This is a genomic window from Streptomyces sp. NPDC059696 (genome assembly GCF_042733745.1).
Taxonomy (GTDB): Bacteria; Actinomycetota; Actinomycetes; order Streptomycetales; family Streptomycetaceae; genus Streptomyces.
On sequence record NZ_JBHWFG010000011.1, the window covers coordinates 168,970 to 226,072 of the forward strand.

Annotated in this window: 49 protein-coding genes and 1 pseudogene (2 of these 50 running past the window's edge); 18 read left to right on the plus strand and 32 right to left on the minus strand. The window is 72.1% G+C overall.

The window, feature by feature from the left end; translation table 11 throughout:
- The 5 genes in view from ACFV20_RS15110 to ACFV20_RS15130 are tightly spaced (at most 3 nt apart) and all read left to right on the plus strand, a layout consistent with a single transcriptional unit that may run on beyond the window.
- Positions 1-1,118, plus strand: the 3' portion of a protein-coding gene (locus ACFV20_RS15110) for an ABC transporter substrate-binding protein (RefSeq protein ID WP_385656367.1). The gene continues 508 nt to the left of window position 1, outside the view; only the last 1,118 of its 1,626 coding nucleotides appear in the window; its start codon lies beyond the left edge, outside the window; the stop codon is at positions 1,116-1,118.
- Positions 1,119-1,121: 3 nt separating this feature from the next.
- Complete coding sequence (locus ACFV20_RS15115) at positions 1,122-2,084, plus strand: ABC transporter permease (protein WP_385656368.1); 963 nt, start codon at positions 1,122-1,124, stop codon at positions 2,082-2,084.
- On the plus strand, positions 2,081-4,054 hold the full coding sequence (locus ACFV20_RS15120; protein ID WP_385656370.1) for a dipeptide/oligopeptide/nickel ABC transporter permease/ATP-binding protein: 1,974 nt from the start codon (positions 2,081-2,083) through the stop codon (positions 4,052-4,054). Before ACFV20_RS15115 ends, ACFV20_RS15120 begins: the two co-directional genes overlap by 4 nt.
- Positions 4,051-5,070 carry an oligopeptide/dipeptide ABC transporter ATP-binding protein gene (locus ACFV20_RS15125; RefSeq protein ID WP_385656372.1) on the plus strand — a complete coding sequence of 340 codons (1,020 nt, stop codon included), beginning with the start codon at positions 4,051-4,053 and terminating at the stop codon, positions 5,068-5,070. The genes ACFV20_RS15120 and ACFV20_RS15125 overlap by 4 nt, the downstream gene beginning before the upstream one ends.
- Positions 5,067-5,999 carry a dihydrodipicolinate synthase family protein gene (locus ACFV20_RS15130; RefSeq protein ID WP_385656374.1) on the plus strand — a complete coding sequence of 311 codons (933 nt, stop codon included), beginning with the start codon at positions 5,067-5,069 and terminating at the stop codon, positions 5,997-5,999. The genes ACFV20_RS15125 and ACFV20_RS15130 overlap by 4 nt, the downstream gene beginning before the upstream one ends.
- Positions 6,000-6,174: 175 nt before the next feature.
- Here the strand turns inward: ACFV20_RS15130 and ACFV20_RS15135 are convergent, their stop codons facing one another.
- Together ACFV20_RS15135 and leuA are read right to left on the minus strand one after the other, a co-directional pair.
- Complete coding sequence (locus tag ACFV20_RS15135) at positions 6,175-6,873, minus strand: TerB family tellurite resistance protein (RefSeq protein WP_385656376.1); 699 nt, start codon at positions 6,871-6,873, stop codon at positions 6,175-6,177.
- 211 nt (positions 6,874-7,084) lie between these two features.
- Positions 7,085-8,806 (minus strand): 2-isopropylmalate synthase, encoded by a 1,722-nt coding sequence (gene leuA, locus ACFV20_RS15140; protein ID WP_385656377.1) that lies wholly within the window; start codon positions 8,804-8,806, stop codon positions 7,085-7,087.
- A 334-nt stretch (positions 8,807-9,140) separates the two neighbouring features.
- Here leuA and ACFV20_RS15145 point away from each other — a divergent pair, with 334 nt between their 5' ends.
- From ACFV20_RS15145 to ACFV20_RS15160, 4 genes are all read left to right on the plus strand, one after another.
- Positions 9,141-10,202, plus strand: a complete 1,062-nt coding sequence (locus ACFV20_RS15145; RefSeq protein WP_385656378.1) for a M4 family metallopeptidase — start codon at positions 9,141-9,143, stop codon at positions 10,200-10,202.
- A gap of 20 nt (positions 10,203-10,222) precedes the next feature.
- A complete protein-coding gene (locus ACFV20_RS15150) occupies positions 10,223-10,489 on the plus strand; it encodes a protealysin inhibitor emfourin (RefSeq protein WP_385656380.1) in 267 nt (88 codons plus the stop codon).
- A gap of 58 nt (positions 10,490-10,547) precedes the next feature.
- Positions 10,548-11,882 carry a GH1 family beta-glucosidase gene (locus ACFV20_RS15155; protein ID WP_385656382.1) on the plus strand — a complete coding sequence of 445 codons (1,335 nt, stop codon included), beginning with the start codon at positions 10,548-10,550 and terminating at the stop codon, positions 11,880-11,882.
- 204 nt (positions 11,883-12,086) lie between these two features.
- The gene (locus ACFV20_RS15160; RefSeq protein WP_385656384.1) at positions 12,087-12,533 is read left to right on the plus strand and encodes an ATP-binding protein; all 447 of its coding nucleotides are present in this window, start codon (positions 12,087-12,089) and stop codon (positions 12,531-12,533) included.
- Between the two features lie 168 nt (positions 12,534-12,701).
- Here ACFV20_RS15160 and era read toward each other — a convergent pair whose 3' ends face one another.
- A complete protein-coding gene (era, locus tag ACFV20_RS15165; RefSeq protein ID WP_385656386.1) occupies positions 12,702-13,664 on the minus strand; it encodes a GTPase Era in 963 nt (320 codons plus the stop codon).
- Positions 13,665-13,824: 160 nt separating this feature from the next.
- On the opposite strand from era, the gene ACFV20_RS15170 reads away from it, so the two are divergent.
- Positions 13,825-15,135, plus strand: a complete 1,311-nt coding sequence (locus ACFV20_RS15170; protein ID WP_385656388.1) for an ammonium transporter — start codon at positions 13,825-13,827, stop codon at positions 15,133-15,135.
- Positions 15,132-15,470 (plus strand): P-II family nitrogen regulator, encoded by a 339-nt coding sequence (locus ACFV20_RS15175; protein ID WP_385656390.1) that lies wholly within the window; start codon positions 15,132-15,134, stop codon positions 15,468-15,470. Before ACFV20_RS15170 ends, ACFV20_RS15175 begins: the two co-directional genes overlap by 4 nt.
- 26 nt (positions 15,471-15,496) lie before the next feature.
- Here ACFV20_RS15175 and ACFV20_RS15180 read toward each other — a convergent pair whose 3' ends face one another.
- From ACFV20_RS15180 to ACFV20_RS15215, 8 genes are all read right to left on the minus strand, one after another.
- The gene (locus tag ACFV20_RS15180) at positions 15,497-15,760 is read right to left on the minus strand and encodes a hypothetical protein (RefSeq protein ID WP_385656392.1); all 264 of its coding nucleotides are present in this window, start codon (positions 15,758-15,760) and stop codon (positions 15,497-15,499) included.
- A gap of 8 nt (positions 15,761-15,768) precedes the next feature.
- Complete coding sequence (locus tag ACFV20_RS15185; protein WP_385656394.1) at positions 15,769-16,122, minus strand: cytidine deaminase; 354 nt, start codon at positions 16,120-16,122, stop codon at positions 15,769-15,771.
- Between the two features lie 36 nt (positions 16,123-16,158).
- Complete coding sequence (locus ACFV20_RS15190; protein WP_385656396.1) at positions 16,159-16,518, minus strand: MmcQ/YjbR family DNA-binding protein; 360 nt, start codon at positions 16,516-16,518, stop codon at positions 16,159-16,161.
- Entirely contained in the window at positions 16,515-17,819 is a 1,305-nt protein-coding gene (locus ACFV20_RS15195; RefSeq protein ID WP_385656398.1) for a hemolysin family protein, read from the minus strand. Before ACFV20_RS15195 ends, ACFV20_RS15190 begins: the two co-directional genes overlap by 4 nt.
- A gap of 9 nt (positions 17,820-17,828) precedes the next feature.
- Positions 17,829-18,326 carry an rRNA maturation RNase YbeY gene (gene ybeY, locus ACFV20_RS15200; RefSeq protein ID WP_234846756.1) on the minus strand — a complete coding sequence of 166 codons (498 nt, stop codon included), beginning with the start codon at positions 18,324-18,326 and terminating at the stop codon, positions 17,829-17,831.
- Positions 18,327-18,340: 14 nt separating this feature from the next.
- A complete protein-coding gene (locus tag ACFV20_RS15205; RefSeq protein WP_385656400.1) occupies positions 18,341-19,408 on the minus strand; it encodes a PhoH family protein in 1,068 nt (355 codons plus the stop codon).
- 349 nt (positions 19,409-19,757) lie between these two features.
- Positions 19,758-20,894 carry a carbohydrate kinase family protein gene (locus ACFV20_RS15210; protein ID WP_385656402.1) on the minus strand — a complete coding sequence of 379 codons (1,137 nt, stop codon included), beginning with the start codon at positions 20,892-20,894 and terminating at the stop codon, positions 19,758-19,760.
- Between the two features lie 140 nt (positions 20,895-21,034).
- A complete protein-coding gene (locus ACFV20_RS15215; protein ID WP_385656404.1) occupies positions 21,035-22,324 on the minus strand; it encodes a glucarate dehydratase family protein in 1,290 nt (429 codons plus the stop codon).
- A gap of 331 nt (positions 22,325-22,655) precedes the next feature.
- Here ACFV20_RS15215 and ACFV20_RS15220 point away from each other — a divergent pair, with 331 nt between their 5' ends.
- The gene (locus ACFV20_RS15220; RefSeq protein ID WP_385656406.1) at positions 22,656-23,969 is read left to right on the plus strand and encodes an MFS transporter; all 1,314 of its coding nucleotides are present in this window, start codon (positions 22,656-22,658) and stop codon (positions 23,967-23,969) included.
- 29 nt (positions 23,970-23,998) lie between these two features.
- On the opposite strand, the gene ACFV20_RS15225 is transcribed toward ACFV20_RS15220, so the two are convergent.
- From ACFV20_RS15225 to hrcA, 10 genes are all read right to left on the minus strand, one after another.
- Positions 23,999-24,991 carry an adenosine deaminase gene (locus tag ACFV20_RS15225; protein WP_385656408.1) on the minus strand — a complete coding sequence of 331 codons (993 nt, stop codon included), beginning with the start codon at positions 24,989-24,991 and terminating at the stop codon, positions 23,999-24,001.
- Positions 24,992-25,011: 20 nt separating this feature from the next.
- Positions 25,012-25,917: a ribonuclease Z gene (locus ACFV20_RS15230; RefSeq protein WP_385656411.1), complete on the minus strand. Its 906-nt coding sequence runs from the start codon at positions 25,915-25,917 to the stop codon at positions 25,012-25,014.
- A 6-nt stretch (positions 25,918-25,923) separates the two neighbouring features.
- Positions 25,924-26,277 carry a histidine triad nucleotide-binding protein gene (locus ACFV20_RS15235; RefSeq protein WP_385656413.1) on the minus strand — a complete coding sequence of 118 codons (354 nt, stop codon included), beginning with the start codon at positions 26,275-26,277 and terminating at the stop codon, positions 25,924-25,926.
- Between the two features lie 123 nt (positions 26,278-26,400).
- Positions 26,401-29,595, minus strand: coding sequence for a S41 family peptidase (locus ACFV20_RS15240; RefSeq protein ID WP_385656415.1), 3,195 nt, complete (start codon positions 29,593-29,595; stop codon positions 26,401-26,403).
- Between the two features lie 45 nt (positions 29,596-29,640).
- The gene (locus ACFV20_RS15245) at positions 29,641-30,186 is read right to left on the minus strand and encodes a hypothetical protein (protein WP_385656417.1); all 546 of its coding nucleotides are present in this window, start codon (positions 30,184-30,186) and stop codon (positions 29,641-29,643) included.
- A 49-nt stretch (positions 30,187-30,235) separates the two neighbouring features.
- Positions 30,236-30,370 (minus strand): hypothetical protein, encoded by a 135-nt coding sequence (locus ACFV20_RS15250; RefSeq protein WP_385656419.1) that lies wholly within the window; start codon positions 30,368-30,370, stop codon positions 30,236-30,238.
- Between the two features lie 4 nt (positions 30,371-30,374).
- Complete coding sequence (locus tag ACFV20_RS15255; RefSeq protein ID WP_385656420.1) at positions 30,375-31,115, minus strand: 16S rRNA (uracil(1498)-N(3))-methyltransferase; 741 nt, start codon at positions 31,113-31,115, stop codon at positions 30,375-30,377.
- Positions 31,112-32,230, minus strand: a complete 1,119-nt coding sequence (locus ACFV20_RS15260) for a nitronate monooxygenase (protein ID WP_385656421.1) — start codon at positions 32,228-32,230, stop codon at positions 31,112-31,114. Before ACFV20_RS15260 ends, ACFV20_RS15255 begins: the two co-directional genes overlap by 4 nt.
- Before the next feature lie 236 nt (positions 32,231-32,466).
- On the minus strand, positions 32,467-33,603 hold the full coding sequence (gene dnaJ / locus ACFV20_RS15265; protein ID WP_185013342.1) for a molecular chaperone DnaJ: 1,137 nt from the start codon (positions 33,601-33,603) through the stop codon (positions 32,467-32,469).
- Positions 33,603-34,619: a heat-inducible transcriptional repressor HrcA gene (gene hrcA, locus ACFV20_RS15270; RefSeq protein ID WP_366709274.1), complete on the minus strand. Its 1,017-nt coding sequence runs from the start codon at positions 34,617-34,619 to the stop codon at positions 33,603-33,605. The genes dnaJ and hrcA overlap by 1 nt, the downstream gene beginning before the upstream one ends.
- 171 nt (positions 34,620-34,790) lie before the next feature.
- On the opposite strand from hrcA, the gene ACFV20_RS15275 reads away from it, so the two are divergent.
- Both ACFV20_RS15275 and ACFV20_RS15280 read left to right on the plus strand, forming a co-directional pair.
- Positions 34,791-35,522 (plus strand): MBL fold metallo-hydrolase, encoded by a 732-nt coding sequence (locus ACFV20_RS15275; protein ID WP_385656423.1) that lies wholly within the window; start codon positions 34,791-34,793, stop codon positions 35,520-35,522.
- Positions 35,523-35,553: 31 nt separating this feature from the next.
- Positions 35,554-36,357: a DUF3097 domain-containing protein gene (locus ACFV20_RS15280; protein WP_385656425.1), complete on the plus strand. Its 804-nt coding sequence runs from the start codon at positions 35,554-35,556 to the stop codon at positions 36,355-36,357.
- A gap of 127 nt (positions 36,358-36,484) precedes the next feature.
- Here the strand turns inward: ACFV20_RS15280 and hemW are convergent, their stop codons facing one another.
- The gene (hemW, locus tag ACFV20_RS15285; RefSeq protein WP_385656427.1) at positions 36,485-37,717 is read right to left on the minus strand and encodes a radical SAM family heme chaperone HemW; all 1,233 of its coding nucleotides are present in this window, start codon (positions 37,715-37,717) and stop codon (positions 36,485-36,487) included.
- 27 nt (positions 37,718-37,744) lie between these two features.
- Positions 37,745-40,270, minus strand: coding sequence for a SpoIIE family protein phosphatase (locus ACFV20_RS15290; protein WP_385656429.1), 2,526 nt, complete (start codon positions 40,268-40,270; stop codon positions 37,745-37,747).
- A gap of 102 nt (positions 40,271-40,372) precedes the next feature.
- Here ACFV20_RS15290 and ACFV20_RS15295 point away from each other — a divergent pair, with 102 nt between their 5' ends.
- Positions 40,373-44,452, plus strand: a complete 4,080-nt coding sequence (locus ACFV20_RS15295) for a HAMP domain-containing protein (RefSeq protein WP_385656431.1) — start codon at positions 40,373-40,375, stop codon at positions 44,450-44,452.
- Positions 44,449-44,919, plus strand: coding sequence for a response regulator (locus ACFV20_RS15300; protein ID WP_361122356.1), 471 nt, complete (start codon positions 44,449-44,451; stop codon positions 44,917-44,919). Before ACFV20_RS15295 ends, ACFV20_RS15300 begins: the two co-directional genes overlap by 4 nt.
- A 71-nt stretch (positions 44,920-44,990) precedes the next feature.
- Here ACFV20_RS15300 and ACFV20_RS15305 read toward each other — a convergent pair whose 3' ends face one another.
- Together ACFV20_RS15305 and lepA are read right to left on the minus strand one after the other, a co-directional pair.
- Entirely contained in the window at positions 44,991-46,862 is a 1,872-nt protein-coding gene (locus ACFV20_RS15305; RefSeq protein WP_385656434.1) for an AMP-dependent synthetase/ligase, read from the minus strand.
- A gap of 274 nt (positions 46,863-47,136) precedes the next feature.
- Complete coding sequence (gene lepA, locus ACFV20_RS15310; RefSeq protein WP_385656435.1) at positions 47,137-49,005, minus strand: translation elongation factor 4; 1,869 nt, start codon at positions 49,003-49,005, stop codon at positions 47,137-47,139.
- Positions 49,006-49,246: 241 nt separating this feature from the next.
- Here lepA and rpsT point away from each other — a divergent pair, with 241 nt between their 5' ends.
- Complete coding sequence (rpsT, locus tag ACFV20_RS15315) at positions 49,247-49,513, plus strand: 30S ribosomal protein S20 (RefSeq protein ID WP_053669127.1); 267 nt, start codon at positions 49,247-49,249, stop codon at positions 49,511-49,513.
- Between the two features lie 183 nt (positions 49,514-49,696).
- On the opposite strand, the gene ACFV20_RS15320 is transcribed toward rpsT, so the two are convergent.
- A complete protein-coding gene (locus tag ACFV20_RS15320; protein WP_385656438.1) occupies positions 49,697-50,092 on the minus strand; it encodes a nuclear transport factor 2 family protein in 396 nt (131 codons plus the stop codon).
- A gap of 99 nt (positions 50,093-50,191) precedes the next feature.
- Here ACFV20_RS15320 and ACFV20_RS15325 point away from each other — a divergent pair, with 99 nt between their 5' ends.
- A complete protein-coding gene (locus ACFV20_RS15325; RefSeq protein ID WP_385656440.1) occupies positions 50,192-50,641 on the plus strand; it encodes a VOC family protein in 450 nt (149 codons plus the stop codon).
- A gap of 238 nt (positions 50,642-50,879) precedes the next feature.
- Here ACFV20_RS15325 and holA read toward each other — a convergent pair whose 3' ends face one another.
- From holA to ACFV20_RS15355, 6 genes and pseudogenes are all read right to left on the minus strand, one after another.
- Positions 50,880-51,869, minus strand: a complete 990-nt coding sequence (gene holA, locus ACFV20_RS15330) for a DNA polymerase III subunit delta (protein WP_385656442.1) — start codon at positions 51,867-51,869, stop codon at positions 50,880-50,882.
- A gap of 296 nt (positions 51,870-52,165) precedes the next feature.
- Positions 52,166-52,411, minus strand: a complete 246-nt coding sequence (locus ACFV20_RS15335) for a hypothetical protein (protein ID WP_385656443.1) — start codon at positions 52,409-52,411, stop codon at positions 52,166-52,168.
- Positions 52,412-52,461: 50 nt separating this feature from the next.
- A pseudogene (locus ACFV20_RS15340) lies at positions 52,462-52,707 on the minus strand (PEGA domain-containing protein); the annotation flags it as partial.
- Entirely contained in the window at positions 52,697-53,527 is an 831-nt protein-coding gene (locus ACFV20_RS15345) for an arylamine N-acetyltransferase (RefSeq protein WP_385656445.1), read from the minus strand. The pseudogene ACFV20_RS15340 and the gene ACFV20_RS15345, both read right to left, overlap by 11 nt.
- Before the next feature lie 4 nt (positions 53,528-53,531).
- Positions 53,532-56,165, minus strand: coding sequence for a ComEC/Rec2 family competence protein (locus ACFV20_RS15350; protein ID WP_385656446.1), 2,634 nt, complete (start codon positions 56,163-56,165; stop codon positions 53,532-53,534).
- Positions 56,162-57,103 carry the 3' portion of a helix-hairpin-helix domain-containing protein gene (locus tag ACFV20_RS15355; protein ID WP_385656447.1) on the minus strand. Its footprint extends 396 nt past the window's final position, so only the last 942 of its 1,338 coding nucleotides appear in the window; its start codon lies beyond the right edge, outside the window; the stop codon is at positions 56,162-56,164. The genes ACFV20_RS15350 and ACFV20_RS15355 overlap by 4 nt, the downstream gene beginning before the upstream one ends.

A 57,103-nucleotide genomic window follows, 5' to 3' on the forward strand; every position in this document is an offset into this window, starting at 1 on the left:
ACGTGGAGCTGGTGCTGAAGTTCCCGTTCCCGGACGGGCTGTCGCGGCTGACGCTCGCCAAGGTCATGCCGAAGCACGTGTTCTCCCGGCCGGGTGCCTGGGACGACGCCATCAAGGGCAAGGCGATCGGCTCGGGGCCGTACCGGCAGACCGCGCACCACCCGAAGTCCAACACGACGTTCGAGGCGTTCGACGGCTACAACGGCCCCCGCAAGCCCGCCTTCCGGAAGATGAACTGGCTGACGATCGTGGACGCCGCACCGCGCGTCGCGAAGATCTCGGGGTCGAGCGCGGGCGCGCAGATCGCCGACAACATCCCCTACGCCAACATCGGGCAGCTGGAGAGCGGGGGCATGACGGTCGCCGGCGGGGCCGGGATGAACAACCTGTTCCTGATGTTCAACACCGCGCACAAGCCGTTCGACGACGTGCGGGTGCGCCAGGCGCTGCGCTACGCCATCGACACCGGGAAGATGGTGGAGGTCGCGCTCAAGGGCCACGGCAAGCCGTCCAGTTCCTTCCTCGACGAGGCCAACCCGTCCTACCGCCGGGCGAAGACGGTCTACGACCACGACCCGGACAAGGCGAAGGCGCTGCTGAGGCAGGCCGGGGTCAAGGGGCTGAGCATCGACATCCTGGCCGTCAACGTCAGCTGGATCGTCGACTGCCTGCCGACCATCAAGGCGTCCTGGGACGCGATCGGGGTGCAGACGACCTTGTCGCCGCAGGAGACCACGGCCGTGTTCACGAAGCTGGACCAGAAGCAGGACTACCAGGTCGTCGTGGCCGCCTCGAACCCCAACCAGTTCGGCCTCGACGCCGACCTGATCATGCACTACAACCACGGTCCCGAGAACCTCTGGATGCAGTACACCCGCTGGGCCGCCGACCCCGTCGCCCGGCAGCTCTTCAAGGACATGGACCGGGCCACCCGGGAGCCCGACCCGGCGCGGAAGAAGGCGATGGTCCAGGACTACATCGACGTCGTCGCCGAACAGGCCGTGCTCTACCCGGTCGTCCACAACGAGCTGATGACGGCCTGGGACCCGGCACGGCTCAGCGGGATAAGGGCCCAGCCCTACCCCGGCATCAACCTCCTCCAGGCCAGGTGGGCCTAGCGGATGACGGCCGTCGCGCGCATCCTGCTCCGCCGCCTCGCCCTGCTCGTGCCCCTGACGCTCGGCATCGTGCTGTTCGTGTTCCTGGTGATGCGGTTCTCCGACGTCGACCCGGCGTCCGCGTTCTTCCAGGGCGCCAACCCGACGCCGCAGCAGCTGCACGACTTCCGCGAGGAACACGGCCTGCTGGATCCCCTGCCGGTGCGCTACGCCGACTTCGTCGCCGACCTGCTCCACGGCGACCTGGGCACCAGCGCGCTGACCCGTGCGCCGGTGATCGACCAGGTCGCCACCGCGCTGCCGCTCACCCTGCAGCTGACGTTCCTCGGTCTCGGCATCGCGGTCGTGCTGTCCCTCGTGGGCGGGGTGACCGCGGCGATCCACCGGGACCGGCTGCCCGACCAGATCATCCGGGTGGTGTCGCTGACCGGTGTCGCCGCGCCCGGGTTCTGGCTGGCGCTGCTGATGATCCAGTACCTGGCGGTCGACCTGGGCTGGTTCCCGACCGGCGGCTACATCAACCCGGCCGACTCCTTCACGGGCTGGCTGAAGACGATGACGCTCCCGGCGCTTGCCCTCTCCCTGCCGGTGGCGGCGCAGCTGACCCGGATCGTGCGCACGGCGGTCGTGGAGGAGCTCGACAAGGACTACGTCCGGACGGCGATCGGCAGCGGACTGCCGCCCCGGGTGGTGGTGGGGCGCAACGTGCTGAGAAACGCCCTGATCAATCCCCTCACCGTGCTCGGTCTGCGGGTCGGCTACCTCCTCGGCGGCGCGGTCGTCATCGAGACGATCTTCTCGCTGCCCGGCATGGGCAAGCTGATGATCGACGCCGTGAAGAACGGCGATCCGGCCGTGGTGCAGGGCGTCGTACTGACCACGGCGGCCGGGTTCGTCGTGGTGAACCTCGTCATCGACGTGCTGTATCTGCTGGTCAACCCGCGACTGAGGGATGCGACGCCATGATGACCCGGAAGAGTCTCACCGCGGCGCTGTCCCGGCCCGGGGTGCGGCTGCGCGGCCTGCGCCGGCTGCCGGCGCTGTCGAAGATCGCCGTCTGTTTCCTGGCCGTCGTCGCCCTGATGGCGCTGCTGGCCCCGCTCCTCGCCCCGCACGACCCGCTCGACCAGCAACCGCCGGCCGACGGCACCGGCCACCCGTCCGCCGCGCACTGGATGGGCCAGGACAGCCTCGGCCGGGACATCCTCAGCCGGCTGATGTACGGGGCGCGCTGGTCGCTCGCGATCGGGCTCGGCGCGACCGGGATCGCCCTGGTGGCCGGTGCGCTGCTCGGGGCGGTCGCGGCCACCTCGCGCAAGGGGGTCGACGAGACGCTGATGCGCTGTCTGGACGTCGTCATGGCGTTCCCGGGCATCGCGCTGGCCGCGGTGCTGGTGGCCGTCTTCGGCGGTGGCATCACGGTGCTGATCTGCGCGATCGCGTTCCTGTTCACACCGCCGGTGGCGCGGGTGGTCCGGGCGAACGTCCTCGACCAGTACGGCGAGGACTATGTGACGGCGGAACGGGTGATCGGCGCGCGGACGCCCTACATCGTGCTGCGGCACGTGGCGGTCAACTGTGCCGCGCCGGTGCTGGTGTTCTGCACGGTCCAGGTCGCCGAGGCGATCGTGTTCGAGGCGTCGCTGTCGTTCATCGGGGCGGGGGTGCGGCCCCCGGACCCGTCCTGGGGCAGTGTCATCGCGGACGGCAAGAACATGGTGCTGACCGGCGGCTGGTGGGCGACGGTGTTCCCCGGGCTGCTGATGCTGGTGACGGTGCTGTCGCTGAACATCCTCTCCGAGGGGGTGTCGGACGCCTGGGCGGCGCCCTCGGCGCGGGAGGTGGACACACCGGAGGACGACCGGCTGGAGGCCGTGGAACCCGGCGGCGGGGAGGTCGTGCCGCTGCCCGGTCTGGTGGAGGCGGCCCGCAGGCTGCGGGCCCGGGCCCGGCACGTCCCCCGGGACGGGCAGCCGTTGCTCGCCGTGGAGAACCTCGTCATCGGCTTCGACCGGCAGCACGGCGGCGTCGACGTCGTGGCCGGCATCAGCTTCGACGTGCACCCCGGGGAGGTGCTCGGGCTGGTCGGCGAGTCGGGCTGCGGCAAGTCCCTCACCGCGCTGGCGATCATGGGCCTGGAGCCGAAGGGGGCACGGGTCGGCGGCCAGGTCCGTTTCCTCCAGCGGGATCTGCTCGCCGAGCCGATGCGCGTCCGGCGCAGGCTGCTCGGCCACGACATGGCGATGATCTACCAGGACGCGCTGTCGTCGCTGAACCCGGCGATGACGATCCGCGCGCAGCTGAAGCAGGTCGTGCGGCGCGGCGGGCGCCGGAGTCCGGCGGAGCTGCTGACGATGGTCGGCCTCGACCCGGAGCGCACGCTGCGCAGCTACCCGCACGAGCTGTCCGGCGGCCAGCGCCAGCGCGTCCTGATCGCCATGGCCCTGTCCCGCGACCCGCGGCTGATCGTCGCCGACGAGCCGACGACCGCGCTGGACGTGACCGTGCAGGCCCAGGTCGTGGAGCTGCTGCTGCGGCTGCGCGCGGAGCTCGGTTTCGCGCTCGTCCTCGTCTCGCACGACCTGGCGCTGGTCGCGGACGTCACCGACCGGGTGGTGGTGATGTACGGCGGGCAGATCGTGGAGACGGGCGTGACCGCGGACCTGGTGGAGGCACCGGCACACCACTACACGCGCGGCCTGCTCGGCAGTGTGCTGTCGCTGGAGTCGGCGCAGGAGCGGATGACGCAGATCAGGGGTGTCGTGCCGTCCCCGGCGGACTTCCCCGCGGGGTGCCGCTTCGCCGGCCGGTGCCCGCGCGTGAGCGAGGTGTGCCGTACGACGGCTCCGGTCCTGGCGGGTCCTGCCGGGCACACGGCGGCCTGTCATCACCCGGCCGTGCGCCCGGCGGCCACGGAGACCGAGGCGGTGTCATGAACGCGCTGGTGGAGTTGGCGGACGCGCATGTCGTCCACAAGGCCCGCAGCGGCGGCCTGTTCGCCCGGGACCGGGTGTACGCCCTGACCGGCGTCGATCTGGCCGTGGCGCCCGGCGAGACCGTCGGTGTGGTCGGCGAGTCCGGCTGCGGCAAGTCGACGCTGGCGAAGGTGCTGGTCGGTGTGCAGCGGCCGACGCGCGGCACGGTGTCGTTCCATGGCCGTGACCTGCGGGCGATGCCGGCCGCCGAGCGCCGCCGGGCCGTCGGCGCCGGCATCGGCATGGTCTTCCAGGACCCGTCGACGGCCCTGAACCGCCGTCTGACCGTCCGGCAGATCCTGCGGGACCCGCTCGACGTGCACGACCGCGGCACGCGAGACCGGCGGGAGGAGAGGGTCCGCGAGTTGATGTCCCTCGTGGGTCTGCCCCGGGGCCTCGCCGCCGCGCTGCCGGCCCAGTTGTCGGGCGGGCAGCGCCAGCGCGTCGCGATCGCCCGGGCGCTCGCGCTGGACCCGGGTCTGGTCGTGGCGGACGAGCCGACCAGCGCCCTGGACGTGTCGGTCCGCGCCCAGATCCTCAACCTCCTGCTCGACCTGAAGGAACGTCTGGGCCTGGCCCTGGTGTTCGTCTCCCACGACATCCGCACGGTACGGCGGATGAGCGACCGCGTGATCACCATGTACCTGGGCCGGATCGTGGAGGACTCCCCGGCCGACCTGGTCACCGGCCGGGCCCGGCATCCGTACACCCGCGCCCTGTTCTCCGCCACGCCCGGCCTGCTCGACCCGGTCGACCCGATCCCGCTGACCGGTCCGGTGCCGTCGGCGACCCGCCCGCCGAGCGGCTGCCCGTTCCGCACGCGCTGCTGGAAGGCGGACGGGACGTGCGCGCGGGAGATGCCGGGCTTTGCCGCCGCGTCGGCGCCCGCACACCGCTACCGCTGCCACCATCCTGTCGGGGAGGACGAGTCGACCCGCGACCTCGTCCGCCGGCCCGACCCGATGGAGGCCCCATGACGTTCAGCCCGCTGACCGGTGTCATCCCGCCCGTCTGCACGCCCCTGACACCGGACGGCGAGGTGGACGTCCCCTCGCTGCTGCGGCTGGTCGACCATCTGGTGGCCGGCGGGGTGCACGGCCTGTTCGTCCTCGGCTCGACCTCGGAGGCGGCGTTCCTGCCGGACCGGCAGCGCAGGCTGGTCGTCGAAGCGGTCGCGGGTCATGTGGGCGGGCGGCTCCCGGTGCTGGCCGGGGCGATCGACATGACGACGCCCCGGGTCCTGGACCACGTCGCGTCGGTGACGGCGGCGGGCGCGGACGCGGTCGTCGTCACCGTCCCGTTCTACGCCCGCACCCACCCCGCGGAGATCGCCCGCCACTACCGCGCCGTGGCCGCCGCGAGCCCGGTCCCGGTGATCGCCTACGACCTTCCCGTCGCCGTCCACACGAAGCTGCCGGCCGACGTGGTGCTGGAACTCGCCGCGGACGGGGTCGTGGCCGGGCTCAAGGACTCCAGCGGTGACCTGGCCGCCTTCCGCCAGGTCGTGACCGGCGTCCGGCAGCACGGGGGCATCACCGGCTTCAGCGTGCTGACCGGGTCCGAGCTGATCGTCGACGCGGCCCTCGCGATCGGCGCGGACGGCACGGTGCCGGGCCTCGGCAACGTCGACCCGCACGGCTATGTGCGCCTGGACCGGCTGTGCCGCGCCGGGGACTGGGACGGGGCCCGTGCCGAACAGGAGCGGCTGTGTGCCCTGTTCGGCATGGTGACGGTCGGCGATCCGGCCCGCATGGGCCCGAACTCCTCGGCGATCGGGGCGTTCAAGGCCGCGCTGCACCTGCGGGGCGTCATCGACTGCCCGGCGACGGCCCAGCCGCAGATCCCGCTGGCGCCGGACGAGGTGGAGCAGGTCGGGAAGTACCTCGCGGCGGCCGGTCTGCTCTAGGGAACCCGCCCGTCCGTCGGGCGCTGCCCGGCGTCACCATGCCCGACTCGTAGGCGACGACGACGAGCTGGGCCCGGTCCCGGGCCGCCTGGATCGGTCTCCGGACTCCCGCCGGACGGGGGCCGGTTCGTCGGGCGTGAGGTCGAGTCCGGGGGGGTACTGCGGGGGGCGGGTCCTACGAAGGGGTGCGCGCCGCCGCGGCGAGCAGGCGGGTGACGTCGGCGGAGCAGATGGTGAGCGCCGCCCCCACCGTCGCGAGCACGTCCCGTTCGGCCGGGGTGTACGGGCCGTCCGCCAGGGCGATGCGGGCGCCCTGCAGCAGGATCGATTCGCGGCCGACGGCGGCGAGGTGCGGGGTGAGCGGGTCCAGCGCCTCGTGGAGCTCTATGGCCAGCCCCGCGCCGCAGGGTTCACCGGCGATCCGGCCGGTGTCGGCCTCCAGCGCCTCGACGAGGGCGGCCAGCTGCTCCTCCGTGCAGTCGTCGAACCCGGCGGCGCGCACGGCGAGGACGGCGGCCTCCAGTGCCGCACGGGATCCGGCGCCGCCCGCCGCCAGCACCGCGAGGGCGACGGTGTGCACGGCGTCGCGGAGCATCGCCGAGAAGCGGGTGGTCGTCGGATGGTCGAGGACGTCGGTGCCGAAGTGGCGGCGGCAGGCGGCGCACTCCACGACCGGCCCGGTCTCGCCGCGCGGCAGCACGGGCAGGCCGAGCAGGGTGAAGCGGCGTTGTCCGGTCAGCCGCTGGTAGTTGCGGTCGCCGCCGCAGCCGGGGCAGAAGAACTCTCCGTCACCGGCGGTCGTCCACGCGGTTCGGGTGCCCAGGATGCGAGAAAGCCTGGCGGCATGGCCGTTTCGTCCCCGTCCTGGCAGCACGTCGCACCTCCGTCACGCCGCACGGCAACGTCGCCGCGCTTGCGTGATGTTAGCCACATCCGAGACGAGGAGTCAGCACCCCGGAGGAGACCTTTCCGTGACCTCCACAGCAATTGGCCGGTATGCGACGGGGCTCCGCCCGCCGGACAACGGCGGACGGAGCCCCTGTGGCATCCGTGGGCGGCCGGTGGCCGCGGACCCGTACGGCTGGTCAGCGAGCCGCGCGGTTGACGGCCGAGACCACGGCCTTCAGCGAGGCCCGGGTGGTGTTGGCGTCGATTCCGATGCCCCACAGGACCTTGTCCTCGATCGCGCACTCGATGTACGAGGCGGCCTGCGCGGAGGCTCCCTCGCTCATCGTGTGCTCCTGGTAGTCCAGCAGGCGTACGTCGATGCCCACGGACTGCAGGGCGTCGAAGAAGGCCGAGATCGGACCGTTGCCCGTACCGGTCAGGACGGTGTCCTGACCGTCGACCGTGGCCTCCACCTTCAGCGTGTCCACGCCGTCGGTGTCGGTGGTCGACTGGCCGTTGCGGACCTGGATGCGGCCCCAGGGGTTGTCGGGGTTCGGCAGGTACTCGTCCTGGAAGACGGCCCAGATGTCCTTCGGCGTGACCTCGCCGCCCTCCGCGTCCGTCTTCGCCTGGATGAGCCTGGAGAACTCGATCTGCATCCGGCGCGGCAGTTCCAGCTTGTGGTCGTTCTTCAGGACGTAGGCGATACCGCCCTTGCCGGACTGCGAGTTGACCCGGATGACGGCCTCGTAGGAGCGGCCGACGTCCTTGGGGTCGATCGGCAGGTACGGCACGGCCCACTCGATGTCGTCGACGGTGACGCCCTTGGCCTTCGCGTCGGCCTCCATGGCGTCGAAGCCCTTCTTGATGGCGTCCTGGTGGGAGCCGGAGAAGGACGTGTAGACCAGGTCGCCCACGTACGGGTGGCGGGGGTGGACCTCCATCTGGTTGCAGTACTCCCACGTGCGACGGATCTCGTCGATGTCGGAGAAGTCGATCTGCGGGTCGACGCCCTGGGAGAACAGGTTCATGCCCAGGGTGACCAGGTCGACGTTGCCGGTGCGCTCGCCCTGCCCGAACAGGCAGCCCTCGACGCGGTCGGCGCCGGCCATCAGCGCCAGCTCGGCGGCGGCGACGGCGGTGCCGCGGTCGTTGTGCGGGTGGATGGACAGGCAGACGTGCTCGCGGCGGGAGAGGTTGCGGCCCATCCACTCGAAGCGGTCGGCGTGCGTGGACGGCGTCGAACGCTCCACGGTGGCGGGCAGGTTCAGGATGATCTCGCGGCCCGGACCGGGCTGCCAGACGTCCATGACCGCCTCGCAGACCTCCAGGGCGAAGTCCAGCTCGGTGTCGGTGAAGATCTCGGGGCTGTACTGGTAGCCGAACTCGGTCTCCGGGCCCAGCAGCTTCTCCGCGTACTCCATGACCAGCCGGGTGCCGTCGACGGCGATCTGCTTGATGTCCTCCCTGGAGCCGCGGAAGACGACCCGGCGGAAGACCGGGGCCGTGGCGTTGTACAGGTGGACCGTGGCGCGCCTGGCGCCCTTCAGGGACTCCACCGTGCGCTCGATCAGGTCCTCGCGGGCCTGGGTCAGTACGGAGATGGTGACGTCGTCCGGGATGGCCCCGGGCTCCTCGATGATGGAGCGCACGAAGTCGAAGTCGGTCTGGCCGGAGGCCGGGAAGCCGACCTCGATCTCCTTGTAGCCCATCTTCACCAGCAGGTCGAACATGGCGCGCTTGCGGGCCGGCGACATGGGGTCGATCAGGGCCTGGTTGCCGTCGCGCAGGTCGGTGGAGAGCCAGCGGGGGGCGGTGGTGATGCGCTGCTCCGGCCAGGTGCGGTCCGGGATGTCGACCTGCTCGTAGCGGCCGTACTTGTGGATCGGCATGGAACTGGGCTGCTGGCGGTTCGCCATGATGCGGGGGCTCCTCAGGGGGTGTCCGGAAGGACGGCCGACGACGCAGCACCAAGCTCCGCGGGGAGGGAGTCGGCCTCGACTACAGGCCCTCGCCGCGGCAGCTAAGGAGAAGCAGCCCGAAACGCATGATGCGCAGCATGCTAGCCGAGCCTCTCCCCGGCGCGTGGGGTCGTATCAGTATGCGGGACGGTACGCCCAAACGGGACAAAAAGTGCGCTACACCACTGCGCCATAGCACTCTGCACAGAGCGTGAGGGTCGTTGTCCCGGTATTTCACCAATCATGGTGGCGACTAGTGACAGTCTCGTCACTCAGTGCAAGGGTGCCGGGCATGACGACTCACGGGGGCTTCGAGCCCGTCTTCTGCACCATCGTTCCGCCCCACGTCCTCGACAGACTCGCCCAGGCCGAGGACCCCGCACTCGCCGGCCCCGCCCGCCGCACCCTGCAGCGCGACGCCTTCGAGCGCACCCAGCGCCGCCTCACCACGGTCATCGGCGCCGCCGCCGTCGCCGCGGTCGCCGACGGCAAGCCGCGGCGCACCGTCCACGACGCCCGGCACGGCACCGACCTGCCCGGCCACAAGGTCCGCGGCGAGGGCGACAAGCCCGGCAAGGACGCCACCGTCAACCGCGCCTACGCCGGTCTCGGCGCCACCTTCGAGCTGTTCCTCCAGGCCTACGGGCGCGATTCGATCGACGGCGGGGGCCTGCCGCTGAACGCGACGGTGCACTACGACCGGGACTACAACAACGCCTTCTGGAACGGCGAGCAGATGGTCTTCGGGGACGGGGACGGGGAGATCTTCCTCGACTTCACCATCCCGATCGACGTCATCGGCCACGAACTCGCGCACGGCGTCACGCAGTACACGGCCAACCTCACCTACTTCGGCCAGCCCGGCGCGCTCAACGAGTCCCTGTCGGACGTCTTCGGCGCGATGATCAAGCAGTACACCCTCGGCCAGACGGCCGCCGAGGCCGACTGGCTGATCGGCGCGGGCCTGCTCGCCCCGCGGGTGACGGGCACGGCGCTGCGCTCCATGAAAGCGCCGGGCACGGCGTACGACGACGACGTCCTCGGCAAGGACCCGCAGCCGGCGACCATGGACGACTTCGTGCGCACCGGCCGCGACAATGGCGGTGTTCACATCAACTCCGGCATCCCGAACCACGCCTTCTACCTCGCGGCCACGGCCCTCGGCGGCCACGCCTGGGAACGGGCCGGGCAAGTCTGGTACGACGTCCTGACCGGCGGCGAGCTGAAGCAGGAGGCGATGTTCACCGACTTCGCCACGCTCACCGTGAAGGCCGCCCGGGAGCGCTTCGGCGACGGGGAGGAGCTGGACGCCGTCTCCAAGGCCTGGGAGCAGGTCGGGGTGCGGACCCTGTAGTTCCGTACTAGACAGGTGCCATGCGGATTCAGGTGAGGCGCACGGGCGGGTTCGCGGGCATCGAGCGGTACGCCGAGGTGGACACCGCGGACCGGCCCGATGCCGCGGAGTGGCACGCCCTGGCCGATCAGGCTGTGGCCGCCGGGCGGAGCACGCCTCCGCTCGGGGTCCCGGACGGGTTCGCCTACCAGCTCACGGTGGACGGGAAGACCGTGTACTGCGCGGACCCCCGGCTGACGGACGAGCAGCGCAGGCTGATCTCGAAAGTACTGAAGGAAGGCGCTTGACGGGCAGTTCCCACCGGGCCGTTGACTTCCGTTACCGCCGGTACGGATGATCCGGCGCATGGCGACTGACGCAGGCAACCCGATCCCCCGCTTCCCGGACGGCTTCCTCTGGGGCGTGTCCACCTCCGCGCACCAGATCGAGGGCGGCGCGAACGAGCGCGAGCCGTCCGTCTGGGACGCCTTCACGGCCACGCCGGGGCATGTGAAGGACGGCTCGACGGCCGCGGTCGCCTGCGACCACGTCCACCGCCACCACGAGGACGTGGCCCTGCTGGCCGGCCTCGGCGTGAACGCCTACCGCTTCTCGGTCTCGTGGCCGCGGGTGCGCTCCGAGAAGGGCCTGGACTTCTACGACCGGCTGGTCGACGACCTGTGCGCGGCGGGGATCCGCCCGGTGCCGACCCTGTTCCACTGGGACCTGCCGACCGACCTGGACTGGCTGGAGCGGGACACCGCCGAGCACTTCGCCGCGTACGTCTCGGCGGTCGCCGGCCGCCTCGGCGACCGGGTGACGAAGTGGATCACCCTGAACGAGCCCGCCGAGCACACCCTGCTGGGCCACGCCCTGGGCGTGCACGCACCGGGCAAGCGACTGCTGTTCGACGCGCTGCCGGCGGCCCACCACCAGTTGCTCGCCCACGGCCTGGCCGTCCGGGCCCTGCGCGCCTCGGGTGCCACGGACATCGGCGTCGCCAACTCGCACGGCCCGACCTGGCCGGCGTCGGCCGAGGCGGCGGACGTGGAGGCCGCGGACTTCTACGACCTGCTGCTGAACCGCCTGTTCGCGGACCCGCTGCTGCTGGGGCGGTACCCGGACGGCATCGGCGACCTGATGCCGGGCGAGGTGGAGGCGGACCTCGAGGTGATCGCCGAACCGCTCGACTGGTACGGCGTCAACTACTACGCGCCGACCCGGGTGGGTGCTCCGCAGGGCGCACAGATCGAGTTCGGCGGTATTACCATGCCCGCCGAACTGCCCTTCTCCGTGCGGGAGATCGAGGGACGTCCGGTCACGGACTTCGGCTGGCCGGTCGTCCCCGAGGGCCTCACCGAGCTCCTCACCGCCTTCCGCGACCGCTACGGCGACCGGCTCCCGCCCGTGGTCATCACCGAGAACGGCTGCTCGTACCCCGGCGTCGACGACCAGGACCGCATCGCCTACCTGGACGGCCACGTCCGGGCCCTGCACCGGGCGGTGGAGGCGGGCGTCGACGTGCGCGGCTACTTCGTGTGGTCCCTGCTCGACAACTTCGAGTGGGCGGAGGGCTACACACGCCGCTTCGGCCTGGTCCACGTCGACTTCGACACCCTGGAGCGGACCCCCAAGGCGTCCTACCAGTGGTACCGGGAACTGCTGGAGGCGCAGCGCCGCACGGCTCGACACCCACGGTGACGCCGGGCTCCGGCAGGTCCGGCAGGTCCGGCAGGAGAGGGCCCGTCAGATCTGCCGGGGCAGATGGTTGCAGCGTGAACAGCTCTGCGAGCATGATGACGTGTGTGACCAGGCTTGCGGAAGCAGCAACTCCCCCACCGGGCCGGTCCGTTGTCCGCTCATCCCTTCCATGATTGCGCCCACCCCCCACGGAAGGCGATCGCCGTGTCCCCCCACACGACACCCACCCCACGGTTCCTGGACGCGGTACGCCCGGACCGCACCGACTGGCTGGAGCTGCCACCGCAGCGGACCAGCGTCCGGGTCGCCCGCCACGCCATGCGCGCACGGCTGGACGCGTGGCACATTCCCGACGAGCTCTGTGCGAACGCGGTGCTGCTCGTGTCCGAGCTGGTGACCAACGCCGTGCTGCACACGCTGAGCGAACGGATCCTGTGCGGGGTCCAGCTGATGACGGACGCGCGCTTCCGGCTGGAGGTGCACGACGGCGACCGCACGGGCCGCCGCATCCCCGACCGCTGCCCCGGCCCCGACGACGAGGGCGGCCGCGGCCTGCTGCTCGTACGGGAGATGGCCGACGTGTGGGGCATCACCCGCTCGACCCTCACCGGCGGCAACGCGGTGTGGGCGAGCCTCCCCGCGGCCCTCTAGCGGGAGCCCCCGTCAGAACCCCAGCTTCCGCAACTGCCGCGGATCACACTGCCAGTCCTTCGCCACCTTCACATGCAGGTCGAGACCGCATCGACATGCGGCTACCGCCGCGCGGCGGGTGCCCCGACATGCCACACCACCCCACGCCCCCACCGGCCCCGAAGCCCCTCAGAACCCCAGCTTCCGCAACTGCCGCGGATCACGCTGCCAGTCCTTCGCCACCTTCACATGCAGGTCGAGGAAGACGGGAGTGCCGAGCAGGGCCTCGATCTGCTTGCGGGACTTGATGCCGACCTCCTTCAGGCGCTTGCCCTTGGGGCCGATGATGATGCCCTTCTGGCTGGGGCGCTCGATGTAGACGAAGGCGTGGATGTCGAGGAGGGGCTTGTCGGCGGGGCGGTCCTCGCGCGGGAGCATCTCCTCGACGACGACGGCGATGGAGTGCGGCAGCTCGTCGCGCACGCCCTCCAGCGCGGCCTCGCGGATCAGCTCCGCGATCATGACCTGCTCGGGCTCGTCGGTGAGCTCCCCGTCCGGGTACAGCGCCGGCCCCTCCGGCAGGAGCGGGACGATCAGGTCGGCCAGCAGGCCCACCTGCTGGTCGGCGACCGCCGACACCGGGACGATCTCCGCCCACTCGAAGCCGAGCTCCTTGCCGAGCTGGTCGATCGCGATGAGCTGCTCGGCGAGCGTCTTGCCGTCCACCAGGTCGGTCTTCGTCACGATCGCGATCTTCGGCGTCTTCTTGATGGACGCCAGTTCCTTGGCGATGAAACGGTCGCCGGGGCCGAGCTTCTCGTTCGCCGGCAGACAGAAGCCGATCACGTCGACCTCGGCCCACGTCGTGCGCACCACGTCGTTGAGCCGCTCGCCCAGCAGGGTGCGCGGCTTGTGCAGCCCGGGGGTGTCGACCAGGATCAGCTGGGCGTCCGGGCGGTGCACGATGCCCCGCACGGTGTGCCGCGTCGTCTGCGGCTGGTTCGCCGTGATCGCCACCTTCTGGCCGACCAGAGCGTTCGTGAGGGTGGACTTGCCCGCGTTGGGGCGGCCCACGAAGCAGGCGAAGCCAGCCCTGTGGACAGCTCCGGCCGGCTCTTCGGATGACTGGGTACGAACGCTCATGGCGCCCATTGTCCCTGATCCCCGGAGCCGCCCCGCACCGGACGGCCGTGGTGAGCTTCCCGAAACCCTCACGCAACGAAACGTCACGGAAACACACCCGTACGCAACCGGAAACGCAGGCCGGTGAATCTCTGACGAGCCCCCGGAGCCCCCACCTGTTGGAGACACCGTGCCTCTGGCCGCCGCACACGCCGACACCGGCGACACCGCCTGGCTGCTCGCCGCCACCGCCCTCGTCCTGCTGATGACCCCGGGCCTGGCCCTCTTCTACGGCGGCATGGTCCGCACGAAGAGCGTCCTCAACATGCTGATGATGAGCTTCGTCTCGATCGCCCTGGTGACGGTGGTGTGGCTGGCGGCCGGCTACTCGCTCGCCTTCGGCGAGGACGCCGTCGGCGGTCTCATCGGCGGACTGGAGCACGCCGGGATGAGCGGCCTCGGCCCGGACAGCGTCCAGGGCACGGTCCCCACCGTCCTCTTCGCCACCTTCCAGCTCACCTTCGCGATCATCACGGCCGCGCTGGTCAGCGGTGCCGTCGCGGACCGGGCGAAGTTCGGCGCCTGGCTGGTCTTCGTGCCGGTGTGGGCGCTGCTCGTATACGTCCCGGTCGCGCACTGGGTGTGGGGCCCGGGCGGCTGGATCCTGGACCGCCTGGGCGCCCTGGACTTCGCGGGCGGGCTGCCCGTGGAGATCGTCTCCGGCGCCTCGGGGCTGGCGCTGTGCCTGGTCCTGGGCCCGCGCATGGGCTTCAAGAAGGACGCCATGCGCCCGCACAACCTGCCCATGGTGATGCTGGGCGCCGGTCTGCTCTGGTTCGGCTGGTTCGGCTTCAACGCCGGCTCCGCGCTCGGCGCCAACGGCCTCGCGGCCGCCGCGTTCCTCAACACCCTCGCCGCGGGCTGCACGGGCCTGCTCGGCTGGCTCTTCGTGGAGCAGAAGCGCGACGGCCACCCCACCACCCTGGGTGCCGCGTCCGGCGCGGTCGCGGGCCTGGTCGCCATCACCCCGTCCTGCGGGTCCGTCTCCCTGCTCGGCGCACTGGTCGTGGGCCTCGCGGCCGGTGTCGTCTGCTCGTACGCCGTGAGCTGGAAGTTCAAGCTGAACTACGACGACTCCCTGGACGTCGTCGGCGTCCACCTGGTGGGCGGGGTCATCGGCACGCTCCTCATCGGTGTCTTCGCCGTGGAGTCGATGACCGGCGGCGCCGAGGGCCTGCTCTACGGCGGCGGGCTCGGCCAGCTCGGCAGGCAGCTGGTGGCGGTGGTCGTGGTGGCGGCGTACGCGTTCGGGGTGACGTACGGGATCGGCCGGCTGATCGACGCCACGATGGGCCTGCGCGCGAGCGAGGAGCAGGAGCAGACCGGCCTGGACCTTACGGTGCACGCCGAGACGGCCTACGATCACGGGGTCCTGGGCCACGGCGCCCCGGTCTCCTCCTCCGTCCTCTCCCCCGCCCAGAAGGTCACCCCCCAGGCATGAAGCTCATCACCGCGATCGTCAAGCCGTACCGCCTCGACGAGGTCAAGAACGCCCTTCAGGAACTCGGCGTGCACGGTCTGACCGTGAGCGAGGCCAGCGGCTACGGCCGGCAGCGCGGCCACACCGAGGTGTACCGCGGGGCCGAGTACCAGGTGGACCTGGTGCCGAAGGTCCGGATCGAGGTCGTCGTCGAGGACGCGGTGGCCGAGGAGGTCATCGACGCGGTCGTGAAGGCCGCGCACACGGGCAAGATCGGCGACGGCAAGGTGTGGGCGCTGCCCGTCGACACGGTCGTGCGGGTGCGGACGGGCGAGCGCGGCCCCGACGCGCTCTGACACCGGGGCCGCGCTCGCGGCCGGGCTCAGTCGAACACGACCGGGCCGGGTGACTGCGGCCCGGTCGCCGTGCAGGTGAGGGTGATACCGAAGACGGTCATCCGCAGGGAGCCGCCGAAGGCCTCCAGGCGGTCGCCGGAGGCCACGGTGCCGCCGAGGGGGCCGACCTCGACGGGGGCACCGGCGGCCATCGCCGGGTTCTCCGTACCGGTGAAGTCGACGGTACCGCCGCCGCTCCTCACCAGGGTGAGCGTGGACGCGATCGAGCCGGCCTGCTCACCGCCGGTCACAGCGGTGTTCAGCCGGCGGTGACGGTGGTGCGGACCGTTCCGTCGGGCCCCGCCACCAGCACCGGCGTCTCACCGCCACCGAGGTCCCGTACGGCCGCCCGGTCCGCGTCGGAGGCGGTCTCCGCCTCCGTCACGACCGCCGCCGCCTCCAGGGACGTCGCACCCGAGGCCACCGCCATCGCCACCGCCGTCTGCAGGGCACTGAGCTTCAGGGAGTCGAGGGCCACGGTGGCCGCGACATAGGTGCGTCCGGTCTCGTCGCGTACGGCCGCGCCCTCGGGCACGCCGTTGCGGGCCCGGGCCGAACGGGCCAGGGTGACGATCTTGCGGTCCTCGGGGTCGAGCGCGCTGCTGTCGGTCATGATCCGAGCATACGGAGCGTCCGCCCCGGCCCCGTCTCAGGGCCGGTCGAGGCGCAGGCGCTCCGCCCGGGGCAGACCTGCGACGACCAGGTCGTAGGAGTCCTCGATGAGCTCCCGGACCAGCCGGTCGGGGAGCCCGCCGTCGACCGTGACGGTGTTCCAGTGGCGCTTGTTCATGTGCCAGCCGGGGACGACGAGGCCCTCGTGCTCGCCGCGGAGGCGGACGGCCTCGTCGGGGTCGCACTTGAGGTTGACCGTCAGGGGGCGCGCGTCGAGGAACGACAGGGCGAAGAGCTTTCCGCCCACCTTGAAGACCGAGACCTCCGGGCTGAACGGGAAGTCCTCCACCGCCCCGTTGAAGGACAGGCAGAACGCGCGCAGTTCCTGCGGGGTCACTCCGGCTTCTCCTCCTCGTCCGGCTCCGCCGGGGCCACCGGCTCCGCCAGCACCGTCACGATCTTGTTCCGGCGGCCGGCCGCCGCCTCCGCGGTCAGGCGCAGCTTCCGGCCGTCGGGCAGGTCCACGACGGACGAGGCACCCGCGATCGGGACCCGGCCCAAGGCCTTGGCCAGCAGCCCGCCGACCGTCTCGACGTCCTCGTCGTCGAACTCCTCCAGGCCGTACAGCTCGCCCAGGTCGCTGATGTCGAGGCGGGCCGTGACCCGGAAGCGGTCCTCGCCGAGCTCCTCGACGGGTGGCAGCTCACGGTCGTACTCGTCGGTGATCTCGCCGACGATCTCCTCGAGGATGTCCTCGATGGTGACGATGCCGGCGGTGCCGCCGTACTCGTCGATGACGACGGCGACGTGGTTGCGTTCCTTCTGCATCTCGCGCAGCAGGTCGCCGGCGTTCTTGGTGTCGGGCACGAAGACCGCGGGGCGCATGGCCGTGGACACCAGCTCGGACTCGGCGTCGCGGCTGATGTGCGTCCTTCGGACCAGGTCCTTCAGATACACGATGCCGACGATGTCGTCCTCGCTCTCCCCGGTCACCGGGATGCGCGAGAAGCCGGAGCGCAGGGCGAGGGTGAGGGCCTGGCGGATGGTCTTGAACCGTTCGATGACGACCAGGTCCGTGCGCGGGACCATGACCTCGCGCACCAGGGTGTCGCCCAGCTCGAAGACGGAGTGCACCATGCGGCGCTCCTCGTCCTCGATGAGCGACTCCTTCTCGGCCAGGTCGACCAGGGCGCGCAGCTCCGCCTCGGAGGCGAAGGGACCGCGGCGGAAGCCCTTGCCGGGGGTGAGCGCGTTGCCGATGAGGATCAGCAGCGACGGGATCGGGCCCATGATCCGGGCCAGCGGCACCAGGACGTACGCGGAGACCGTGGCGGTGCTCAGCGGGTGCTGGCGGCCGATGGTGCGCGGGGAGACGCCGACGGCGACGTACGACACGAGGACCATGACCGCGATGGCGACCAGGAGGGCCTCGCTGGTGCCGTCGAACTCCTGCAGGCAGCCGTAGGTGATCAGCGCGGCGGCGGCCATCTCGCTGGCGACGCGGACCAGCAGCGCCACGTTCAGGTAGCGGGTGGGGTCGGCGGCGACCTGGGAGAGCTTGGCGCTGCCGCGGCGGCCGGAGCGCACGGCCTCCTCGGCGCGGAAGCTGGAGACGCGCGCGAGGCCCGCCTCCGCGCAGGCGGCGAGCCAGGCCACGACGACCAGGGCGATGGCACCCAGGGCGAGTTGAGGGCTCATCGGCGGGCGTTACGAGACCGTCGGCGCCGGGGACGGGCCGGTCAGGCCCCGCTCCGCGCGCCAGCCGTCCACGATGGCCGCCTGGAGGCCGAACATCTCGGCCTTCTCGTCCGGTTCCTCGTGGTCGTAGCCCAGCAGGTGCAGCACGCCATGGACGGTGAGCAGCTGGAGCTCCTCGTCCATGGTGTGCTGCGTCTCCGCGTCCTTGCCCTGCTTCTCGGCGACCTCGGGGCACAGCACGATGTCGCCGAGCAGGCCCTGGGGCGGTTCGTCGTCGTCCTTGGAGGGCGGACGCAGCTCGTCCATGGGGAAGGACATGACATCCGTCGGGCCGGGGAGGTCCATCCACTGGATGTGGAGCTGCTCCATGGCGTCGGCGTCCACGACGATCACCGAGAGCTCGGAGAGCGGGTGGATGCGCATCCTGGCGAGCGCGTAGCGGGCGATGTCGAGGATCGCCTGCTCGTCGACCTCGGTGCCGGACTCGTTGTTGACGTCGATCGACATGGTGCTGTGTGTGTCTACTTCCCCTTGTGCCCGGACTTGCCGCGGCCCTTGTGCGTGCCGTTCTGGGTGCCGTGCGTGGTGTCGTACTTCTCGTACGCGTCGACGATACGGCCCACCAGCTTGTGCCGGACCACGTCCTGCGACGACAGCCGGGAGAAGTGCACGTCCTCGACGCCGTCCAGGATGTCCTGCACCTGCCGCAGACCGCTCTTCGTCCCGTCGGGGAGGTCGACCTGCGTCACGTCACCCGTGATCACGATCTTCGAGTCGAAGCCGAGGCGGGTGAGGAACATCTTCATCTGCTCGGGGCTCGTGTTCTGGGCCTCGTCCAGGATGATGAAGGCGTCATTGAGCGTACGGCCCCTCATGTACGCCAGCGGCGCGACCTCGATGGTGCCCGCCGCCATCAGCCGCGGGATCGAGTCCGGGTCGAGCATGTCGTGCAGCGCGTCGTAGAGCGGGCGCAGGTACGGGTCGATCTTCTCGTAGAGCGTGCCCGGGAGGAACCCGAGCCGCTCGCCGGCCTCGACCGCCGGGCGGGTCAGGATGATGCGGTTGACCTGCTTGGACTGCAGGGCCTGCACCGCCTTGGCCATCGCCAGGTACGTCTTTCCGGTGCCGGCGGGGCCGATGCCGAAGACGATCGTGTGCTTGTCGATGGCGTCGACGTAGCGCTTCTGGTTGAGCGTCTTGGGGCGGATGGTGCGGCCGCGCGAGGACAGGATGTTCTGCGTGAGCACCTGGGCCGGGGTCTCCTGGCCGTCGCTCTCGCCGTTGTCGCTCGCCTTGAGCATGGCGATCGAGCGTTCCACTGCGTCCTCCGTCATCGGCTGCCCGGTGCGGAGCACCAGCATCATCTCGTCGAACACGCGCGAAATGAGGGCGACGTCCGTCGGGTCGCCGACCGCGCTGATCTCGTTGCCCCGGACGTGGATGTCGGCCGCCGGGAAGGCCTTCTCGATCACGCGCAGGAGGGAGTCGCCGGAGCCCAGAACGGTCACCATGGGGTGCTGGGCGGGGACGGTGAGCTGTGCTCTCGCCTGCTCCTGCGCGGGGGTGTGAGCTGTCGATGATTGAGTCATGGGCCGGCGCTGAAGGCCTGCGGTTCCTCCTCGTCACGGCCGCGTAGCTGAGGGCGGCCTCGCGATTCCCAGGGTACGACGGGGGAGTGACAACGCCGTAGGGGTTTTGGCGGTGGGCCGGGAAACGGGGGCCGAGAGAGACACCGGCCGGACCGCATCGAAGACAAGAGAACTTGCTGGCCGACGGCTTCGGGGGCGACGGCAGTTGCTGGCCGACGGCTTCGGGGGTGACGGCACTGCCCGGCCGACGGCTTCGGGGGCGACGGCACTTGCTGGCCGACAGGGGCGGGTGGTGGGTGGGCATAGGCCCGGGGGTCCAGGGGGCGGAGCCCCCTGGTGGGGCTGGGGGTCATGCCGAGCGGCGGAAGCCGATCGTGGGGACGGCACGCCGCAACGGCCAGGGCCTCACCAACTCCCCGGACACCAGCCCGGCCAGGAACCCGTACCGCTCCAGCGCCGCAGGCGACTGCTCCGCGACCGACTGCACCTTCCGCCACCACGCCGCGATCTCCGACCACCCCGGCGCCGACAGCGACCCCCCGAACTCCTGCACCGACAACGCCGCCGTGAGACCCGCGAACGCCAGCCGGTCCGCGAGCGGCCAGTCGGCCAGGGTCCCGGCGACGAACCCGGCGACGAACACGTCTCCGGCCCCGGTCGGGTCGAGCGCCTCGACGGCGATGGCCGGCACCTCGGCCGTCTCCCCCGTCCGCCGGTCCACCGCGTAGGCCCCGTCGGCCCCGAGGGTGACCACCGCGAGCGGCACGTACTCGGTCAGGGCGTGCGCCGCCGCCCGGGGGGAGTCCGCGCCCGTGTACCGCATGGCCTCCTCCGCGTTGGGCAGGAACGCCTCGCAGTGCCGCAGGTCGGGCAGGCCGGCCAGGTCCCACGCGCCGGTGTCGTCCCAGCCGACGTCGCCGAAGACCCGGGTGCCGTTGCTCGCGGCCTGGGCGATCCAGGGGGCGCTCACGCCGGGCGCGAGGGAGGCGACGGCGGCCCGGGCGCGGGGCGGGCACGCGGGGGCGGGCTCCTCCGGGGGCGGCTCATGGCCGTGCGAGACCATCGTGCGCTCGCCCTCGTAGGCCATGGAGACGGTCACCGGGGAGTGCCAGCCGGGCACGGTGCGCGACGGAGAGAGGTCGATGCCCTCGCCGTGTTCCAGGGCGTCCCAGCAGTAGTCGCCGTAGTGGTCGTCGCCGAAGGCCGCCGCGAGGGACGTGCGCAGTCCGAGGCGGGCCAGGGCCGTCGCCATGTTGGCGACGCCGCCGGGACTCGACCCCATGCCGCGCGCCCACGACTCCGTCCCGCGCACCGGGGCGGAGTCGAGGCCGGTGAAGATGATGTCCAGGAAGACGGTGCCCGTGAGGTAGACGTCCCAGGGCGGGTCGTCCGGTGTGCGCAGCGGGGCGAGAGGATCGACCTGGCTCTGGCGGTGCGATCCCGTTCCGGCCGGGCCCTTTCCGGCCGGGGCGGTGGACGCGGTCACGATGCGCTCCCTGACGTGGTGCGGATCAGGCCAGTCTGCACCACATCACCGGCGGCGTGCCGCCGATCACGCCGTCCCCACCCGCCCCGTCAGCGCGCGCGAGGCCCTCGTACGCCCCCCGTACCGGCCTCGGCTGGGCCTTACCAGCGGGGCATCGCGGGTGTCACCCAGTCCGGGTCGGTGGTCCGCATCGCCGCCGCGTCGTCGCGGTCGCGCAGGGCGCCGTCGTCGTCCAGCCACCGCCGGTGCAGTGCGGCCAGCCGCTCGCGGTCGAGTTCCACGCCGAGGCCGGGCGCGTCGGAGACGGTGACCCGGCCGCCGTCGAAGGCGAGTCGTTCGGTGAGGACGTCCTCGGACTGCCAGGGGTAGTGGGAGTCGCAGGCGTGGTGGAGGTTCGGGACGGTGGCCGCGACGTGGGTCATCGCGGCGAGCGAGATGCCGAGATGGGTGTTGGAGTGCATCGACACGCCGACCCCGAAGGTGCGGCAGATCGCGGCGAGCTGCTGGGTGGCGCGCAGACCGCCCCAGTAGTGGTGGTCGGAGAGGGCCACCTGGACGGCGCCCCTGGTGAAGGCCTCAGGGATCTCGGCGAACGTCGTCACGCACATGTTGGTGGCGAGCGGTACCCCGGTGCGCTCGGCGACCTCGGCCATGGCGGGGGTGCCGAGCGCCGGGTCCTCCAGGTACTCCAGGACGTCCCCGAGCTCCTGGGCGACCTTCACGGACGTCTCGACGGACCAGGCGCCGTTGGGGTCGAGCCGCAGCGGATGCCCGGGGAAGGCCTCGGCGAGGGCCTTGATCGCCGCGATCTCCTCCTCGGGCGGGAAGACACCGCCCTTGAGCTTGAAGGAGGTGAAGCCGTAGCGCTCCGTGAAGCGGCGGGCCTGCTCGACCACTCCGGCCGGGTCGAGGGCGGCGCCCCAGTCGTCCTTCTCGGCCGGCACGCCCTCGGGGTGGTCACCCCATTTGTAGAACAGGTAGGCGCTGTACTCGACGGAGTCGCGCACCTTGCCGCCGAGCAGCGCGTGCACGGGCAGCCCGAGCGTCTTGCCGAGGGCGTCCAGGCAGGCGACCTCGAAGCCGGAGACGACGGACAGCCGCAGTTTGTCGGCGGTCTGGACACCGCGCAGCCCGCCGACGTCGACGGCGTTCTCGACGCGGGAGGCGTCCACCGCGACCTGGTCGGCGACCGTGAGCAGGCCGTTCAGATCGCTGACCCGGCGTCCCTTCAGCCGCTCGGCGAACGGCACGGCCAGTTCGAGGTACTTGGCGTCGCCGTAGGTCTCCCCCACGCCGGTGACGCCGTCGGCGGTGACGACCTCGACGATCAGCCGGGGAGTGTACGGCTGGTGCACACCCTGTGTGTTCAGCAGCGGCGGGTCGGCGACCAGGATCGGCGTCAGGCGTACGTCGGTGATGGCGAGGTCCACGAAGTCCGTCTCCTCATAGAGGTGCAATCCACAGTTGCAATCCACATATGAGAATGCTGGTCGGCCATGAGAACGTCAACCACCCGTGCGGCCGCGCCATCGTCGGCCGGCGGCACCCGTCGGCGATGGCGGAAATACGCTGGCCACCCGGGGAATGGCGCTCATTTACCCGGGCTTCACCACCCCAAACGCAACGTGCTCCAGATCACACACCCCGGGCTCCCGTGGGTGACTACGTGCTTGATACAAATTGCTCGCGCGTTCCTGTCCGTCGACGGTCGTCGCCCCTCCCCCTTTTTCCCCGCTCCTTTCGCATGCCCTGGGAACGCCCGTGTTCGCCCCCCGCACCACTCCCTGGCCCCTCGTCGCCCTTTTCACGGCCGGGTACCTCGCTCCGTATCTGCTGCCCACCACCGTGGGCAGGCTCGATTCGGACCTTCCGCTCTCCGCCACGCAGGCCGGAGCCGTCGGCAGTGCCCTGCTGCTGAGTTCGGCCGCCGCCGGGTTCACCCTGGCCTCCCGGGTCGAACGGGCCGGGGCCCGCACCCTCGCCCGGCTCGGCCTCGCCCTGGCCCTGCTGGGCTACGGCGGTGCCGCCCTGACCACCTCGGTCCCCGCCGTCGTCGCCGGCGCGATCGTCGGCGGGTTCGGCTCCGGCACGGCCACCACCGTCGCGGCCACCCTCATCGCCGGTGAGCGCGATCCGCACCGGGCTTCCACGGCCGGGCTGCTCAGCGTCTCCGCCCTCGCGGGCGCCGTGTATCTGACGGTGCCGCACCTCGGCCCGGGGCACGGTCTGCCGCTGGCCGCGATCGCCCTCACCGCGCTCATGGTCTGGCCGCTCACCGGCCGGCTGCCCGTCGGCGCCCCCGTCGCGCCCACCCGGCACGACAACGCCCGGCTGCCGCACGCCCGTTCGGGACTGCTGCTGGCCGCCGCCATGGTGTGCTGGTCGCTCGCCCAGAACTCGCTGTGGGGCGTGAGCGGCCGGATCGGCCTCGAACAGGTGCACCTCGGCGAGGCCACCGTCGGTGTCGTCTTCGCGCTCGGCCTCGGCGCCGGCCTGGCCGGGGTCCTCGCGGCCGGCGCGCTCGGGGCCCGGCTCGGACGCGCGATACCCATCGGCGGCGGCACCGTGCTCATCGCCGCCTGCATCGCGCTCAGTGCCTCCGCGACCGACCTGGGGAGCTTCGCGGCCGGCGAGATCGCCTGGAACACGCTCTACCCGGTGGTGCTGTCGTACCTCATCGGCCTCGCCGCCTCGCTCGACCCGCGCGGCCGCTGGGCGGTGCTGGTCGGCTCGGCGTCCTCGCTGGGCACCGCCGCCGGGCCGCTGACCGGGAGCGTGCTGTCGGCGCAGGCCGGTTTCCCGGCCATGGGCGCGGTCCTCGGCGCGGGCCTGCTCGTGATCGCCCTGCCGATGACCGCCGTCGCCCTGCACACCGGCGGACGTCCGCTGCTGCCCGGCGCGATCCGCCGCCGCGGCGGGCACCCGGCCGCCCTGGTCGCCGCCGCCACGGGCACGCCCACCGGCGCGGTCCCCGAGATCGGCGCCCCGGAGCAGCCGGTGGTGGAGATCCCCGTCGAGACCCCGGCCGTCCCCGCCCAGCGTGCCTACGGCAAGGCGGGGTCGGAGGTCTTCTGAGACCCGCCCGGAGCCGGCCGGTCCCGGAGCTACCCGAAGGTGTAGGCCTCCACCTCGGCCAGGTAGCGGGCCCGCAGCTCCTCGTCGTCCTCCAGGAAGGAGGCGAGGAAGGAGTTGCGGGCGAGCTCGCGCAGCCGTTCCTCGGTGAGGCCGAGGGTGGTGCGCACGGCGTCGAAGTTGTCACCGGCGTAGCCACCGAAGTAGGCCGGGTCGTCGGAGTTGACCGTGCACATCAGGCCGGCGTCCAGCATCGCGGGCAGCGGGTGGTCGGCGAGGGTGTCGACCGTGCGCAGCCGGACGTTGGACAGCGGGCACAGGGTCAGCGGCACCCGGTCGCGCACCAGCCGCTCCACCAGCGCCGGGTCCTCGACGCAGCGCAGCCCGTGGTCGACCCGCTCCACGCCGAGGACGTCCAGCGCCTCGGTGATGTACTCCGGCGGGCCCTCCTCACCGGCGTGGGCGACCCTGCGCAGACCGAGCGCGGCGGCGGCCTCGTAGACCTCGCGGAACTTCACCGGCGGGTGCCCGACCTCGGCGGAGTCGAGGCCGACGCCGGTGATCCGGTCCAGGTAGGGCTTGGCCGCGTCCAGCGTGGCCAGGGCCGATTCGGCGGGCTCGTCGCGCAGGAAGCACAGGATCAGCCGGGTCGAGACGCCGTGGTTGGCCTCGCTGCCGCCCAGCGCCCGCCACAGCCCCTCGACGACCGTGCCGATGTCCAGGCCGCGGCCGGTGTGGGCCTGCGGGTCGAAGAAGATCTCCGCGTGCCGCACGCCCTGCGCGGCGGCCCGGGCGAGATAGGCGTTCGCCAGGTCCTCGAAGTCCCGCTCGGTGCGCAGGACGGCCATGAGCTCGTAGTACAGGTTCAGGAAGGACTGCAGGTCCTCGAACCGGTAGGCCTCGCGCAGCTCGTCGGTGTCGGCGTACGGCAGGGTGACGCCGTTGCGCGCGGCGAGCTCGAAGGCGAGCTCCGGTTCCAGGGTGCCTTCGATGTGAAGGTGCAGTTCGGCTTTGGGGAGGGGCATCAATTCATCGTACGGCTGTTTCACCGACGCTTCGGAACCGGCACCCTCAGTAGATCGTGGGCCACGGTCAGCTCACCCTCGTACCCGGCGGCCCGGGCCTGCCGCTCGAACTCGTCCGCATCCGTGTAACGCTGGCTGAAGTGGGTCAGCACCAGGTGCCGCACGCCGCCGTCCCGGGCCACGCGCGCTGCCTGAGCGGCCGTCAGGTGGCCGTGCTCGACGGCGAGTTCCTCGTCCTCGTCGAGGAAGGTCGACTCGATGACGAGCATGTCGCAGCCCTCGGCGAGCGCGTGCACGCCGTCGCAGAGCCGGGTGTCCATGACGAACGCGAACCGCTGCCCGCGCCGCGTCTCGCTGACGTCGTCCAGCGAGACCCCGCCGAGCGCTCCCTCACGCTGGATCCGGCCCACGTCCGGACCCTTGATGCCGTGCGCGGCGAGCCGCTCGGGCAGCATGCGGCGGCCGTCGGGCTCGACGATCCGGTAGCCGTACGACTCCACCGGGTGCGACAGCTTCCGCGCTTCGAGCGTGTACCCGTCCGTGCGGGCGAGGGGCCCGTCCGCGGCGACCGGGGCCTCGGTGACGCCGACGGTCTCGCGGTAGGCGGTGGCGTACCGGAGCCGGTCGAAGAAGCGCTGCCCGGAGCGCGGGTAGTGGGCGGTGATCTCGTGCGGGACCTTGTCGAGGTTGATGCGCTGGATCACACCGGCCAGGCCCAGCGAGTGGTCGCCGTGGAAGTGCGTGACGCAGATCCGGTTCAGGTCGTGCGCGGCGACCCCGGCGCGCAGCATCTGACGCTGCGTGCCCTCGCCGGGATCGAACAGGATGCCCTCGCCGTCCCACCGCAGCAGGTAGCCGTTGTGGTTGCGGTGCCGGGTCGGGACCTGGCTGGCGGTGCCGAGGACCACGAGTTCACGTACGGACAAGGCGGACTACCCGGGGGGCCATTCGAGGCCGCGGCCGCCGAGCAGGTGGCCGTGCACGTGCCAGACCGTCTGGCCGGCGCCGCTGCCGGTGTTGAAGACGAGGCGGTAGCTGTCGAGCTTCTCCTCGTCCGCCACGGCCTGGGCCTCGCGGACCACGTCGGCGGTCAGGGCCGGGTCGGCGGCGGCGAGGGCGGCGGCGTTCTCGTAGTGCGCCTTGGGGATGATCAGGACGTGGATGGGAGCCTGGGGGTTGATGTCGCGGAACGCGACGGTCGTCTCCGTCTCCCGCACGATGGTCGCCGGGATGGTGCCGGCGACGATCTTGCAGAACAGGCAGTCGTCCTGGGGTTCCCCGGCCATGCGGTTACCTCCGAAGTTCGGGCGTTGTGGTGCCGACGGCATCGTATCGTCGTCGGGTGCGGGTGCGTTCGGGCTGGTCGCGCCCACGCGGCGGAGCCGCACATTCGATGCAGCCCCGCGCCCCTAGAGGGTTGGCACAGCCGGGGGCGTCTTCGCCGGACTGGACTCCAGGGCCTCCAACGCCAGCCTGATGGCCTCGTCCAGTTGGGGGTCCCTCCCCGCGGCGTGGTCCTGCGGGCGTTGCACGACCTCCACGTCCGGGTCCACGCCGTGGTTCTCCACTCCCCATGCGTAGCCCTCCAGCCAGAAGGCGTACTTGGGCTGGGTGACCAGGGTGCCGTCGACCAGGCGGTAGCGGCTGTCGATGCCGATGACGCCGCCCCAGGTGCGGGTGCCGACGACCGGGCCGAGGCCCAGGGCCTTGATCGCCGCGTTGACGATGTCGCCGTCGGAGCCGGAGAACTCGTTGGCGACGGCCACGACGGGGCCGCGCGGGGCGTCCTCCGGGTAGCTGTAGGGGCGCATGCCGCGCGGGACGGCCCAGCCGACGATGCGGCGGGCCAGCTTCTCGACGACCAGCTGGGAGGTGTGACCGCCGCGGTTCTCGCGGACGTCGACGACCAGGCCCTCGCGGGCGACCTCGACGCGCAGGTCGCGGTGGATCTGGGCCCAGCCGGGGGCCTGCATGTCGGGGACGTGGAGGTAGCCGAGGCGGCCGCCGGACTTCTCGTGGACGTAGGCGCGCCGGTCGGCGACCCAGGCGTGGTAGCGCAGGGGTTCCTCGTCGGCGACCGGGACGACGACGGCGTGCCGGGGGTCGCCGCCGCCCGACGGGGAGACGGTCAGCTCCACCGGCTTGTTCGCGGTGCCGACCAGCAGCGGGCCGGGGCCGAGAACCGGGTCGACCGGCTGCCCGGCGACCGCGACGATGGCGTCCCCGGGACGCACCGCCACGCCCGGCGCGGCCAGCGGGCTGCGGGCGTCCGGGTCGGACGTCTCGGAGGGCAGGATCCGGTCGACGCGCCAACTGCCGTCCTCGTGACGGGAGATGTCCGCGCCGAGCAGTCCCTGGCGGGGGCCGTGGCCGTGGCCGCCGCGCGGGATGACGTAGGCGTGCGAGGTGCCCAGTTCGCCCTGGACCTCCCACAGCAGGTCGACCAGGTCGTCGTGGGTGGCGAGCCGCTCCACGACGGGGCGGTAGCGGTCGAGGACGCCGTCCCAGTCGACGCCGCTCATGTCGGGCCGCCAGAAGTGGTCGCGCATGATGCGGCCGTTCTCCTCGAACATCTGGCGCCACTCGGCCGCCGGGTCGACGAACTGGCGCACGCGGCCCAGGTCGACGGTGATGTTGGAGTCGCTGTCGTCGTCGCCGGAGGCGCGCCGGTCGCTGGGGACGACCTTCAGCCGTCCGTCGGTCCACAGCAGTACCCGCTTGCCGTCGCCGCTGACCGCGAAGTGGTCGGCGTCCACGGCGAGATGCTCCAGACGCTGCTGGGCGAGGTCGTAGCGCTCCAGCTCGGACTTGGGGTCGGGGTCGTCCGGGGTGGCCCGGGACGCGCCGAGCACACCGGCGACCGGGTGGCGCAGCCACAGGACGCCGTCCTTCGCGGCCCGCAGGTTGGTGTACCGGGCGGCCTCGACCGGGAAGGGCACGATGCGGTCGGCGAGGCCTTCGAGGTCGATGCGGGTGGTGGGGGTGCCCTCGCTGTCGGGGGTCTCCTCCCGGTCGGGCGTCTCGAAGGACCGGCCGTGCCGCTGCGGCCCGAACGGGGAGGGCGTGGTGGCCGCGAGGGTGATCAGGTGCGGCCGGGCGCCCACCACGAACGCGAGGTCGAAGACGTGCTCGTCGTAGACCGGGTCGAAGGAGCGGGTCGACAGGAACGCGAGGTGCTTGCCGTCCATCGTGAAGGCGGGCGCGTAGTCCTGGAAGCGCAGCGGGGTGGCCTCGGTGACCGACAGGTCGGTGGTGTTGGCGAGTTTCAGCTGGCACAGGGGCCGGGGGCCGGGGTGGGACCAGGCCAGCCAGGACGAGTCGGGTGAGAAGACCAGGCCCGACACGTCGCCGTCCGCGCTGCGGTCGACCTCGCGCACCTCGCCCGTCTCCCGCTCCACCAGCAGCAGGCGTCCGTCGTGGCAGGACACGGCCGCGCGGCTGCCGTCGGGCGCCATGGCGAGGTCCAGCACCCGGCCGAGCTGCCCGGCGGCGATGCGGCGGGGGGTCGCGCCCGGGGCGAGTCCGGTGGCGGGCGCGAACTCCAGGGCGTCGTCGCCCTCGGCGTCGGTCACCCACACCACCCACTGCTCGCCGTCCGCGCGGAACGTCCGCGGCAGCCGGGCCCGTACGCCCGGGGTCGCGGCCAGCGCCCGGGCCGGGCCGGAGCGGTGGGTGACCCAGTGCACGGAGCCGCGTACGGCGACCGCGCTGCCGCGTGCGGTGTGGTCCGGGGAGGCCGAGCCGAACCAGCGGGAGGCGTTCACCGGGAACGGCTGGAGATCGACGCGCTGTCCGCCCAGCCGCACCTCCAGCCGCCGCGGCTCGGCCCCGTCCAGGTCGTCCAGGATCCACAGCTCACCGGCGCTGGAGTAGACGACGCGGGTGCCGTCGGTCGCGGCGTGCCGGGCGTAGAAGCCGTCGAGGGGGGTGTGGCGGCGCAGGTCGGACCCGTCGGCGAGGGAGGAGTAGAGCGCTCCGGTGCCCTCGTGGTCGGAGAGGAAACCGATCCGGTCCCCCACCCACAGCGGGTGTTCGAGGTTGCCGTCGATGTCCTCGTGCAGCCGCACGAACTCGCCGTCGTCCTCGCGGTCGATCCACAGCTTGCCCGCCGTGCCGCCGCGGTACCGCTTCCACCAGGCCGCCTCGCGCCCCATGGGCGCCGACAGCAGCACCGTGTGCGGGCCGTGGGCGACGTCGCCGACCGGCCCGTACGGCAGGGTGGTGGCCGGGCCGCCGTCCAGCGGGACCGCACGCGCCCAGGTGCGGCGCAGGCTGGCCTCCCCGTGGGCGCTGATCGCCAGCACCTCGCCGTCCGGGGTCCAGCCGCGCACCTGCGTCTTGGGACTCCCCCAGTACGTCAGCCGCTTGGCGGGGCCGCCGTCGACCGGGGCGATGAACACCTCGGGGGCGCCGTCCCGGCCGGAGGTCCAGGCGACGGTGGTGCCGTCGGGCGAGATGCGGGGCTGGGTCACCGGCATGTTGTCGGCGCTGACCCGCCAGGCCCGGCCGCCGTCGAGTGGAGCGAGCCACACGTCGTCCTCGGCGGTGAAGGCGACCAGGTCGCCGTGCACATGGGGGAACCGGAGGTAAGCAGGCGATGTCACCTGATCACCCTATGCAGGGACGCCGCCGCACGGACAGGGTTCGGATCACTTGCCCTCGACAGGGCGGCAGTCCGGGTACCGCTCGCACCAGATGGTCTGGGTGACGGTCACCGTGACGGTCGGCCCGGGCTGTCCGTTCGCCGGCCCGCCGACGGGGGGCGGGGTGCTGGAGTTGCAGTCGCCGAGGCCGTCGACCTGGAACCACACCTTGCCGTCCACCTTGGCGGTGATGTTCCCGCGTACGCAGGCGCCGTCCACCGCGTGGGTGACCTTGCCGTCGACGGTGATGTCCTTGCCGTCGTCGGTCTCGCCCTCGCAGTCGACGGTGGCGACGGTCCGCTCACGCGCCGAGGGCGACGACGTGCCGCCGTTCTGCCCGTAGGAGGCGGTGCAGGTGAGCCATCGCACCCCCGCCTTCTGCCGGTTGAGTTCCTTGGTCACGGTCTCGTCGGTGGTGTACGCGACGGACGCGGCGCTGACGCTGCCCGGTTCGCAGGCGACGGCGCCGCCCACCGCCACCACGGCGAACGTCGCCGCGAGCGCGGCGCGCCGCCCGCGCGGCACCCACCGATGACTCCTCGAAGCCCCCATGGAGGGGAGCCTGCCACTGTCGGGGGCCGCGCGGTAGGGCGCAAAGGCGTCAGCCGCGCGGCGGCAGCCACTCCTGAAACTCCACCAAGTCGCCCTCGGCGTCCTTGAGATGCGTCACCCGCGTACGGTCCGTCATGGGCACGGGGCCGCGCAGCACCGTGTCACCCCGGTTCGTCGCCCTCAAGGGATCAGGACCAGCGTCCGGTGCGGGCCAGGAGTACGGCCGCGGCGGCCGTCCCGGCGGTCGAGGTGCGCAGCACACTGCGTCCGAGACGGTAGGCCTTCGCCCCCGCCTCCTCGAACAGCGCCAGCTCCTCCGGCGCCACGCCCCCCTCGGGCCCCACGACCAGCACGATCTCGCCGGTGGCCGGCAGCTCGGCGGTGGCCAGGGGGGTGTCCCCGCTCTCGTGCAGCACGGCGGCGAACTCCGCTCCGGCCAGCAGGGCGGCGACCTGCCGGCTCGTGGCCGCCTCGGCGACCTCGGGGAAGCGCACCCGGCGGGACTGCTTGCCGGCCTCCCGGGCCGTCGCCCGCCACTTGCCCAGCGCCTTCGCCCCGCGCTCGCCCTTCCACTGCGTGATGCAGCGCGCCGCCGCCCAGGGGACGATCGCGTCGACGCCGACCTCGGTCATCGTCTCGACGGCGAGCTCTCCCCGGTCGCCCTTGGGCAGTGCCTGGACGACGGTGACCCGGGGCTGCTCCGCGGGCTCCTCGTGCACCGCCTCCAGCCGGAGGACCAGCCGGTCCTTGCCCTCCGTGTCGAGCACGACGCAGTCCGCCCAGCGGCCGGCCCCGTCCGTGAGGACGACGTCCTCACCGGCGCGCAGCCGCTTCACGGAGACGGCGTGCCGCCCCTCCGGCCCGTCCAGGACGTACCGGCCGTCACCGCCCGCGGTGAAGTCCTCGGCCACGAACACCGGCGCGGTCACAGCGCGCCCCCGCTCGTCAACGACGCCCGGGCGGCGGCCAGTTCCCCGGCCAGCACCTCCACCAGCTGCCCGGCGGGCAGGTCCCGCGCCATCCGGTGCCCCTGCCCGGCCCACAGCGCCATGCCCTGCGCGTCGCCGGCCTTGGCGGCGGCCTTGCGCAGCGGCGCGGTGAGGTGGTGGATCTCGGGGTAGGCGGCGGGCGCGTACGGGCCGTGTTCCCGCAGGAACCGGTTGACGAGGCCGCGCGCGGGCCGCCCGGAGAACGCCCGGGTCAACTCCGTGCGCACGAACAGGGGGTTGGTCAGCGCCTGCTTGTGCAGGGCGTGCGCCCCCGACTCGGCCGTGGCGAGGAAGGCGGTGCCCAGCTGGGCCGCGCTCGCGCCCGCGGCGAGGACAGCGGCGATCTGGCCGCCGCGCATGATGCCGCCGGCGGCGACGATCGGGATGCTCACGGCCTCGCGGACCTGGGCGATCAGCGACAGCAGTCCGAGACCGGAGCCGTCCGTCTCGGGGATGTCCCGGTGCGTGCCCTGATGACCGCCGGCCTCGACGCCCTGGGCGATGACCCCGTCCGCGCCTGCCCGCTCCACGGCCCGGGCCTCGTCGGGGGTGGTCGCGGTGGCCAGGACGAAGGTGCCGACGCGGTGCAGCGCGTCGACGACCTCCCGGCTCGGCACGCCGAAGTGGAACGACACGACCGGTACCGGGTTGTCGCGCAGCACCACGAGTTTGGCCTCGAAGCCGTCGTCACGTCCGCTGTCCGCGTCGCCGAGCTCGGCCTCGTACCAGGTGGCCTCGCCGGCCAGCTGATGGGCGTAGACGTCGACGGCGGCGGCATAAGGGAGCGCGGCGCCGGCCGCTCCGGTGGAGCCGGTGCTTGCACCGGGGTACTCCGGCTGCGGCATGAAGACGTTGACGCCGAAGGGCCTGCCGGTGAGGCTCCGGAGCTGCTTGATCTCCTGGTACATCCCGTCGGCGGTCTTGTAGCCGGCGGCGAGGAATCCCAGCCCGCCCGCTTCGCACACGGCGGCGGCCAGCTTCGGTACGGAGACGCCGCCCGCCATGGGGGCCTGCACGATCGGGTGGGGGAAGAGATCGGTCAGTGCGGAGGACATGACGGCATGTTGTCACGTCCTCCGGACAACCCCTAAACCGGCCTGCCCACTGGCATAGACCAGAGGAACAAGCGCCTCCGGTCACCCGGGAGGCACCCCACCGGCACCCGTCACAGGCGCCGCTCAGCGCCCGTTGAACGCATCCTTCAACCGCGAGAACAGCCCCTGCTGCCCGGGCTGACTGTGCCTGCCCGGGGACAATCCCCGGACCCCAGGCAACAGTCCAACCGCCCGCGTCAGCGCCCGTTGAACGCATCCTTCAACCGCGAGAACAGCCCCTGCTGCCCAGGCTGGAACTGCCCCGTCGGTCGCTCCTCGCCCCGCAGCTTGGACAGCTCGCGCAGCAGGCGCTCCTGCTCGGGGTCGAGCTTGGTCGGGGTCTGGACCTCGACGTGGACGATGAGGTCGCCGCGTCCGCCGCCGCGCAGGTGCGTGACGCCCCGGCCGTGCAGCGGGATCGACTGGCCGGACTGGGTGCCCGGGCGGATGTCGACCTCCTCCATGCCGTCGAGCGTCTCCAGCGGCACCTTGGTGCCGAGGGCCGCCGCCGTCATGGGGATCGTCACCGTGCAGTGCAGGTCGTCGCCGCGCCGCTGGAACGTGCTGTGCGGCAGCTCGTGGATCTCGACGTAGAGGTCACCGGCGGGACCGCCGCCGGGGCCGACCTCGCCCTCGCCGGCGAGCTGGATGCGCGTGCCGTTGTCGACACCGGCCGGGATCTTGACCGTGAGCGTGCGGCGGGAGCGGACCCGGCCGTCGCCCGCGCACTCCGGGCACGGGGTCGGGACGACCGTGCCGAAGCCCTGGCACTGGGGGCAGGGGCGGGAGGTCATGACCTGGCCCAGGAAGGACCGGGTCACCTGCGAGACCTCACCGCGGCCGCGGCACATGTCGCACGTCTGGGCGGAGGTGCCCGGCGCCGCGCCCTCGCCGTTGCAGGTGTTGCAGACGACGGCCGTGTCGACCTGGATGTCCTTGGTTGTGCCGAAGGCCGCCTCGTCGAGCTCGACCTCGATACGGATCATGGCGTCCTGGCCCCGGCGGGTGCGCGAGCGCGGTCCGCGCTGCGACGCCGTGCCGAAGAAGGCGTCCATGATGTCCGAGAAGTTCCCGAAGCCACCGGCTCCGAAGCCGCCCGCGCCACCGCCGCCGGCCTGCGAGAGCGGGTCGCCGCCGAGGTCGTAGACCTGCTTCTTCTGCGGGTCCGACAGCACCTCGTAGGCGGCGTTGATCTCCTTGAACCGCTCCTGGGTCTTCGGATCGGGGTTGACGTCCGGGTGCAGCTCGCGCGCGAGCCGCCGGAAGGCCTTCTTGATCTCTTCCTGCGACGCGTCGCGGCGCACGCCGAGTACGGCGTAGTAGTCCGTGGCCACTACGACTCCGCCAGGATCTGTCCGACGTACCGTGCCACTGCGCGTACCGCTCCCATCGTTCCCGGGTAGTCCATGCGGGTCGGTCCGACCACGCCGAGCTTGGCGACTGCCTCGCCGCCCGAACCGTAGCCGACCGACACGACGGACGTGGAGTTGAGTCCTTCGTGGGCGTTCTCGTGACCGATCCGTACGGTCACGCCCGGATCCTTCGCCTCGCCGAGCAGCTTGAGGAGCACGACCTGCTCCTCGAGCGCCTCCAGCACCGGCCGGATCGTGAGGGGGAAGTCATGACCGAAGCGGGTCAGATTGGCGGTGCCGCCGATCATCAGCCGCTCCTCGTTCTCCTCGACGAGGGTTTCCAGAAGCGCGGAGAGCACCGTGGAGACCGTACCCCGGTCCTCGAGCTCGAACGCCTCGGGGAGATCCTCCACCAGACTCGGCACATCCGCGAAACGGCGGTTCGCCACACGGCTGTTGAGGCGCGCGCGCAGATCCGCGAGCGAGGCGTCACCGAAGGGCGCCGGGCAGTCGACCACGCGCTGCTCGACCCGCCCGGTGTCCGTGATCAGCACGAGCATCACCCGCGCGGGCGCGAGGGAGAGCAACTCCACGTGCCGCACGGTCGAACGGGTCAGCGACGGGTACTGCACGACGGCGACCTGACGCGTGAGCTGCGCGAGCAGCCGTACCGTACGCGCCACGACGTCGTCGAGGTCGACCGCGCCCTCGAGGAAGTTCTGGATCGCGCGCCGCTCGGGCGCGGTCATCGGCTTGACGCCGGCGAGCTTGTCGACGAACAGCCGGTAGCCCTTGTCGGTGGGGATGCGCCCGGCACTGGTGTGCGGCTGGGCGATGTACCCCTCGTCCTCGAGGGCCGCCATGTCGTTGCGGACGGTGGCCGGGGAGACGCCGAGGTTGTGCCGCTCGGTGAGGGCCTTGGAGCCCACCGGCTCCTCGGTGCCGACGTAGTCCTGGACGATGGCGCGCAGCACCTGAAGCCTGCGTTCACTGAGCATCGCGCACACCTCCAGATGTCTCCGTCTGCTTGCCCTGCCGGTCCGGCCTGGCACTCTGCGCGTGCGAGTGCCAGCATTCCCCGGCCCAGTGTACGGCGGTGGGGTACACCCCCGGCAAGGCTGGTCGTGCGGCGCCGTGCCCCGAGCGGGGCCCACCGCTAGCGTCGCCGTATGACGGTGACTTGGGAAGACCTCGGGTGGGAGCGCGTGGCCGCCGGGGTGGGGCGGTGTCGGCTGCCGGTGTGGGACTGCACGATCGGGCTGGTCGCGGGCGAGGGGGCGGTCCTCATGATCGACTCCGGATCGAGCCTTGCCGAGGGCGCGAAACTGGGCGCGCAGGCGCGAGCGCTCACCGGTCATCGTGTGACACATATCGCGCTGACCCACCCGCACTTCGACCATGTCTTCGGCACAGCGGCGCTCCCGGACACCGAGGTGTTCGGCGCGGTGGGCGTGGACGCACTGCTGTCGCGGACACGGGACCGTGAGGAACTGCGCGAGGACGGGGTGCGCCAGGGCCTGGCGGCGCCTGCGGCCCAGGAGGCGGCACAGCGGCTGGTCGTGCCCGGCCACCTGGTCTCCGGCGAGTGGACCCTCGACCTGGGCGGCGGCCGGCAGGTGCTGCTGGCGAACGTCGGCCCGGGCCACACCGCGCACGACCTCGCGGTGCTGGTGCCCGGCGATCCGGAGGTGGTGTTCTGCGGCGACCTGGTCGAGGAGTCCGGCGAGCCGCAGGCCGGCCCGGACGCGCTGCCGGCGCAGTGGCCTGCCGCCCTGGACCGGCTGCTCGGCCTGGGCGGCGAGGACGCGGTGTACGTGCCCGGTCACGGAGCGGTGGTGGACGCGGCGTTCGTGCGGGCGCAACGGGACGCGCTGGCGGCGCGGTTCGGCGTGTCGCGGTGATCGCCGCCCGCCTTCTCCTATCGTCATCCGAATGCGCCAGTACTCCGCCGATCTGACCCCGCCGTGGAAGAAGCCGAAGCCGGTGCCCGAGGTCGCGGCGGAGCCGGGCCTGGTCGTGGAGGAGCCGGGGACCGGGTTCTGCGGTGCGGTGATCCGCTGCGAGGCGGGCACGGTGACGCTGGAGGACCGCTTCGGCAAGCACCGGGTGTTCCCGCTGGAGCCGCGCGGCTTCCTGCTGGAGGGCAGGGTGGTGACCCTCGTCCGCCCCACCCCGGGCGGCCCGGCACGTCCCACCCGCACGGCCTCGGGATCGGTCGCCGTCCCCGGCGCACGCGCCCGGGTGGCCCGCGCCGGCCGCATCTACGTCGAGGGCCGCCACGACGCCGAGCTGGTCGAGAAGGTGTGGGGCGACGACCTGCGCATCGAGGGCGTGGTGGTGGAGTACCTGGAGGGCGTCGACGACCTGCCGTCGATCGTCTCCGAGTTCGCCCCCGGCCCGGACGCACGGCTGGGCATCCTGGTGGACCACCTGGTACCGGGCTCGAAGGAGTGGCGCATCGCCCAGTCGGTGACGAGCGAACACGCCCTGGTCGTCGGCCACCCGTACATCGACATCTGGGAGGCGGTGAAACCGTCGTCCCTGGGCATCGAGGCATGGCCGCGGATTCCCCGAGGCCAGGACTGGAAGACGGGCGTGTGCAGGGCACTGGGCTGGCCGGAGAACACGGGGGCGGCCTGGCAGCGGATCCTGTCGGGCGTCCACTCGTACAAGGACCTGGAGCCGGAACTGCTGGGCAGAGTGGAAGAACTGATCGACTTCGTGACGGCCCCCTGACCTCGGACATGCGCGCCGCCCCTGGCTGCGGGCATGCGTGCCGCCAAGGGCGGCACGGGTGGGCGCAGCGGCACCCCGCTACGCCGGGCTGCGAAACGCCCCGCCCCCAGCCCTCACGCCGAGCACCTCAGTCCACGAGGTCCCGGACAACCCCGTCGGCCAGCAACCGCCCCCGCAACGTGAGCACGGCCCGCCCTTCCTCGTACGAAGCCTCCTGAAGCAGTCCGTCCGCCAACGCCCTGCGCGAGGCAGCCAGCCCCTCCTCCCGCAGCAGCGACAACGGCACCCCCTCCCGCAGCCGCAGCTCCAGCAGAATCCGCTCGACGCGCCGGTCCTCCTCGCTCAGCACCTCACGCCCGGCCCCGGGCGACCTCCCCGAAGCCAGCGCGGCCGCGTACGCCCCCGGATGCTTCACGTTCCACCACCGCACCCCGCCCACGTGACTGTGCGCCCCGGGCCCGGCCCCCCACCAGTCGGCTCCCCGCCAGTACAGCTCGTTGTGCAGACACCGCCCCGCCGCCGAGGTCGCCCAGTTCGACACCTCGTACCACTCGAAGCCCGCGCCGGAGAGCACCTCGTCCGCGATCAGGTACCGGTCGGCGTGGACGTCGTCGTCGGTCATCGGCACCTCCCCCCGGCGGATCCGACGGGCCAGCTGCGTCCCCTCCTCGACGATCAGGGCGTACGCGCTGACATGGTCCGGCCCGGCGCCCAGCACCGCGTCCAGCGAGGCCCGCCAGTCGTCGTCGGACTCCCCCGGGGTGCCGTAGATCAGGTCGAGGTTCACATGGTCGAACCCGGCCGCCCGGGCCTCCGCCACACAGGCCTCGGGCCGCCCCGGCGTGTGCGTGCGGTCCAGGATCTTCAGCACGTGCTGCCGCGCGCTCTGCATCCCGAAGGAGATCCGGTTGAACCCGCCCTCGCGCAGGGTCTCCAGATACGCCGGGTCCACCGACTCCGGGTTCGCCTCCGTCGTGACCTCGGCGTCCTCCGCCAGACCGAACTCGTCCCGCACGGCCCGCAGCATCCGTACCAGGTCACCGGCGTCCAGCAGGGTGGGCGTGCCACCGCCCACGAACACCGTCCGCACCGGCCGCGGGTCGTCCCCCAGCACCTTGCGCGCCAGCCGGATCTCGTCGGTGAGCGTCTCGGCGTAGTTGTCGCGGGAGGCCAGCACGCCGCCGCTGGAGCGCAGCTCCGTCGCCGTGTACGTGTTGAAGTCGCAGTAGCCGCAGCGGGTCGCGCAGTACGGGACGTGCAGGTAGAACCCGAGCGGACGGTCGGCGGCCCCGGCGAGGGCGGACGCGGGCAGCGCCCCGTCGTCGGGGACGGGCTCGCCGTCGGGGAGTGCGGAAGGCATGCCCTCCATTGTCCAGCACCCGGGCGGTCAGTCCGCCTGGAGCACCAGCAGCGCCAGATCGTCCGCCGGGGGCCGGGCCCCGAACTCGTGCACGAGCCGTTTGATCCGCTCGGCTATCAGCTCCGCGTCCAGGCCGGCGCACCCGGCCAGCGCCGTCGCGAGCCCGTCCCCGTCGTCGAACTGGCGCGAGCCCGAGCGGCGCTCGGTCACGCCGTCGGTGACGCACAGCAGGGTGTCGCCGGACCGCAGCTCGAAGGTGTCGCTGGTGTACGTGGCGTCCTCGACCACGCCGAGGAGGGTCTGAGGCTGCGCCACCGTGTGCACCTCGCCGCCCGCCCCCAGCAGCAGGGGCAGCGGGTGCCCGGCGGAGGCGACGGTGCAGCGGACGCCGCCCTCGAAGGGCACGAGCTCGCCGTAGAGCAGGGACAGGAAGCGGGTCTGGGGGCCGTCGCCCGGCAGTGTCGGTCGCGCGCCCGCGGCGACCAGCGCCCGGGCCGCGGCGTCGGCGGCCTCCGTGGCGTCGTCGAGCAGGAGCTGGTTGAGGCGGTCGAGGACGTCGGCGACCCGGTAGCCCTCGCGGGCCAGCAGCCGCAGCCAGGGCCGGGCCAGGCCGATCACGACGGCCGCCTCGGGGCCCTTGCCCTGGACGTCGCCGACGGCGAAGCACCAGCGGCCGTCGCCGGCCGGGAACAGGTCGTAGAAGTCGCCGCTGGGACCGCCCTTGTCGTAGGGCTCGTAGACGAGCGCGCTGCGTACACCGGGGATCTCCGCCACGGCGCCGGGCAGCAGTCCGCGCTGGAGCACGGCGCTGATGGTGGCCTGCCGGGCGTACTGGCGGGCGGCGCCGATGGCCAGGGCCACCCGGCGGCTGAGGTCCTCCACGAGGCCGGTGATCTCGTCGGGGAAACCGGCCGGACCGGACCGCCCGATGACCAGGGTGCCGAGCGGCCGTCCCCCGGCGACCAGACGGTAGGCGAGGGCCGAGCCGGGTTCGGTGTCCCCGAGCGCCTCGCCGGGCCAGGGACAGTCGACGGGCCCGGACCCGCCCTGGTCCCGGCCGCGTTCGAACGGGGACGCCCCCAGCGGGTCGAAGGGCTGCGGCGGGTCCTTCTCCAGGGCGCGGCGCAGTTCCTCGATGCGGTTCTCGCTGCCGTGCCAGACCCGGGCGAGGCGCGGCCCGCCCGCACCGGCTCCGCCGCCCCAGCCTCCGGCGGTGGCCTCGTCCTCCAGCCACACCGCGCACCAGTCGGCCAGCCGGGGCACGATCAGCTGTCCGGCGAGGGCCGCGACGAGGTCCTCGTCGAGCTGTCCGGCGAGCAGGTCGGAGGCCTCGGCGAGGAACGACAGGGCGCCGCGCCCGAGCCAGGCTCCGTCGGGGCCGTTCCGCCCGTCGCGGTTCTCGTGCCGGTCCCGCCAGTCCCGTAAGTCGTTCCAGTCCCGCAGATCGGAGGCCTCGCGCAGGGCGGGGTCCGCCCGTGGGCCGGGGTCCGCCCGTGGGCCGGGGTTCGCCCGTGGGCCGGGGTCCGCCCCTGGGTCGGAGTCCGCCCGTGGGTCGCGAGTGTCCCTCGGGCTGGGGGCCTCACCCGGGTCGGGGGCCTCACCCGGGCCGAGGGCCTCACCCGGGCCGAGGGCCTCCCCCAGGTCAGGGGCCTCCCCCAGGTCAGGGGCCTCCCTCAGGCCGGGGGCCTCCCCCAGGTCAGGGGTCTCCCGTGAGCCGTCCCCGGCCCACGTCTGCCTCGCGTCCCGTGTGTCCCACGGCTCTGTGCCACGCCGAGGGGCGAGCGGGTCCCAGGACTCTCCGTGCCCACCCGCGCCCCAGGAACCTCCGCACCCGCCCCGGACAGCCTCCCCCGACTCCTCGTCCGGGCCCGGTTCGGGCGCCAGGATCTCCGCCACCCGCAGGCCGCGCGCCAGCGCGTGCTCCCCGGCGTACGCCTCGATCTGGTCGCCCGCCGCGCTCCCCCCGGCGGGCAGCCGGGCCCACACGGTCTTGCGGCCCGTGCGGTACGTGACGCCCCACGCCTCGCAGAGCGCGCCGACGAGCCGGAGCCCGCGCCCGTACTCGGGGGTGTCGTGCGGGGTCTCCGGCTCGCTGCCGCGCGGGGCACGCGAGGGGTGGTGGTCGGAGACCTCGACGACGACCGCGGCCGTGTCAGGGGCGTCGCCCTCCAGCCGGCACTCCATCGTGACGTCGGTGCCGGCGTGCACGACGGCATTGGTGACGAGTTCGCTGACGACGAGCATGGCGTCGTCGGCCAGGCGGTCGGTGAGGAACTCGGCACCGGGCAGGCCGAGTCCGGTCCATTCCGTCAGGGCCGTGCGCACCAGGGCGCGGGCGGCGCCCGGGGCGAGGGAGCTGCCGGGCAGGGTCGCGTGCGCCCGCGCGCGCTCCGGCTCGGGCACCTCGGCGGCGGGCCCGGACGGCGTGGGCCCCTCGCGAACGGGCCCCCCGGCAGCAGGCCCCTCCTGGACGGGCACGGGCGTCTCCCAAGCGGGTGCAGGCGCTCCTGAGGCACGGGAGACGGTCTCCCGTTGCGTCGGAATGGCCCCCATGGACAGCTCCCCGGGCAGTTCGTACGAATACGCCACAGTCGATGCCGACAGAGTGACAGACTGACCACGCCCATAAGCGCCGAGTTACCGAAGTGGGCCGCCATGAGTGAGAACAGTGCTACTCCTGTGGTCGAAGACCGGCACGAAGACGGTCAGATTCGTGCATCCGATCTGCGTCCCCTGCTCGCCGCCATGACGGCGGCCCGGGACGGCGACTTCACCAAAGTGCCGGAAACCGGCCACGGCATGGTGGCCGAACTCATCGCGGTCTACAACCAGATCATGGACCGCAGCGTCCACTTCACCTTCGAGGTGCGGCGCGTCAGACGGGAGCTGGTGCGGCACGGCCGGCTCGACGAGCGGCTTTCGGCCAGCCCGGGTCAGGGTCTGTGGACGTCCCGGATCGACGACGTGAACCAGTTGCTCGACGCCCTGGTCGCCCCGGCGGCGAACGCCACACGCGTGCTGGACGCGGTGGCGGGCGGCGATCTGACCCAACGCGTCGATCTGCACGACGGGACACGGCAGTTGCGCGGCGATCTGCGCCACCTGGGCCGGGCCGTGAACAAGATGGTGGACCAGCTGTCCCTGTTCACCGGCGAGGTGACGCGGGTGGCGCGCGAGGTCGGCACCGAGGGCCGGCTCGGTGGCCGCGCCAAGGTGCAGGGCCTTTCGGGCAGTTGGCGGGACGTGACCGAGGCCGTCAACACGATGGCGTCCCGGCTGACGGCCCAGGTGCGGGACATCGCGGCGGTGACGACGGCGGTGGCGCGCGGCGACCTGACCCGCACGGTCACCGTGGAGGCGACCGGCGAACTGCTGGAGCTGAAGCTCACCGTGAACACCATGGTGGACCAGCTGTCCGCCTTCGCCGACGAGGTGACGCGGGTGGCCCGCGAGGTCGGCACCGAGGGCCAGTTGGGCGGCCGGGCCCAGGTGCGGGGCGTGTCGGGGGTGTGGAAGGACCTCACCGACAACGTCAACTTCATGGCGTCGAACCTGACCTCGCAGGTCCGCAACATCGCCCAGGTGACCACGGCCGTCGCCAACGGCGACCTGTCCCAGAAGATCACGGTCGACGCGCAGGGCGAGATCCTGGAGCTCAAGTCGACCATCAACACCATGGTCGACCAGCTCTCCGCCTTCGCCGACGAGGTGACCCGCGTCGCCCGCGAGGTCGGCACCGAGGGCAACCTCGGCGGCCGGGCCCAGGTGCGGGGCGTGTCCGGCGTCTGGAAGGACCTCACCGACAACGTCAACTTCATGGCCGACAACCTCACCTCCCAGGTGCGCAACATCGCCCTCGTCTCCACGGCCGTCGCGCAGGGCGACCTCGGCAAGAAGATCACGGTGGAGGCCAAGGGCGAGATCCTGGAGCTGAAGTCCACGATCAACACGATGGTCGACCAGCTCTCCGCCTTCGCCGACGAGGTGACCCGCGTCGCCCGCGAGGTCGGCACCGAGGGCAACCTCGGCGGCCAGGCGCAGGTGCGGGGCGTGTCCGGCGTCTGGAAGGACCTCACCGACAACGTCAACTTCATGGCGCTGAACCTGACCTCGCAGGTCCGCAACATCGCCCAGGTGACCACGGCCGTCGCCAACGGCGACCTGTCGAAGAAGATCACCGTCGACGCGCGCGGCGAGATCCTCGAACTGAAGGACACCGTCAACACGATGGTGGAGCAGCTGCGCGCCTTCGCCGACGAGGTGACCCGGGTGGCCCGCGAGGTCGGCACCGACGGGCGGCTCGGCGGCCGCGCCCAGGTGCTGGGCGTCTCCGGTGTCTGGCGGGACCTGACGGACAACGTCAACTACATGGCCGACAACCTCACCTCGCAGGTGCGCAACATCGCCCAGGTCGCGACGGCCGTGGCGCAGGGCGATCTGTCCCGGAAGATCGACGTGGACGCGCGCGGCGAGATCCTGGAGCTGAAGACCACCATCAACACCATGGTCGACACGCTGTCCTCCTTCTCCTCGGAGGTCACCCGCGTGGCCCGCGAGGTCGGCAGCGAGGGCCGGCTCGGCGGCCAGGCCCGGGTCGAGGGCGTCTACGGCACCTGGAAGCGCCTGACGACCAACGTCAACGAACTCGCGTCCAACCTCACCACCCAGGTCCGCGCGATCGCCGAGGTCGCCTCCGCGGTGGCCCAGGGCGACATGTCCCGCTCGATCACCGTGGAGACGCAGGGCGAGGTCGCCGAGCTGAAGGACAACATCAACCTGATGGTGGCCAACCTGCGCGAGACGACCCGCGCGAAGGACTGGCTGGAGTCCAACCTGGCCCGGCTCGCCGCCCTGATGCAGGGCCACCGGGACCTGATGGAGGTCGCCGACCTGATACTCCGCGAGCTGACCCCGCTGGTGAACGCCCAGTACGGCGCGTTCTACCTGGCCGACCCGGAGGAGGACGGCGCGACGGTTCCCACCAAGGGCCTGGCCTTCATCGCGGGGTACGGCGCCGCCCAGGACGCGACCGTGGAGACCGGCGGGCTGCCCGTGCACGGCCTGGTCGCGCAGGCGGCCCGGGAGAAGAAGCGGATCCTGGTGGAGGGCGCCCCGCCCGACTACATCAAGATCAACAGTGGTCTCGGCGAGGCCGCCCCGACCACGATCGTCATCATCCCGATCCTCTTCGAGGACAAGCTCCTCGGCGTCATCGAACTCGCCTCGTTCTCCCGCTTCTCCGATGTGCACCTGGCCTTCTTCGACCAGTTCGTCAACACCATCGGCGTCGCCATCAACACGATCATCGCCAACTCCCGCACGGAGTCCCTGCTCGGCGAGTCCCAGCGCCTGGCCATGCAGCTCCAGGAGCGTTCGGACGAACTCCAGAAGCAGCAGGGCGAGTTGCAGCGCTCCAACGCCGAACTGGAGGAGAAGGCCGCCCTGCTGGCCACGTCCTCCCAGTACAAGTCCGAGTTCCTGGCGAACATGTCCCACGAGCTGCGCACCCCGCTGAACTCGCTGCTGATCCTGGCCCGGCTGCTCTCCGACAACCCGGACGGCCATCTCTCCGACCAGGAGGTGCAGTTCGCGACGACCATCCACCGCTCGGGCTCCGACCTCCTCCAGCTCATCAACGACATCCTGGACCTGTCGAAGATCGAGGCCGGCCGGATGGACGTACGCCCCAAGCGGCTCCCGCTGATCAAGCTGCTCGACTACGTCCACGCCACGTTCCGCCCGCTTACCCTCGACCGGGGCCTCGCCTTCGAGGTGGCGGTCGGCGAGGACGTACCGCGCGAGATGTTCTCGGACGAGCAGCGGCTCCAGCAGATCCTGCGCAACCTGCTGTCCAACGCGATCAAGTTCACCGCGTCCGGCAAGGTCGAGCTGCGGGTGGACCGGGTGCAGGACGCCGAGCACCGCTGGGTCCGGGACACCGACGACGTCATCGCGTTCGCCGTGTCCGACACCGGCATCGGGATCGCGCCGGAGAAACTCCCGGTGATCTTCGAGGCGTTCGCGCAGGCCGACGGCACCACCAACCGCAAGTACGGCGGCACCGGGCTCGGCCTGTCCATCAGCCGGGAGATCGCGGGCCTGCTCGGCGGGCGGATCGTCGCCGAGAGCGAACCCGGGAAGGGCTCCACGTTCACCCTGTACGTGCCGGTCGTCAGCCCCGGCCACACCGCGCCCGCACCCGTGCCCGAGGACCGCGCCGACCTGCCCCAGCCGCTCCAGCCGGCCTCCGGGCCCTTCCCCGTCGCGCACGACCCGGACGACACCTGGCCGTCGCCGACGAAGCTGGAGGCCTGGACGTCCGGGCGGCCGGGCCGGATCCTGGCCGGCCGGCGGGTCCTCATCGTCGACGACGACATCCGCAACGTCTTCGCCCTCACCCATGTCCTGGGCCGGGTCGGCATGACGGTGCTCTACGCGGAGAACGGCCGCGAGGGCATCGAGACGCTGGAGCGCAGCGGGGACGTCGAACTGGTCCTGATGGACATCATGATGCCGGAGATGGACGGCTACGAGACCATCTCCGCGATCCGCCGCACACCCCGCTGGTCGGGCCTGCCGATCGTGGCCCTGACCGCCAAGGCGATGCCCGGCGACCGGGAGAAGTCCATCGCCCGCGGCGCCAACGACTACGTACCCAAGCCGGTGGACATCGACGGCCTGCTGACGGTCGTGTGCGCACTCCTGGAACCCGAGGGCACGGAAGAAGAAGCATGAGCGGCACCGCCACCCACCCCGAACGCGCCGGAATCCTCCTCGTCGACGACATGGAGGACAACCTGACCGCCCTGGAGGCCGTCCTGGCGTCCCTGAACGAGCCGCTGGTGCGGGCCCGTTCGGGTGAGGAGGCGATGAAGGCCCTGCTGCGGCAGCCCATCGCCCTGGTCCTGCTCGACATCCGCATGCCCGGCATGGACGGCTTCGAGACGGCCGCCCACATCAAACGCCTCGACCAGACCCGCGACGTCCCGATCATCTTCCTCACCGGCGCGGACGACGACTCCGGCTACGCCTTCCGCGGCTACGCGACCGGCGCCGCCGACTACGTGACCAAGCCCTTCGACCCGTGGGTCCTCAGGGCGAAGGTGAGCGTCTTCCTGGACCTCTACCGCAAAGGCAGAGAGGTGGAACGCCTCAGGACGGAGATCCAGGACCTGAAACGCCGCGTGGGTGACGCCCCTTAGGAGCGCGAGGAACTGCGCGACAGGCCACGGCGGACCCGCAGCCGCCGCACAGCCCCCACCACCCCCTACGCCTACGCCTCGCGAGAGCCCTCGTACATCTCGTCGATCAGATGCTTGTACTCCCGCTCCACCACGGGCCGCTTCAGCTTCAGACTCGGCGTGATCTCACCGTGCTCGACATCGAGGTCCCTCGGCAGCAGCCGGAACTTCTTGATGGTCTGCCACCGCTGCAGCCCCTCGTTGAGCTGCTTGACGTATCCGTCGACCATCTCCACCGTGACCGGCGAGGCGACGATCTCCGCGTACGACTTCCCCTCCAGCCCGTTGTCCTTGGCCCAGTCGGCGAGGGCGGCCTCGTCCAGCGCGATCAGCGCCGTGCAGAAGTTCCGGTCGGCCCCGTGCACCAGGATGTTGGAGACGTACGGGCACACCGCCTTGAACTGTCCCTCGACCTCCGCGGGGGCGATGTACTTGCCGCCCGAGGTCTTGATGAGGTCCTTCTTGCGGTCGGTGATCCGCAGGTAGCCGTCGGGCGAGAGCTCGCCGATGTCCCCGGTGTGGAACCAGCCGTCCGGCTCCAGCACCTCGGCGGTCTTCTCGGGCAGCTTGTGGTAGCCCTCCATGATGCCCGGGCCGCGCAGCAGGATCTCCCCGTCGTCGGCGATCCGCACCTCCGTGCCGGGCAGCGGCTTGCCGACCGTACCGGTGCGGTAGGCCTCGCCCGGGTTCACGAAGGACGCCGCCGAGGACTCCGTCAGGCCGTAGCCCTCCAGGATGTGGATGCCGGCGCCCGAGAAGAAGTAGCCGATCTCCGGCGCGAGGGCGGCGGACCCGGAGACGCAGGCCCGCAGCCTCCCGCCGAAGGCCTCGCGGATCTTGGCGAACACCAGCGCGTCGGCGGCCTTGTGCTTCACGCCCAGGCCGAAGGGCACGGACGCGGTGCCGGTCCGGCGGAAGTTGTCCTGGGAGACCTTGGCGTACTCGCGGGCGACCTCGGCGGCCCACTGGAAGATCTTGTACTTGGCGCCGCCGCCGGCCCGGGCCTTGGCGGCCACGCCGTTGTAGACCTTCTCGAAGATGCGCGGCACGGCCGCCATGTACGTCGGCTGGACCACCGGCAGATTCTCGATGATCTTGTCGACCCGGCCGTCCACGGCGGTGACGTGCCCGACCTCGATCTGGCCCGAGGTGAGGACCTTGCCGAAGACGTGGGCGAGGGGCAGCCACAGGTACTGCACGTCCTCCCCGCTGACCAGGCCGGTCGCGGCGATCGCCTTCGCCATGTACGACCAGTTGTCGTGCGGCAGACGCACGCCCTTGGGCCGGCCGGTGGTGCCGGAGGTGTAGATGAGGGTGGCCAGCTGGTCCTTGGTGATCGCGCCGACCCGCTCCTTGATCAGCTCGGGGTCCTTCTCCAGCCGGGCCGCGCCGCGCTTCTCCAGCTCGTCCAGGGTGAGGATCCAGTCGGCGGTCTCGACGCCGGCCGGGTCGATCACCACGACGTGCGTCAGCTCGGGCAGCTCGCCGCGCTTCTCCACGGCCTTGGCCAGCTGCCCGGCGTTCTCCGCGATCAGCACCCGGCTCTCGGAGTCCGACAGGATGTACGCGGACTCGTCGGCGTTGGTCTGCGGGTACACGGTGGTGGTGGCCGCGCCGGCGCACATGATGCCGAGGTCGGCGAGGATCCACTCGAGCCGGGTGCCGGCGGCGAGCGCGACGCGCTGCTCGGGCTGCACGCCCAGCTCGATGAGGCCGGCCGCGATGGCGTGGACCCGCTCGGCGGCCTGCGCCCAGGTCAGCGACTTCCAGTCGTCCGGCCCCTGGCCCGCGGCCGGGACCGGGTACCGATAGGCCTCGGCGTCGGGCGTGGCCGCCACGCGCTCCAGGAAGAGGCCCGCCACGGACGGCGGACGGTTCTCGATCAGGGTCTGTGTGTCGCTCACGACATCCTCCGGGGCCCGCGACGGTGCGGCTGGCTCAGGTGCGGCTGGTGGGCACTCACGAGGCGTCACGGGGCGCAGTGCACACCCCGTTGTTTAACTCGCGAGTAACTATCGAGCAGGGATCAGAGTAAAGGCCGACCGGCCCCCGCGTAAGGGGCGGCGGCCTGTCACTTCGTACAGAGAGCTACCCCGCGGACGCGCAGGGCCCGCCGCACTTTCGCACGGCGGGCCCCTGTTCTACCCGGTTTGCGGTGTAACCCACGGTAATCCGTGATTACTTCTTGCCCTTGCCCGACCCCGCGCTGTCATCGCTCGACAGGACGGCGATGAAGGCCTCCTGCGGAACTTCCACGGAACCCACCATCTTCATCCGCTTCTTGCCCTCCTTCTGCTTCTCCAGCAGCTTCCGCTTACGCGAGATGTCACCGCCGTAGCACTTGGCGAGGACGTCCTTGCGGATGGCGCGGATGGTCTCGCGGGCGATGACCCGGGAGCCGATGGCGGCCTGGACCGGCACCTCGAAGGCCTGCCGCGGGATGAGCTCCTTGAGCTTGGCGACGAGCCGCACGCCGTACGCGTACGCCTGGTCCTTGTGGGTGATCGCCGAGAAGGCGTCGACCTTGTCGCCGTGCAGCAGGATGTCGACCTTGACCAGGCTGGAGGTCTGCTCGCCGGTGGGCTCGTAGTCCAGCGAGGCGTAGCCGCGGGTCTTGGACTTCAGCTGGTCGAAGAAGTCGAAGACGATCTCGGCGAGCGGCAGGGTGTAGCGGATCTCGACCCGGTCCTCGGAGAGGTAGTCCATGCCGAGCAGGACACCGCGCCGGGTCTGGCACAGCTCCATGATCGAGCCGATGAACTCGCTGGGCGCGAGGATGGTGGCCCGCACGACCGGCTCGTAGACCTCCGAGATCTTGCCCTCGGGGAACTCGCTGGGGTTGGTGACGGTGTGCTCGGTGCCGTCCTCCATGAGGACGCGGTAGACCACGTTCGGCGCGGTGGCGATGAGGTCGAGGCCGAACTCGCGCTCCAGCCGCTCGCGGATCACGTCCAGGTGCAGCAGGCCGAGGAAGCCGACGCGGAAGCCGAAGCCGAGGGCGGCGGAGGTCTCCGGCTCGTAGACCAGCGCGGCGTCGTTGAGCTGCAGCTTGTCCAGGGCCTCGCGCAGCTCCGGGTAGTCCGAGCCGTCCAGCGGGTAGAGGCCGGAGAACACCATCGGCTTGGGGTCCTTGTAGCCGCCGAGCGCCTCCTCGGCGCCCTTGTGCTGGCTGGTGACCGTGTCACCGACCTTGGACTGGCGGACGTCCTTCACGCCGGTGATCAGGTAGCCCACCTCACCGACGCCGAGACCGTCGGCCGGCAGCATCTCCGGCGAGTTGGTGCCGATCTCCAGCAGCTCGTGCGTGGCGCCGGTGGACATCATCCGGATCCGCTCGCGCTTGTTGAGCTGGCCGTCGATGACACGGACGTACGTCACGACACCGCGGTAGGAGTCGTAGACCGAGTCGAAGATCATCGCGCGGGCGGGGGCGTCCGCGACACCGACCGGCGGGGGGATCTCCGCGACGACCTTGTCCAGCAGCGCCTCGACGCCCAGACCCGTCTTGGCCGAGACCTTGAGCACGTCCTCGGGGTCGCACCCGACCAGGTTGGCGAGCTCCTCCGAGAACTTCTCGGGCTGCGCGGCGGGCAGGTCGATCTTGTTGAGCACCGGGATGATCGTGAGGTCGTTCTCCATCGCCAGGTAGAGGTTGGCGAGGGTCTGCGCCTCGATGCCCTGGGCTGCGTCGACCAGGAGGATGGTCCCCTCGCACGCGGCGAGCGACCGGGAGACCTCGTAGGTGAAGTCGACGTGCCCCGGGGTGTCGATCATGTTGAGGATGTGCACGTCGTTCTTGTCGTGGGTCGGGGCCCACGGCAGACGCACCGCCTGTGACTTGATCGTGATGCCACGCTCGCGCTCGATGTCCATGCGGTCGAGGTACTGGGCGCGCATCTGCCGCTGCTCGACCACTCCGGTCAGCTGGAGCATCCGGTCGGCGAGCGTGGACTTGCCGTGGTCGATGTGCGCGATGATGCAGAAGTTGCGGATCAGAGCCGGGTCGGTACGGCTCGGCTCGGGCACGTGGCTGGGGATCGCGGGCACGCAGGGTCCTGATTCTTGAGGCGTCCGCAGTGTCTGCGGTCTCGGGTCGGATCGATACGTAGCCTCCATGGTCCCACGGGTGGGGACCACGGACGGGTTTGGGCCGCGCGAGGGGCCGCTGGTAGCCTGGGTGGCTGTGCCTCATGCCCTCTCGCAGGAGGCGCGACCTCAAGAAATCACCCGGTGCGGGAATCGTGCGGTCTCCGTGCGGCCTCGTGCCAGAACCTGAGAAGGCTCCTTCGTGGCGAACATCAAGTCCCAGATCAAGCGGATCAAGACCAACGAGAAGGCGCGGCTGCGCAACAAGGCCGTCAAGTCCTCCCTCAAGACCGCGATCCGCAAGGCCCGTGAGGCTGCTGCCGCGGGTGACGTCGAGAAGGCCACCGAGTACCAGCGCGTCGCCGCGCGTCAGCTCGACAAGGCCGTCTCCAAGGGCGTCATCCACAAGAACCAGGCCGCCAACAAGAAGTCGGCGCTTGCTTCGAAGGTCGACGCGCTCAAGGGCTGACATCTGATGTGACGCCGGAGGGAATCGAGCGGGCCCTCTCTCATCCGCTCCCGTCCGGCACCCTCGGATCCGCGCGCGGCCTGCGTTCGCCACGCGGGCGCGGATCCAGCAGCTCGAACAGCTTGAACCGAAGGCCCCGCCTGCCGCCCTTCCCCAGGGCGGTCGGCGGGGCCTTCGGCCTGTTCAGGACCAGAACTCGTTGTTCTTGTCGATGTCCTCGACGCACTCGTCGAGGTCGGTGACCTTGTCGCCGACGATCCGGAAGACGATGCAGCCGGTGTCGTCGAGGCGCTTGCCGTTGCGTTCGGCGGTGAACCTGCACATGCCGACCGCGTGTCCCCGGCCGTCCACGGCGATCCCGAGCATCTCCAGACGCATCGATCCGGCGGTCTCCTCACCGAGCCGCCGGTACATGTCCATGATCGCGTCCTGGCCCTTGAAGTCACCCGAGAGCGGGTGACTGCCGGGCACGTGATGTGTCGCGTCCTTGGCGATCAGCTCTCGCAGAGTGTCCATGTCACCGCGTGAGAAGGCCTCGAAGCCCCTGCGGACCAGTACGGCGTGCGGGTGTTCAGCCATGACCCTCGCCACCTCTCCATCGCTCGGCGACGTCGGCTGATACACCCGATTCTCCTCTTCGGCAGGAGGAGGGCGACTCGATCACGGCACAGTGGAGAGATGGACGCACACGGCACCGCACACGGCACCGCACACACCACCGGCGCGCCGGTTCTGGTCGGCGCTGCGACCAGGCTCCCCGCCCAGGACCTGGAGCGGGCGCGGCGCTTCTACTCCGAGAAACTGGGCCTCGACCCTGTCGACGAACGCCCGGGTGGGCTGCTCTACCGGTGCGGCGGCGCGGAGTTCGTCCTGTTCCGGTCGACGGGGACCTCGCCCGGCACCTTCACGCAGATGGCCTTGGAGGTCGAGGACATCGAGGCGGCCGTGGCCGGGCTGAAGCGCCGCGGGGTGGTGTTCGAGGAGGTCGACGCCCCCGGCTTCCACACCCGGGACGGGATCGCCGAGGTCGAGGGCAACTACCCGAGCAAGGGCGCGCGGGGTGAACGCGGCGCCTGGTTCCACGACAGCGAGGGGAACCTGCTGGGGATGGGAGAGCCGGTCTTCTGAGCGACTCGATGCTCTCGGGCGGGGCCGCCGGGCATCGGGTGCCGGGCCGCCGAGCGGGGGACGGCGAGCTCGTGGTGGAGAACCGGGAGAGGAGAACCGGCAGAAGAGAACCGGCAGCGCTGGAGCATGCGACACGAGGGCCTGGGAGCCGCGCGTACAGCCACCCGGGGGGAGCCCCTTAGGCCCGGCCCACCCACCCGGGGGGAGCCTCAGGCCCGGCCCACCCACCCGGGGAGCCTTAGGCCCGGCCCCGGGAACGGGCCGCCCGGGCGATGGTGACCACGGCCTTCTCCAGGGCGTACTCGGGGTCGTCACCGCCGCCCTTCACCCCCGCGTCCGCCTCGGCCACGGCGCGCAGCGCGACCGACACCCCGTCCGGAGTCCAGCCCCGCATCTGCTGGCGCACCCGGTCGATCTTCCACGGTGGCATGCCCAGCTCCCGCGCCAGATCTGCCGGCCGCCCCCCGCGCGCGGACGACAGCTTCCCGATCGCCCGGACACCCTGCGCGAGCGCACTCGTGATCAGCACCGGCGCGACCCCGGTCGCCAGCGACCAGCGCAACGCCTCCAGGGCCTCCGCGGCCCGCCCCTCGACCGCCCGGTCGGCGACCGTGAAGCTCGACGCCTCGGCCCGTCCCGTGTAGTACCGCCCGACGACGGCCTCGTCGATCGTCCCCTCGATGTCCGCGACCAGCTGCGAGACCGCCGAGGCCAGCTCCCTCAGGTCGCTGCCGATCGCGTCGACCAGCGCCTGGCACGCCTCCGGCGTGGCAGACCGCCCCGCCGTCCTGAACTCACCCCGCACGAACGCCAGCCGGTCCGCCGGCTTCGTCATCTTCGGGCAGGCCACCTCGCGCGCGCCCGCCTTGCGCGCCGCGTCGAGCAGTCCCTTGCCCTTCGCCCCGCCGGCGTGCAGCAGCACGAGGGTGATCTCCTCGGCCGGAGCCCCGAGGTACGCCTTCACGTCCTTGATGGTGTCGGCGGACAGATCCTGCGCGTTGCGGACGACCACGACTTTGCGCTCCGCGAAGAGCGAGGGGCTCGTCAGCTCGGCGAGCGTGCCCGGCTGCAACTGGTCCGGGGTCAGGTCCCGTACGTCCGTGTCGGCGTCGGAGGCCTTCGCCGCGGCCACCACCTCCTGCACCGCGCGGTCGAGGAGCAGCTCTTCCTGGCCCACGGCGAGCGTCACCGGGGCGAGAGGGTCGTCATTCGCAGTCTTTCTGGCCATCGCCCCAAGCATCCCACGCACCACTGACAGCGGGTCCCGACGGACCGGGGCGTACGCGCACGGAAGGCATCCGGGGGCGCAGAGCACCGGGCGGGCGAGCGTGCCGGAAGGCCGGGCGGGCGGACATGCCCGAAGGCCGGGCGGGCGAGCACGCCGGAAGGCCGGGCGGACGGACATACCCGAAGGCCGGGCGGGCGAGCACGCCGGAAGGCCGGGCGGACGGACATACCCGAAGGCCGGGCGGGCGAGCACGCCGGAAGGCCGGTAGGGCGAGCGGGCCATGGCCTGCCGGGGGCCTACGGTTCCTCCCGCCAGCCCTCCCACTCACCGGCCAGCCGGTCCAGCTCGCCGGGGTCCAGCCGCTCGTCCTCGTCGCGCAGGACGACCAGCCACTGCGCGTCCTCGGCGTCGTCCTCCCCGGCCAGGGCGTCCCGCACCAGCTGCGGCTCCTCGACGACCCGGAACCGCTCCCGCAGCGCCTCCACGACCTCTTCCGCGGAGTCACGGTCGGGCAGCACCAGCACATGTCGCACATCACTCACGCCGGACATTGTCCGACACCGCGTCGCGGGCCGGCCGCTCAGCCCAGCCCCCAGTCACCGGCGTCGGGAAGCTCCGGCGGCCGGGCGACCTGCAGCGTCACGTCCCCGAGCGAGGCGAGCGTGTTCTCCGCGACCTGCGTCGTCGCCCGGTAGGGCCTGTACCCCTCCGCCGACACCGCGAGCCGGTACTCCCCCGCGGGCACCGTCGTCACGAACGACCCGTAAGGATCCGCCCCGCCGCTGACGACCGTGCGCCCGACGGCGTCCGTGACCGCGAACTGACGCCTACGCGGGATTCCGTGACACCGGCACCGTGTCGAGTTCGACCCCGAACCGCTCCCGGTACACCCCGAGCACCTCCTCGTCCGTCTCCAGTTCCCTCTCCTCCCGCGTCCCGTCGGCCGCGGTCACCGTGAACCGCCGTCCGCTGAGCGTGATCCGTCCCCCTTCCTCCGTCACCCGCGAGCAGACCAGCGACCGCGTGAAGTGCGACACCGACGACGTGCTGTGCCACCACGCCCCGGCCACGAAGTCGCCGAGCGCCCGCGGCCGCACCTCCAGGCGGTACTGCGGCCGGCCGTCCCGGAGCACGTCCAGGTCCGCCGCCTCGACCGTGCCGTGCCCACCGCGCACCCCGGCCGCGTCCGGCCCCGCCTCGACGATCCGGAACGTGCCTCCCGGGTCCTCCTGCTCCCCCCGCTCCCCGAACGCCAGCGGAAGGTGGCTGTGCGCCCCGAACCCCACGTCGGCCAGCCAGTCGCCCCCGTCCACCGTCCGCACCCGGAGCGCGAGATGGTCGTACGGGATCCCGAGCCGTCCCTCCTCCCCGTACACCCGCGCCGCCAGCAGCGCCACGTCGTACCCCAGTGCCGCGAGCAACGCCCCGAACGACCCGTTGAGTTCGTAGCAGAACCCGCCCCGCCGCGCGCCCACCACCTTGTCCAGCAGCCGCTTCTCCTCCAGCACGATCTCCTCGCCCAGATGGATCGAGAGGTTCTCGAACGGCACGGTCCGCAGGTGCCGCAGGTGCAGTTCGCGCAGCGCGTCGACCGTGGGCCACGCCGGGTGCTCGACTCCCAGTCGGCGCAGATAGGCATCAACCTGTGCTGAGTTCATGCCTTCAGTCTCGCGCCACCTTCAGCTCACCGCCCCCACCGGTGACCGCGAGCGCGCCGTCCCGGTCCGTCCGCAGCACCGCCGCGCCCCCGGCGCGCAGCGCCGCCACCGTGCCGGGCGCCGGATGCCCGTAGGAGTTGTCCGCACCGCAGGAGATGAGGGCCAGCCGCGGAGCGGCCCGGCGTATGAGGCCCGGGTCCTGGTACGCCGAGCCGTGGTGGGCGACCTTCAGCACGTCCACACCCTCCAGCGCCTCGGCCGCCGGCGAGCGTGCCAGGGCCCGTTGCGCCGGGGGCTCCAGGTCCCCGAGGAGGAGCAGCCGCAGTCCGGCCGTACGGACCAGCAGCGCGACGCTGGCGTCGTTCGGCCCTTCCGGCACCGGGTGGGCCGGAAGCACCCCCGCGGGCACACCGGGAAGCCCCGGAGGCGGCGAGCCGGGCGACGCGTCCGGCGGTGGGCTCGGGGGCGGCCAGACCACCTGCCAGGACAACTCCCCCGCCCGCCGCCGCTCCCCGACCGCTGCCGTGGTCACGGGAATCCGCCGCGCCGCCGCCAGCCTCCGCACGAACGCAGCCTGGTCGGCCGGTTCCTCGAAGCCCGTCGTCTCGATCGCGCCCACCGCCCGTCCCCTCAGCACCCCGGGCAGTCCCGCCACGTGATCGGCGTGGAAGTGCGTCAGCACGACCAGCGGGACCCTGCTGATGCCCAGCGAGCGCAGGCAATGGTCGACGAGCCGCGGGTCGGGTCCCGCGTCCACCACCACGCCGGCCCCCTCGCCCGCCGCGAGCACCAGGGCGTCACCCTGCCCCACGTCGCACATCACCAGCCGCCACCCCGGTGGCGGCCAGCCCGTGACCACCCGGGTCAACGGAGCCGGCTGCACCACCACCAGAGCCAGCACCACTGCGCACAGCCCACACCACCAGGGATGCCCGAGCAGCCGCCGCCCCACGAGCACCAGGGCCAGGATCACGGCGAGGAGCAGCGCCGCGCCCGCCCAACTGCCCGGCCAGTCCACCCCACCGCCCGGCAGCGCCGCCCCGCCCCGGGCGATCCGCGCGATCCACGAGGCGGGCCAGTGCGCACACCACGCCAGCGCCTTGGCCACCGGCATCGCCACCGGCGCCGCCGCCAGGGCCGCGAACCCCAGCACCGTCGCCGGCGCGATCGCGAACTCCGCGAGCAGGTTGCACGGCACCGCCACCAGACTCACCCGCGCCGACAGCACGGCGACGACGGGCGCGCACAGCGCCTGCGCTGCCGCGGCCGCACCCAGCGCCTCGGCCCACCTCGGCGGCACCCCGCGCCGCCGCAGCCCCGCACTCCAGCGCGGCGCGAGCGTGAGCAGCGCACCGGTCGCGACGACCGACAGCAGGAAGCCGTAACTGCGCGCCAGCCACGGGTCGTACAGCACCAGCAGCAGAACGGCCGTGGCCAGCGCCGGAATCATCGACCTCCGGCGGCCGGTCGCCAGGGCGAGCAAGGCCACCGCTCCGCAGGCCGCGGCCCGCACCACACTCGGGTCCGGTCTGCACACCACGACGAACCCGAGCGAGAGCACGCCCCCGAGCACCGCCGTCCCGCGCAGCGAGACACCGAGCCGCGGCGCGAGCCCCCGCCGCTCGACGTGCTGCGCCAGGCCCGGCGGCCCCAGGAGCAGGGCGAGGAGGATGGTGAAGTTCGCCCCGGATACCGCCAAGGTGTGGGTGAGGTCGGTTTCCTTGAAGGCCTCCTCCAGCTCCGGCGTGACCCGTGACGTGTCGCCGACCACCAGGCCCGGCAGCAGCGCCCGGGGATCCGCCGGCAGCCCGTCGGTCGCCTCCCGCAGCCCGGCACGCAACCGTCCGGCGAGCCGCTGCGGGCCCGAGGGCTCCCCCACCACATGTGGTTCGTCCGCGTCCCGCACCCGCAGTACTCCCGCGACCCGGTCGCCGCCGGTCATCGCGGGCGCCAGCCGCCCCGCGACCCGAAGCCGCGTCGACGGCAGCAGACCCAGCCACGGCGACCGACCGGGCCCGTCGGCCGCCCGGCCGGGCGGGGCCGGGTCCACGTCGACGATCACCAGCACGGGCGTCCGTGTGATCACCATGCTGCCGCCCGCCTCGTGGACGCGCCGCACGTCGGCGTCGATCAGCACGGCCGTCGGAGCCACGTGATCGCCCCTCACCCGCGGCCGGGTGAGCCGCGGATCGGACCTCACCTCGACCTCGGCGGCCACCGTCGCGTACGCCCGCGCCAGACCGGGCACGGGCCCGCGGCGCAGATCCGCCCCGTGCAGCCCGGCCGAGGCGGCCGCCGCGGCGACACACAGCAGCACGGCGGCGAGCGTGGCACGCGGCCAGGACCCGACCCGGCGCTGCGCGACCCGGTGCCACCTGGTCAAGGCCAGCATTCCCACGGCCGCCAGGCAGCCGATCACGAGGCCCACCGCCCACCTCGGCGATGTGCCCAGGACCAGCGCCGACGTACCCCAGGCCGCGAGGGCGGGCGGCACGAGCCGCAGGTCCGTGGGTCCTTCCTGGCGTGGCCGGGCGGTGCCGAGACGCGTGCCGGAGGACGCGTGCACGGACGACCGGGCGGGAGGCAAGGCGGCGGAGGCCTCGCCGGGTCGCGTGGCCGGGCCGGGAACGCTCCTCATGGCCGTACAAGGGCGCGCAGGTCGGCGAAACGGCGATCGCCGATGCCGTTCACCTCGCGCAGTTCGTCCACGGAACGGAAACCGCCGTGCTGGGTGCGGTAGTCGATGATGTGCTGCGCCAGCACCGGGCCCACGCCGGGCAGAGTGTCGAGTTGGTCCGCGGTGGCCGTGTTGAGGGAGACCGGAGCCGTCGCGGCGGCCGCCCCGCCCGCCGCGGCACCGGCGGCGCTTCCGGCGGCACCGGCCGGGCCACCGGGAGCCGTACCGCCCGTCCCCGGACCGCCGGCGGGAGCCGGTGCCCCGACGATGACCTGCTCGCCGTCCACGAGGAACCGGGCCCGGTTCAGCCCGTCGGTGTTCGTGCCCGGCTTCACCCCGCCCGCCGCGTGCAGCGCGTCCGCCACCCGCGAGCCCGGCGGCAGCCGGTGGATCCCCGGGTCCCTGACCTTGCCGCCGACGTCCACGACGATCTCGCCCGCCCCCGCCCCGGTCTTCACCGGCCCGGACGAGGCCCCGACGGACGTACCCGCGGCGCCCCGATCCCGCTGCTCACCGCCCGACCCGCTCTCCTGCCGCTCCCCGTACGGCACAGCCGCCCGCACCACCTCCGGCGGCTTCACGGACTGCGTCCGCCCCGTCCAGAAGTGCTGCACGGCGAAGGCCGCCGCAACCACGAGCACCACCGCCAGGGCCAGCACACTCCGTCGCTCCAGACCGCACCTGGTCTGCAACCACAGCGGCATGCGTTCCCACAGCGCCGACCCGGCCCGCTCCCGCCACACTCCCCCGGCGGGGCCGCCACCCCCGCCCACCGACTCGGAGAGGACGCCGCCAGGCTGAACGACATGCGGCTCGGGGCCTACGCCCACACGCTGAACGACGCTCGGCTCAGCGCAGACGCCCCCAGCCTGAACGACGCTCGGCTCAGCGCAGATGCC

What these genes read in the sequence shown, in the direction of transcription:
- ACFV20_RS15115 (WP_385656368.1), top strand. Translation starts at nt 1,122, where the DNA reads ATGACGGCCGTCGCGCGCATCCTGCTCCGCCGCCTCGCCCTGCTCGTG.
- ACFV20_RS15120 (WP_385656370.1), top strand. Translation starts at nt 2,081, where the DNA reads ATGATGACCCGGAAGAGTCTCACCGCGGCGCTGTCCCGGCCCGGGGTG.
- ACFV20_RS15125 (WP_385656372.1), top strand. Translation starts at nt 4,051, where the DNA reads ATGAACGCGCTGGTGGAGTTGGCGGACGCGCATGTCGTCCACAAGGCC.
- ACFV20_RS15130 (WP_385656374.1), top strand. Translation starts at nt 5,067, where the DNA reads ATGACGTTCAGCCCGCTGACCGGTGTCATCCCGCCCGTCTGCACGCCC.
- leuA (WP_385656377.1), bottom strand. Translation starts at nt 8,806, where the DNA reads ATGGCGAACCGCCAGCAGCCCAGTTCCATGCCGATCCACAAGTACGGC.
- ACFV20_RS15145 (WP_385656378.1), top strand. Translation starts at nt 9,141, where the DNA reads ATGACGACTCACGGGGGCTTCGAGCCCGTCTTCTGCACCATCGTTCCG.
- ACFV20_RS15150 (WP_385656380.1), top strand. Translation starts at nt 10,223, where the DNA reads ATGCGGATTCAGGTGAGGCGCACGGGCGGGTTCGCGGGCATCGAGCGG.
- ACFV20_RS15155 (WP_385656382.1), top strand. Translation starts at nt 10,548, where the DNA reads ATGGCGACTGACGCAGGCAACCCGATCCCCCGCTTCCCGGACGGCTTC.
- era (WP_385656386.1), bottom strand. Translation starts at nt 13,664, where the DNA reads ATGGGCGCCATGAGCGTTCGTACCCAGTCATCCGAAGAGCCGGCCGGA.
- ACFV20_RS15175 (WP_385656390.1), top strand. Translation starts at nt 15,132, where the DNA reads ATGAAGCTCATCACCGCGATCGTCAAGCCGTACCGCCTCGACGAGGTC.
- ACFV20_RS15185 (WP_385656394.1), bottom strand. Translation starts at nt 16,122, where the DNA reads ATGACCGACAGCAGCGCGCTCGACCCCGAGGACCGCAAGATCGTCACC.
- ACFV20_RS15195 (WP_385656398.1), bottom strand. Translation starts at nt 17,819, where the DNA reads ATGAGCCCTCAACTCGCCCTGGGTGCCATCGCCCTGGTCGTCGTGGCC.
- ybeY (WP_234846756.1), bottom strand. Translation starts at nt 18,326, where the DNA reads ATGTCGATCGACGTCAACAACGAGTCCGGCACCGAGGTCGACGAGCAG.
- ACFV20_RS15205 (WP_385656400.1), bottom strand. Translation starts at nt 19,408, where the DNA reads ATGACTCAATCATCGACAGCTCACACCCCCGCGCAGGAGCAGGCGAGA.
- ACFV20_RS15225 (WP_385656408.1), bottom strand. Translation starts at nt 24,991, where the DNA reads ATGCCCCTCCCCAAAGCCGAACTGCACCTTCACATCGAAGGCACCCTG.
- ACFV20_RS15235 (WP_385656413.1), bottom strand. Translation starts at nt 26,277, where the DNA reads ATGGCCGGGGAACCCCAGGACGACTGCCTGTTCTGCAAGATCGTCGCC.
- ACFV20_RS15245 (WP_385656417.1), bottom strand. Translation starts at nt 30,186, where the DNA reads ATGGGGGCTTCGAGGAGTCATCGGTGGGTGCCGCGCGGGCGGCGCGCC.
- ACFV20_RS15260 (WP_385656421.1), bottom strand. Translation starts at nt 32,230, where the DNA reads ATGTCCTCCGCACTGACCGATCTCTTCCCCCACCCGATCGTGCAGGCC.
- hrcA (WP_366709274.1), bottom strand. Translation starts at nt 34,619, where the DNA reads ATGCTCAGTGAACGCAGGCTTCAGGTGCTGCGCGCCATCGTCCAGGAC.
- ACFV20_RS15275 (WP_385656423.1), top strand. Translation starts at nt 34,791, where the DNA reads ATGACGGTGACTTGGGAAGACCTCGGGTGGGAGCGCGTGGCCGCCGGG.
- ACFV20_RS15280 (WP_385656425.1), top strand. Translation starts at nt 35,554, where the DNA reads ATGCGCCAGTACTCCGCCGATCTGACCCCGCCGTGGAAGAAGCCGAAG.
- hemW (WP_385656427.1), bottom strand. Translation starts at nt 37,717, where the DNA reads ATGCCTTCCGCACTCCCCGACGGCGAGCCCGTCCCCGACGACGGGGCG.
- ACFV20_RS15290 (WP_385656429.1), bottom strand. Translation starts at nt 40,270, where the DNA reads ATGGGGGCCATTCCGACGCAACGGGAGACCGTCTCCCGTGCCTCAGGA.
- ACFV20_RS15295 (WP_385656431.1), top strand. Translation starts at nt 40,373, where the DNA reads ATGAGTGAGAACAGTGCTACTCCTGTGGTCGAAGACCGGCACGAAGAC.
- ACFV20_RS15300 (WP_361122356.1), top strand. Translation starts at nt 44,449, where the DNA reads ATGAGCGGCACCGCCACCCACCCCGAACGCGCCGGAATCCTCCTCGTC.
- ACFV20_RS15320 (WP_385656438.1), bottom strand. Translation starts at nt 50,092, where the DNA reads ATGGCTGAACACCCGCACGCCGTACTGGTCCGCAGGGGCTTCGAGGCC.
- ACFV20_RS15325 (WP_385656440.1), top strand. Translation starts at nt 50,192, where the DNA reads ATGGACGCACACGGCACCGCACACGGCACCGCACACACCACCGGCGCG.
- holA (WP_385656442.1), bottom strand. Translation starts at nt 51,869, where the DNA reads ATGGCCAGAAAGACTGCGAATGACGACCCTCTCGCCCCGGTGACGCTC.
- ACFV20_RS15345 (WP_385656445.1), bottom strand. Translation starts at nt 53,527, where the DNA reads ATGAACTCAGCACAGGTTGATGCCTATCTGCGCCGACTGGGAGTCGAG.
- ACFV20_RS15350 (WP_385656446.1), bottom strand. Translation starts at nt 56,165, where the DNA reads ATGAGGAGCGTTCCCGGCCCGGCCACGCGACCCGGCGAGGCCTCCGCC.